Annotated in this window: 51 protein-coding genes and 1 tRNA gene (1 of these 52 running past the window's edge); 33 read left to right on the top strand and 19 right to left on the bottom strand. The window is 63.5% G+C overall.

The genetic code is table 11. From position 1 onward, the window contains the following. From HJY11_RS11950 to HJY11_RS11935, 4 genes are all read left to right on the top strand, one after another. Positions 1-451 carry the final stretch of an MFS transporter gene (locus HJY11_RS11950; RefSeq protein ID WP_208076184.1) on the top strand. The gene continues 779 nt to the left of window position 1, outside the view, so 451 of the gene's 1,230 nt are visible here — the last part of the coding sequence; its start codon lies off the left edge, out of view; its stop codon occupies positions 449-451. Positions 452-524: 73 nt separating this feature from the next. After that, positions 525-1,745 (top strand): MFS transporter, encoded by a 1,221-nt coding sequence (locus HJY11_RS11945; protein ID WP_208076183.1) that lies wholly within the window; start codon positions 525-527, stop codon positions 1,743-1,745. A gap of 283 nt (positions 1,746-2,028) precedes the next feature. Then, the gene (locus HJY11_RS11940; protein WP_208076182.1) at positions 2,029-5,787 is read left to right on the top strand and encodes an efflux RND transporter permease subunit; all 3,759 of its coding nucleotides are present in this window, start codon (positions 2,029-2,031) and stop codon (positions 5,785-5,787) included. Further along, positions 5,784-6,383: a TetR/AcrR family transcriptional regulator gene (locus HJY11_RS11935; protein ID WP_208076181.1), complete on the top strand. Its 600-nt coding sequence runs from the start codon at positions 5,784-5,786 to the stop codon at positions 6,381-6,383. The genes HJY11_RS11940 and HJY11_RS11935 overlap by 4 nt, the downstream gene beginning before the upstream one ends. A 331-nt stretch (positions 6,384-6,714) precedes the next feature. Here HJY11_RS11935 and HJY11_RS11930 read toward each other — a convergent pair whose 3' ends face one another. Further along, positions 6,715-7,341 carry a hypothetical protein gene (locus HJY11_RS11930; protein ID WP_208076180.1) on the bottom strand — a complete coding sequence of 209 codons (627 nt, stop codon included), beginning with the start codon at positions 7,339-7,341 and terminating at the stop codon, positions 6,715-6,717. Positions 7,342-7,553: 212 nt separating this feature from the next. Here HJY11_RS11930 and HJY11_RS11925 point away from each other — a divergent pair, with 212 nt between their 5' ends. From HJY11_RS11925 to HJY11_RS11905, 5 genes are all read left to right on the top strand, one after another. Further along, on the top strand, positions 7,554-9,596 hold the full coding sequence (locus HJY11_RS11925) for a peptidoglycan-binding domain-containing protein (protein ID WP_208076179.1): 2,043 nt from the start codon (positions 7,554-7,556) through the stop codon (positions 9,594-9,596). 60 nt (positions 9,597-9,656) lie between these two features. After that, complete coding sequence (locus HJY11_RS11920) at positions 9,657-10,181, top strand: peptidoglycan-binding domain-containing protein (RefSeq protein WP_208076178.1); 525 nt, start codon at positions 9,657-9,659, stop codon at positions 10,179-10,181. A gap of 172 nt (positions 10,182-10,353) precedes the next feature. Beyond that, a complete protein-coding gene (locus HJY11_RS11915) occupies positions 10,354-11,400 on the top strand; it encodes a TRM11 family SAM-dependent methyltransferase (RefSeq protein ID WP_208076177.1) in 1,047 nt (348 codons plus the stop codon). A 45-nt stretch (positions 11,401-11,445) separates the two neighbouring features. Further along, complete coding sequence (locus HJY11_RS11910) at positions 11,446-12,282, top strand: MBL fold metallo-hydrolase (RefSeq protein WP_208076176.1); 837 nt, start codon at positions 11,446-11,448, stop codon at positions 12,280-12,282. Positions 12,283-12,322: 40 nt separating this feature from the next. Further along, the gene (locus HJY11_RS11905; RefSeq protein ID WP_208076175.1) at positions 12,323-12,751 is read left to right on the top strand and encodes a PPC domain-containing DNA-binding protein; all 429 of its coding nucleotides are present in this window, start codon (positions 12,323-12,325) and stop codon (positions 12,749-12,751) included. Positions 12,752-12,815: 64 nt separating this feature from the next. Here HJY11_RS11905 and HJY11_RS11900 read toward each other — a convergent pair whose 3' ends face one another. Further along, complete coding sequence (locus HJY11_RS11900; RefSeq protein WP_208076174.1) at positions 12,816-14,018, bottom strand: AI-2E family transporter; 1,203 nt, start codon at positions 14,016-14,018, stop codon at positions 12,816-12,818. Between the two features lie 228 nt (positions 14,019-14,246). Between HJY11_RS11900 and HJY11_RS11895 the strand changes: the two genes are divergently transcribed. Next, positions 14,247-15,530, top strand: coding sequence for an HlyC/CorC family transporter (locus HJY11_RS11895; RefSeq protein ID WP_208076173.1), 1,284 nt, complete (start codon positions 14,247-14,249; stop codon positions 15,528-15,530). A gap of 62 nt (positions 15,531-15,592) precedes the next feature. Here HJY11_RS11895 and HJY11_RS11890 read toward each other — a convergent pair whose 3' ends face one another. The 3 genes from HJY11_RS11890 to HJY11_RS11880 form a co-directional block, all read right to left on the bottom strand. Beyond that, on the bottom strand, positions 15,593-16,201 hold the full coding sequence (locus tag HJY11_RS11890) for a hypothetical protein (RefSeq protein ID WP_208076172.1): 609 nt from the start codon (positions 16,199-16,201) through the stop codon (positions 15,593-15,595). 154 nt (positions 16,202-16,355) lie between these two features. Further along, on the bottom strand, positions 16,356-17,999 hold the full coding sequence (locus HJY11_RS11885; RefSeq protein WP_208076171.1) for an ABC transporter permease: 1,644 nt from the start codon (positions 17,997-17,999) through the stop codon (positions 16,356-16,358). A 14-nt stretch (positions 18,000-18,013) separates the two neighbouring features. Next, positions 18,014-18,952, bottom strand: coding sequence for an ABC transporter ATP-binding protein (locus tag HJY11_RS11880; RefSeq protein WP_208076170.1), 939 nt, complete (start codon positions 18,950-18,952; stop codon positions 18,014-18,016). Between the two features lie 308 nt (positions 18,953-19,260). On the opposite strand from HJY11_RS11880, the gene HJY11_RS11875 reads away from it, so the two are divergent. After that, positions 19,261-20,097, top strand: coding sequence for an epoxyqueuosine reductase (locus HJY11_RS11875; RefSeq protein ID WP_208076169.1), 837 nt, complete (start codon positions 19,261-19,263; stop codon positions 20,095-20,097). Positions 20,098-20,175: 78 nt separating this feature from the next. Further along, entirely contained in the window at positions 20,176-21,273 is a 1,098-nt protein-coding gene (locus HJY11_RS11870) for an alanine racemase (protein ID WP_208076168.1), read from the top strand. Between the two features lie 70 nt (positions 21,274-21,343). On the opposite strand, the gene HJY11_RS11865 is transcribed toward HJY11_RS11870, so the two are convergent. The 3 genes from HJY11_RS11865 to HJY11_RS11855 form a co-directional block, all read right to left on the bottom strand. Further along, positions 21,344-22,207: an alpha/beta fold hydrolase gene (locus HJY11_RS11865; protein WP_208076167.1), complete on the bottom strand. Its 864-nt coding sequence runs from the start codon at positions 22,205-22,207 to the stop codon at positions 21,344-21,346. Positions 22,208-22,285: 78 nt separating this feature from the next. Next, positions 22,286-22,906, bottom strand: coding sequence for an SdpI family protein (locus tag HJY11_RS11860; RefSeq protein WP_208076166.1), 621 nt, complete (start codon positions 22,904-22,906; stop codon positions 22,286-22,288). Next, entirely contained in the window at positions 22,903-23,202 is a 300-nt protein-coding gene (locus tag HJY11_RS11855) for a metalloregulator ArsR/SmtB family transcription factor (protein ID WP_208076165.1), read from the bottom strand. The genes HJY11_RS11860 and HJY11_RS11855 overlap by 4 nt, the downstream gene beginning before the upstream one ends. Positions 23,203-23,451: 249 nt before the next feature. Between HJY11_RS11855 and HJY11_RS11850 the strand changes: the two genes are divergently transcribed. The 10 genes from HJY11_RS11850 (at position 23,452) to HJY11_RS11805 (ending at position 30,537) form a co-directional block, all read left to right on the top strand. Continuing rightward, positions 23,452-23,775: a cyclic-di-AMP receptor gene (locus HJY11_RS11850; protein ID WP_208076164.1), complete on the top strand. Its 324-nt coding sequence runs from the start codon at positions 23,452-23,454 to the stop codon at positions 23,773-23,775. A 34-nt stretch (positions 23,776-23,809) separates the two neighbouring features. Further along, a complete protein-coding gene (locus HJY11_RS11845) occupies positions 23,810-24,751 on the top strand; it encodes a hypothetical protein (RefSeq protein WP_208076163.1) in 942 nt (313 codons plus the stop codon). Positions 24,752-24,758: 7 nt separating this feature from the next. Further along, positions 24,759-25,631, top strand: a complete 873-nt coding sequence (locus tag HJY11_RS11840; RefSeq protein WP_208076162.1) for a PSP1 domain-containing protein — start codon at positions 24,759-24,761, stop codon at positions 25,629-25,631. 60 nt (positions 25,632-25,691) lie between these two features. Beyond that, the gene (locus HJY11_RS11835) at positions 25,692-25,862 is read left to right on the top strand and encodes a DUF362 domain-containing protein (protein WP_021661087.1); all 171 of its coding nucleotides are present in this window, start codon (positions 25,692-25,694) and stop codon (positions 25,860-25,862) included. Positions 25,863-25,948: 86 nt separating this feature from the next. After that, the gene (locus tag HJY11_RS11830; RefSeq protein WP_208076161.1) at positions 25,949-26,668 is read left to right on the top strand and encodes a tRNA1(Val) (adenine(37)-N6)-methyltransferase; all 720 of its coding nucleotides are present in this window, start codon (positions 25,949-25,951) and stop codon (positions 26,666-26,668) included. A 13-nt stretch (positions 26,669-26,681) separates the two neighbouring features. Beyond that, positions 26,682-27,509 (top strand): 16S rRNA (cytidine(1402)-2'-O)-methyltransferase, encoded by an 828-nt coding sequence (gene rsmI / locus HJY11_RS11825; protein ID WP_208076160.1) that lies wholly within the window; start codon positions 26,682-26,684, stop codon positions 27,507-27,509. A 159-nt stretch (positions 27,510-27,668) separates the two neighbouring features. Further along, positions 27,669-28,631 carry an inorganic phosphate transporter gene (locus tag HJY11_RS11820; RefSeq protein ID WP_208076159.1) on the top strand — a complete coding sequence of 321 codons (963 nt, stop codon included), beginning with the start codon at positions 27,669-27,671 and terminating at the stop codon, positions 28,629-28,631. A gap of 106 nt (positions 28,632-28,737) precedes the next feature. Then, entirely contained in the window at positions 28,738-29,187 is a 450-nt protein-coding gene (locus tag HJY11_RS11815; RefSeq protein ID WP_208076158.1) for a hypothetical protein, read from the top strand. Positions 29,188-29,311: 124 nt separating this feature from the next. Continuing rightward, positions 29,312-29,791: a YfcE family phosphodiesterase gene (locus tag HJY11_RS11810; RefSeq protein WP_208076157.1), complete on the top strand. Its 480-nt coding sequence runs from the start codon at positions 29,312-29,314 to the stop codon at positions 29,789-29,791. Further along, entirely contained in the window at positions 29,788-30,537 is a 750-nt protein-coding gene (locus tag HJY11_RS11805; RefSeq protein ID WP_208076156.1) for a biotin--[acetyl-CoA-carboxylase] ligase, read from the top strand. Before HJY11_RS11810 ends, HJY11_RS11805 begins: the two co-directional genes overlap by 4 nt. 58 nt (positions 30,538-30,595) lie before the next feature. On the opposite strand, the gene HJY11_RS11800 is transcribed toward HJY11_RS11805, so the two are convergent. The 4 genes from HJY11_RS11800 to HJY11_RS11785 all read right to left on the bottom strand — a co-directional run bounded on the left by HJY11_RS11800 (position 30,596) and on the right by HJY11_RS11785 (position 34,660). Next, positions 30,596-31,252: a potassium channel family protein gene (locus HJY11_RS11800; protein WP_208076155.1), complete on the bottom strand. Its 657-nt coding sequence runs from the start codon at positions 31,250-31,252 to the stop codon at positions 30,596-30,598. Positions 31,253-31,274: 22 nt separating this feature from the next. Then, positions 31,275-31,895: a potassium channel family protein gene (locus HJY11_RS11795; protein WP_208076154.1), complete on the bottom strand. Its 621-nt coding sequence runs from the start codon at positions 31,893-31,895 to the stop codon at positions 31,275-31,277. A 413-nt stretch (positions 31,896-32,308) separates the two neighbouring features. Next, on the bottom strand, positions 32,309-33,151 hold the full coding sequence (locus tag HJY11_RS11790; protein ID WP_208076153.1) for an amidohydrolase family protein: 843 nt from the start codon (positions 33,149-33,151) through the stop codon (positions 32,309-32,311). A 21-nt stretch (positions 33,152-33,172) separates the two neighbouring features. Further along, positions 33,173-34,660: an alpha-amylase gene (locus HJY11_RS11785; RefSeq protein ID WP_368041590.1), complete on the bottom strand. Its 1,488-nt coding sequence runs from the start codon at positions 34,658-34,660 to the stop codon at positions 33,173-33,175. Between the two features lie 156 nt (positions 34,661-34,816). Between HJY11_RS11785 and HJY11_RS11780 the strand changes: the two genes are divergently transcribed. The 3 genes from HJY11_RS11780 to HJY11_RS11770 all read left to right on the top strand — a co-directional run bounded on the left by HJY11_RS11780 (position 34,817) and on the right by HJY11_RS11770 (position 37,853). Continuing rightward, entirely contained in the window at positions 34,817-35,590 is a 774-nt protein-coding gene (locus HJY11_RS11780) for a sirohydrochlorin cobaltochelatase (RefSeq protein WP_208076151.1), read from the top strand. 59 nt (positions 35,591-35,649) lie between these two features. Then, entirely contained in the window at positions 35,650-37,188 is a 1,539-nt protein-coding gene (gene cls, locus HJY11_RS11775; RefSeq protein ID WP_208076150.1) for a cardiolipin synthase, read from the top strand. Positions 37,189-37,421: 233 nt separating this feature from the next. Further along, positions 37,422-37,853, top strand: a complete 432-nt coding sequence (locus HJY11_RS11770) for a hypothetical protein (protein WP_208076149.1) — start codon at positions 37,422-37,424, stop codon at positions 37,851-37,853. A gap of 67 nt (positions 37,854-37,920) precedes the next feature. On the opposite strand, the gene HJY11_RS11765 is transcribed toward HJY11_RS11770, so the two are convergent. Beyond that, positions 37,921-38,787, bottom strand: coding sequence for a DegV family protein (locus HJY11_RS11765; RefSeq protein ID WP_208076148.1), 867 nt, complete (start codon positions 38,785-38,787; stop codon positions 37,921-37,923). A gap of 406 nt (positions 38,788-39,193) precedes the next feature. On the opposite strand from HJY11_RS11765, the gene HJY11_RS11760 reads away from it, so the two are divergent. From HJY11_RS11760 to HJY11_RS11750, 3 genes are all read left to right on the top strand, one after another. Beyond that, positions 39,194-41,446, top strand: a complete 2,253-nt coding sequence (locus HJY11_RS11760) for an ATP-binding cassette domain-containing protein (RefSeq protein WP_208076147.1) — start codon at positions 39,194-39,196, stop codon at positions 41,444-41,446. A 14-nt stretch (positions 41,447-41,460) separates the two neighbouring features. Then, on the top strand, positions 41,461-42,327 hold the full coding sequence (locus tag HJY11_RS11755; protein ID WP_243764475.1) for a MerR family transcriptional regulator: 867 nt from the start codon (positions 41,461-41,463) through the stop codon (positions 42,325-42,327). 182 nt (positions 42,328-42,509) lie between these two features. Further along, a complete protein-coding gene (locus HJY11_RS11750; protein WP_208076146.1) occupies positions 42,510-42,851 on the top strand; it encodes a DsrE family protein in 342 nt (113 codons plus the stop codon). Between the two features lie 64 nt (positions 42,852-42,915). Here the strand turns inward: HJY11_RS11750 and HJY11_RS11745 are convergent, their stop codons facing one another. The 3 genes from HJY11_RS11745 to HJY11_RS11735 all read right to left on the bottom strand — a co-directional run bounded on the left by HJY11_RS11745 (position 42,916) and on the right by HJY11_RS11735 (position 50,176). Continuing rightward, positions 42,916-45,048, bottom strand: coding sequence for a GGDEF/HDGYP domain-containing response regulator (locus HJY11_RS11745; protein WP_208076145.1), 2,133 nt, complete (start codon positions 45,046-45,048; stop codon positions 42,916-42,918). Positions 45,049-45,086: 38 nt separating this feature from the next. After that, positions 45,087-45,443 (bottom strand): Hpt domain-containing protein, encoded by a 357-nt coding sequence (locus HJY11_RS11740; RefSeq protein ID WP_208076144.1) that lies wholly within the window; start codon positions 45,441-45,443, stop codon positions 45,087-45,089. Between the two features lie 89 nt (positions 45,444-45,532). Further along, on the bottom strand, positions 45,533-50,176 hold the full coding sequence (locus HJY11_RS11735) for a PAS domain S-box protein (RefSeq protein WP_208076143.1): 4,644 nt from the start codon (positions 50,174-50,176) through the stop codon (positions 45,533-45,535). Between the two features lie 328 nt (positions 50,177-50,504). Between HJY11_RS11735 and HJY11_RS11730 the strand changes: the two genes are divergently transcribed. The 3 genes from HJY11_RS11730 (at position 50,505) to cysK (ending at position 52,633) form a co-directional block, all read left to right on the top strand. Then, positions 50,505-51,047, top strand: a complete 543-nt coding sequence (locus HJY11_RS11730) for a DUF6933 domain-containing protein (protein ID WP_208076142.1) — start codon at positions 50,505-50,507, stop codon at positions 51,045-51,047. A gap of 1 nt (position 51,048) precedes the next feature. Continuing rightward, positions 51,049-51,471 (top strand): RrF2 family transcriptional regulator, encoded by a 423-nt coding sequence (locus HJY11_RS11725; protein ID WP_208076141.1) that lies wholly within the window; start codon positions 51,049-51,051, stop codon positions 51,469-51,471. Between the two features lie 214 nt (positions 51,472-51,685). After that, a complete protein-coding gene (cysK, locus tag HJY11_RS11720) occupies positions 51,686-52,633 on the top strand; it encodes a cysteine synthase A (protein WP_208076140.1) in 948 nt (315 codons plus the stop codon). A 158-nt stretch (positions 52,634-52,791) separates the two neighbouring features. Here the strand turns inward: cysK and HJY11_RS11715 are convergent, their stop codons facing one another. Both HJY11_RS11715 and HJY11_RS11710 read right to left on the bottom strand, forming a co-directional pair. Continuing rightward, positions 52,792-54,720 (bottom strand): diguanylate cyclase domain-containing protein, encoded by a 1,929-nt coding sequence (locus HJY11_RS11715; RefSeq protein WP_368041589.1) that lies wholly within the window; start codon positions 54,718-54,720, stop codon positions 52,792-52,794. A 280-nt stretch (positions 54,721-55,000) separates the two neighbouring features. Further along, positions 55,001-55,077: transfer RNA gene (locus HJY11_RS11710), tRNA-Arg, on the bottom strand. A 173-nt stretch (positions 55,078-55,250) separates the two neighbouring features. Here HJY11_RS11710 and HJY11_RS11705 point away from each other — a divergent pair. After that, positions 55,251-56,255, top strand: coding sequence for a nucleoside hydrolase (locus tag HJY11_RS11705; RefSeq protein ID WP_208076138.1), 1,005 nt, complete (start codon positions 55,251-55,253; stop codon positions 56,253-56,255). A 21-nt stretch (positions 56,256-56,276) separates the two neighbouring features. Beyond that, complete coding sequence (locus HJY11_RS11700) at positions 56,277-56,639, top strand: VOC family protein (RefSeq protein WP_208076137.1); 363 nt, start codon at positions 56,277-56,279, stop codon at positions 56,637-56,639. A gap of 59 nt (positions 56,640-56,698) precedes the next feature. On the opposite strand, the gene HJY11_RS11695 is transcribed toward HJY11_RS11700, so the two are convergent. Then, positions 56,699-57,430 carry an MBL fold metallo-hydrolase gene (locus HJY11_RS11695; RefSeq protein WP_208076136.1) on the bottom strand — a complete coding sequence of 244 codons (732 nt, stop codon included), beginning with the start codon at positions 57,428-57,430 and terminating at the stop codon, positions 56,699-56,701. Between the last annotated feature and the right edge of the window lie 241 nt (positions 57,431-57,671).

Here is a 57,671-nt window from a genome sequence, read left to right as displayed (position 1 = left end):
CTTCTCGGTGGGAATGATCGTCAGCCGGCTGATCAACGGCTACATCTCCAAATTCATCTCCGCCCGCAACTACATCACCCTGGTGAGCATCTGCTCTTCCGGCGTGTTGGTGACCGGGCTGCTGCTGGATCAAAAGTACCTCTGGCCGGTGGTGGGCTTTTTGCTGGGGCTGCTGACTGGCGCCATCTACACCGCCCAGTTTGTCATGGCCTGCGAGTACTTTCCCCGCTTCTCCGCTTCGGCCACCGCCTTCACCGGCTTTTCCTCCGCCATCGGCGGGATGTGCTTCAACGCCCTGGCCGGACAGGTGGCCCAGAAAGTCAACTTCCTGGCGGCCATGTGCATCCCGGTGGTCGCGCTGCTCATCACCTTCCTGGTGCTCATCACCACCAAGCGAATCGTAGAGCGGGCCGACAGCGGCGAGGGCGAGGAGACCCCGGCCGCCCAGTAAACCCCGTTTTTTCCCGCAGCCAATGGCGGCGGGCCACCCCGCTGCGTTTTTTGCCGGCGGGAGAGAGTAGGAGTTGAACGAATCCGTGAGCAACAAAAAGCGCCGCACCATCGCGGCCATCTACGTCATCACCTTTATGGCGGCCTTTGCCCTCTCCAGTGGGCTGTTCAGCAACGCCATGCCCCGCATCATCGAGGGGTACAAACTGACCTTTGACCAGGCGTCCCTCTTCTCCATCTTCCAGAGCGCCGGCATGATTTTGGCCACCGCCCTCACTGTACTGGTGGTGGATCGGCTGGACAAGAACAAGGCCCTGGGGCTGATGTTTTTGCTGATGGGCGGCTTTTTGGTCTGCATCGGCATGGCGCCTCCCTTTGTGCTGTTGCTGGTGGCCCTCTTTTTGCTGGGGACTGTCTCCGGCGTGCTGGACAACGCCTGCGCGGCCTACATCTCCGACCTGTTCGGGGATGAGCGGGCCAAGTACATCAGCATCCTCCACGCCTTTTTCGGTCTGGGCTCGGTGCTGGGACCGGTTTTTATCGGCACCCTCTTCCAGATGGGCTTTGAGTGGAATACCGCCTACACCACCTTCGGCCTGGTGGTGGTCTTTCTGGCCTTGGCCTACTTTGTCACCATGGCCGTCATCAAGCGGCCTGAACCCGCTGTCTCCGGGGTGGACGAGACGGGGGTGCGGGTGAAGATTCCCTACAAAAAAATCGTCACCTCCCCCCAGATGCTGGTTCTCTGTGGCATGGCCATCTTCTCGGCGGCCACCCAGGTCTTTAACACCTGGCTGCCCACCTACCTCAACAACAAGGACGCCCTGCTTTACCCGGTGTCCTTCTGCTCCACCATCATGGCATGCTATTCGGTGGGGATGATCATCAGCCGGCTGCTCAACGGCGCCATCCTCCGCGCCCTCTCCCCCCGCAAGTACATCATCACCATGACCTTTTTGGGGGCGCTGGTACTGGGGGCGGGGCTGGCCATCGACCAGAAGCTCCTCTGGCCGGTGGTGAGCTTTCTGCTGGGTCTGCTGATCGGCGCCATCTACACGGTGCAGATCATCATGGCCTGCAGCTATTTCCCCCAGTTCTCTGCCACCGCCATCTCCTATGCGGGGCTGGCCTCCTCCATCGGAGGAATGCTCTTTAACGCCCTGGCCGGCCAGCTGGCCCAGCGGGTCAACTTCCTGTCGGCCATGTGCATCCCCGTGGCGGGGATGGTGGGCACCTTCCTGCTGATGGCCCTCACCCGCCGGGTGGGCAGCCACACCGAAGCGGCGAGCGAGTAATCCCTTTTCTTCTAAAATCTTCACCGGGCGTCCCCCCGCATCTATTTGCGGGGGGACGCCTTTTTGCGCCGGAAGGGGGCTGATTGTAAACTTTTTAAAAAGGTCCCTTTTTTGTCTGGAAAATCCATTGACGGGAGGGGGGGAGACACGTACAATAAACAGGTGACTGACCAGTCAGTCACCTGTTTTGCCCCTGGGGCCTCTGCCCGGCGCGCCCGCCTGCGGCTTTGCGCCGGACCCCCGCCCCTGCGGCAGAGCGCCACAGCCCGAAAGGAGCGCGCCTATGCTTTCTAAATTCAGTGTCAAAAAACCGTTGACTGTCTTTGTGGCGGTCATTTTGGTGATGTTGATGGGGGTCATCTCCTTTACCAACATGCAAACAGACCTGCTTCCCAGCCTGGATCTGCCCTATGTGGCGGTGATCACCGCCTATCCCGGGGCCAGTCCGGAGAAGGTGGAGCAGGCGGTGACCAAGCCCCTGGAGAAGGGGCTCTCCACCACCAGCGGCATCAAAGAGGTGCAGAGCATTTCCAGCGAGAACACCAGCATGGTGATCCTGCAGTTTGCCGACGGCACCAACATGGACAGCGCCATGATCGACCTTAGCGGCAAGGTGGACCTGGTCAAGGGCCAGCTGGCCGAAGGGGTGAGTACCCCCACCCTGATGAAGATCAACCCCGACATGCTGCCGGTGATGATCGCCGCGGTGGACGCCGACGGGCAGGACGCCGAGGCCCTCTCCCAACTGGTGAACGAGACGGTTCTCCCGGCGATGGAGCGGGTAGACGGGGTCGCCTCGGTGAGTGCCACCGGCGTGCTGGAAAAGGAGATTCAAGTCACCCTCGACCAGCAGAGAATCGACGCCCTCAACGACAAGATGCTCGCCCAGATCGACGCCAAGCTGGCCCAGACCAAGGCCCAGCTGGACCAGGGAGAGGCCCAGATCAAGGCCGCCCGGGAAAAGCTGGACAGCGAGAGCGCTGCCCAGGCCAAGCAGCTGGCCGACAGCGCCGCCCAGCTCTCCGACGGCAAGGCCCAGCTGACCCAGGGCCTGACCTATCTGGACACCACCATCGCCCAGACCAAGGCCCAGAGGGAGCAGCTTCTCGCCCTGCGGCAGAGCTTGCAGGCCTTCCTCGACGGGGGCGAGCAGGCGGGCCCGGAGGCGGAGGCGGCTCTGACCGCCCTGGTGCAGAGGCTGCAGGACGCCGGCGTTCTCACCCAGCAGGAGGCACAGGCCCTGCTCGCCGCCCTCACCCAGCAGGGCGGGCAGCTGGCCCAGCTGTTGGGCGGGGTGTTGACCAAGTTGGACGAGGGGATCGCCGCCGCCGACAGCGGCCTACAGCAGATGGAGGCCCAGAGAAGCCCCCTGGCCGATCAGCTGGAAGCCCTGGCCCCGGCCGAGACCCAGCTGGAGACAGGGAAGATGCTCTTTTCCCAGAAGATCGCCCAGGCCCAGGGGCAGCTGGACGCGACCGCGCAGCAGTTGAGCCAGGGCCGCGCCCAGTTTGAGGAGGCGGAGAAGGCCGCCTACCAGACCGCCGGCCTTGCCGGCAAGCTGACGCCCCAAACCATTCAGAGCATTCTGGCGGCGGAGAATTTCTCTATGCCCGCCGGTTCCCTCAACGAAAAGGGGGAGAAATACGCCGTCAAGGTGGGCGACACCTTCTCCAGTGTGGAGGAATTGGCGGGTCTGGAACTCTTCACCGTCGACCTGGAGGGTATCGGCACCGTCAAGCTGTCGGACGTGGCCGACGTGGCCTTTGCCGACAACCGGGACGAGATGTACGCCAAGATCAACGGCAACGACGGCATCCTCCTCACCTTCCAAAAGCAGAGCACCGCCTCCACCTCCCAGGTGTCCGCCGACATCCGCGCGGCCATGACCCAACTGCAGGAGGAGCACAGCGGCCTGCACCTGACCGCCCTCAACGACCAGGGGGTCTACATCGACATTGTGGTGCAGTCGGTCCTGCAAAACCTGCTCATGGGTGGGGCGCTGGCCATCCTCATCATCCTCCTCTTCCTGCGCAACTACCGGCCGACCCTGGCCATTGCCGCCAGCATCCCCATCAGCCTCCTCTTCGCGGTGGCGCTGATGTACTTCTCGGGCGTCTCCCTCAACATCATCTCCCTGGCCGGCCTGGCTCTGGGGGTGGGGATGCTGGTGGACAACAGCATCGTGGTCATCGAGAACATCTACCGCCTGCGGGGCGAGGGGATGAGTGCGGCCCAGGCGGCTGTGCGGGGTGCAGTCCAGGTGGCGGGGGCCATTGCCGCCTCCACCCTGACCACGGTCTGCGTCTTCCTGCCCATCGTCTTTACCCAGGGCATCTCCCGGGAGCTGTTTACCGACATGGGCCTCACCATCGCCTACTCCCTGGTGGCCAGCCTGATCGTGGCTCTGACGCTGGTGCCGGCCCTCTCCTCCAAGCTGCTGCGCAAACCCGACCAGACCCAGCACCGGCTCTTTGACCGGCTTGTGAAGGGGTACGCCCGGCTGCTGGACAAAGCCCTTGCCCACCGGGCGGCAGTCCTCTGCGGGGTGGTGGCGCTGCTGGTTGTCAGCGGCATCGGCGCCACCCAGATGGGCACCGCCTTTATCCCCGAGAGCGACACCAACCAGATCAGCGTCACGGTGGAGATGCCCCCCGAGACCACCACCGCTGAGACCCGCGCCATGGGCGACCGGGTGGCCGCCATTGTCGGCGACCTGCCCGGGGTGGAGACGGTGGGCGCCATGGAGGGCGGCGGCATGATGAGTTCTAGCGGCAGCGGCAGTGTCAGCATGTACGTCATCCTCTCCGAGGGGAAGCGGCCGGACAGCGGCCGCATTGCCCAGCAGATCAAAGACGCCACCGCGGGCCTCGCCTGTGAGGTCACCGCCCAGAGCTCCATGGGGGATATGTCCTCCATGGGCGGCTCGGGCCTCACGGTGCAGATCCAGGGCGACGACCTGGACACCCTGCGCCGGGTGGGCCAGGAGGTGGCCGCCCTGATGGAGGAGACCGAGGGCACCCAGGACGTGGAGGACGGCTTGGAAAACCCGGCCTATGAGGTGCGGGTGAGCGTTGACAAGAACAAGGCCATGGGCTATGGGCTCACAGTGGCCCAGGTCTACCAGGAGGTGGCTGCTGCCATCCAGTCCGAGACCACCGCCACCACCCTCTCCCTGGAAGACGGCGATTACCCTGTTGTGGTGGTCAAGGACCCGGAGGCGGCCCTCAACCGGGCCACCCTGGGCGATCACCGGCTCACCGTCACCAAGGGCGGGGAGGAGACCGACATCCCCCTCTCGGACATCGCCGAGATCAGCCAAGGGGAGGGGCTCTCCTCCATCCGCCACGACGGACAGGTGCGCACCCTCTCGGTCAGCGCCCAGATCGACACCGAGCACAACATCGGCCTGGTGAGCCGGGAACTGCAGTCCAAGTTGGACAACTACCAGCCCCCTGCCGGCTACACGGTGGAATTGGTGGGGCAGACCGAGACCATCAACTCCACCCTCGTTGAGCTGCTGAAGATGGTGGGCCTCGCCATTGTGCTGATCTACGGCATTATGGTGGCCCAGTTCCAGTCGCTGCTCTCCCCCTTCATCGTCATGTTCACCATCCCCCTGGCCTTTACCGGCGGCCTGCTGGCCCTCTGGCTCTGCGGGATGGAGATCAGCGTCATCTCCATGCTGGGCTTTTTGGTCCTCTGCGGGGTGGTGGTCAACAACGGCATTGTCTTTGTCGACTACGTCAACCAGCTTCGGCTGGCGGGCACCCCTTTGCGCAGGGCCCTGGTGGAGACCGGCGTCACCCGCGTTCGCCCCATCCTCATGACCGCCCTCACCACCATTCTGGGATTGGGCACCCTGGCGCTGGGGATCGGCACCGGTGCCGACATGCTCCAGCCCATGGCGGTGGTCACCATCGGCGGCCTGGCCTACGCCACCCTGCTGACCCTCTTTGTGGTACCCATCCTCTATGACCTGTTTCACCGCCGCAAAAAGGGCGGCGAGCGGATGCCCGCTGGCGGGGAGGAGGTAGAGCTGTGACCTACGGCAAAAAGGAGATCGCCATCTTCGAGGGGGTGCGCAAACTGGCCCTGGAAGGGGCCGATCTGCGGGCGGTTAAGGCCGATGACATCGCCCGGGCGGCCGGTCTGGGCAAGGGCACCCTCTACAACTACTTCTCCTCCAAGGAGGAGATCATCTCCCACACCGTTCTCTACGACCTCTTTCGCCAGATGGATGAGGTGTTGGCGGCGGTGGAGGGGGCCCGGGGCTTTTTGAACAAGTGCCGGGCGGCCCTCACCCGGCTGGGAGAGGGAGCCCGCCAGTCCATGGGACCCTTTCAGCTGCTCCTCCTCTACGGCGGCGTCCCCGATTGGAAGGGGATGGCCCAGGCCTTTTCCAGCGAGATGCAGGCCCGCCGCACCCAGGTGGAGGAGCTGGCCTGGCAGCTGGCCTGCCTGGGGGCGAAGGAGGGCCTCTTCCCCCAGCCCACCGACCGGACCTATGTCTGGCGGGTGTTCACCAGCGCCACCATGGGGTTTCAGCAGCTGGACTGCGCCCCCTGCATGCAGGAGCGCCAGCCGCTGGACGAGGCGGTGGAGGAGGTCTGCCACCTGCTGGTGAAGGCCCTCTCCTAAAAAGCAATAGAAAAATCCGGGAGCCCCGTCTGTGGGGCTCCCGGATTTTTGCGCTGTGGGATATTACGGGGAAAAGGGCTCTGCCTGCCGAATGTGGGGATCGTCTAGGGAGAAGCGAATATAGCCCTGGCGGCCGTGTCGAAGCAGTCCTCCCAACTGCCGGCAATGCTGACGATCGGGGAGCGGGGGGACAGGGCGATCTCCTCCTACTCCTGCCACTGGCTGCCGTCAAAGGGGAGGCGGGCCAGGCGACCTGAGACCTCCAGGTAGACCCATTGCTCGCCCCAGTTGAGGAGGGCGACGCTTTTCCCCTCTCTTTTGGGCGGGGTTCCTACCCCTCTTCGATCACCCGCAGGATGTCACCCATATAGGGCAGGCTCTTGATCCAGTCGCAGAGGAGGTGCCACTCGTCGAGCTTGTGGGACCGGCGGGCAAAGTACATCCCCACCAGGTTTTCGTAGTTGAGGGTCACGGTGCGCAGCTGGTTGTAGCTTTCGGGCAGCAGTTGGATCATTGAGTACCAGCAGGTCTTGTCCTTGCCCGCCAGATAGTCCTGCCGCAGCTGTTCCAGAAGGGCGATGACCCCGTCCAGGCAGGACAGGGTGCGCTCGTCCATCCGGTCGCAGCTGAAATCCTTTCGCGAGAAGGGTTTGGCGTGGATCTTGTGCATGGTGGAGGTGGAGTTGGCCACCGTGCCCACCTTGTAGGTGTCAAACTCCTTCCACCAGTAGAGGGGGGCGGTAATGTCCACCGAGACAAAAATTTGGCGGATAAACTTGCGGTGGTCGCTGCCCGAGCGGCAGAGCCGCAGCGCCAGAGAGAGGTCGTTTTCCCCCAGTTGGTAGCTCCCGTCTTCGCCGTAGCAGCTGTCGCTGCGCCCCCAGCTGTTCATGGGGTTGCGGGCGCCCCGCATGGCGTTTTCCCAGTTCATCACCGCAGTGCGTTCCAATAAGATCATGGCCGTATCCTCTCCGTTTCTCCGCCGCCCGTCAGGCCGCGCGCTTGTTTCCCCCTATTATACTGTGTTTTCCGCCCCAGCGCAAAGGCGTTTTTGGAGGGGGAGAGGCAGACACCTTTCGCGGGGTGGGGGAATAGGCTGGTGTGCGTGTGAAACCGGCGCAGGCCGCGCGCCCGCTCCCCAAACTTCCACCGCAAAAGGAGGAACCCCATTTGGCTACTGGACAACTGAGCTTTTCTGTCTCAACGGCGCAGCAGGCGCTGCCGGTGGAGGCCGTTCAGGTGGTGATCACCAAGGTGTCCGCGGGACAGGTGGTCTACGACCAGACCCTGATTACCGACGAGGACGGAAATACCCCCGCCATTGACCTGGAGGCGCCCGACAAGGCCCTCTCCCTCGACCCCGGCTACGAGGGCTTTCCCTACGAGGTTTACGACGTGCAGTTTCGCAAGGAGGGCTATGTCCCTGCCGAGGTGCGCGACATTCAAATTTTTGCCGACACCCTAGCCGTACAGGTGCTCGAGATGATCCCCGACGCCACCGGCAACTACACTGGCCCCCGGCAGGTGAGCACCGTTCCCCAGCACCAGCTGACCTGCGAGCACCCCTGCTACTCCACCGCACCGGCGGAGAGCACTGTGGAAAACCGCATTTTGCAGGTGCCGGTCATCCCCACCAACATCACCGTCCACCTGGGCCGGCCCAACAACTCCTCGGCTGAAAACCTGACGGTGCCCTTCAAGTACTACATCAAAAACGTGGCCTCCAGCGAGATCTATCCCACCTGGCCGGAAAACGCCCTTCGGGCCAACATCTACTGCCAGATCTCCCTGGCCCTCAACCGGGTTTACACCGAGTGGTACCGCAGCAAGGGCTATAACTTTCAGATCACCAACTCCACCCAGTACGACCAGTACTTTGTGAAAAACCGCAATATCTTCGACAACATCAGCAAGATTGTGGATGAGATATTCAACGTCTACATCCGCAAAAACAACCGGGAAGAACCCTTTTACGCCGAGTACTGCGATGGCCGGCAGGTCACCAACTGCCCCGGCCTCAAGCAGTGGGGCACCGTGAACCTGGCCAACCAGGGGTACAGCCCCATTCAAATTCTGCGCTACTACTACGGCAGTGGGGTGGCCCTTCACGAGTCCAACAACATCCGCGACATCCCCCAGTCCTACCCCGGCACCCCACTGCGGGTGGGCTCCACCGGCACCAACGTGGCCATCATCCAAAACCAGCTCAACCGCATCCGCCGCAACTTCCCCTCTATCCCCCTGATTAACCCGGTGGACGGGGTCTTTGGCCCCTCCACCGAGGCGGCCGTCAAGGCCTTTCAAAAGAGCTTTAAACTCACCCAGGACGGGATCGTGGGCAAGGGGACTTGGTACGAGATCTCCTATATCTACGTGGCGGTGAAGAAACTGGCCGAACTGGGCAGTGAGGGGGAAGATGTGGATGTGCCCGACACCCCGCCCTCCTCGGTCCTCAAAGAGGGGGATACCGGCGTCGGCGTTCAAGCTGTGCAGTATATGTTGCGGGTGGCCGCCCAGTTCTTTGCCGAAATCCCCGATGTGGACATCGACGGCGTCTTTGGCCCCATCACCAAAAATGCGGTGAAATCCTTCCAGAGCTACTTCGGCCTCATCCCCGACGGCATCGTGGGGCAGGCCACCTGGCAGCAGATGATCGACATCTACAAGCAGGTGGAGCCCGATGTGCCCGGCGACGGCTGCACCTGCAAGTCCTACCCCGGCACCCCGCTGCGGCAGGGCTCCACCGGCACCAGCGTCAGCGACCTGCAGTACTACCTCAACGCCATCGGAGTGGTCAACACCCTGATCCCCCAGCTGGCGGTGGACGGTATCTTTGGTTCCGGCACCACCCAGGCCGTGCGGGCCTTTCAGCAGCTCTTCGGGCTGTCGGTGGACGGCGTTGTCGGTCCCGCCACCTGGGCGGAGGTCTGCAACCAGTTTTGCAACCTGCCGGCCAAACCGCCCTGCCCACCCTATCCCGGCGGGGTCTACCGCAGGGGCAGCACCGGCAACGCGGTGCGCAACATTCAGTTTATGTTGGGCGTTATCGCCCTCAAATACCCCCAGATTGCCCGGGTCACGGTGGACGGCATCTTTGGCGCCGCCACCGAGGCGTCGGTGCGCACCTTCCAGCGGGATTTTGGCCTCACCGTCGACGGGGCGGTGGGCCAGGCCACCTGGACACGCATGTGCGAAGTTTACGCCACCGTGTAGCGCTCCGCCCGGCCCTCGGGCCGGCGGGCGCTCTCAATATATAACAGAGGTGAATTGACTATGTCTAGTTGTGTCTGCAAACCCTATCCCGGCTATGTAATCGGCGTGGGCTCCTCCGGCAGTATGGTCAGCAATATCCAGTACTACCTCAACGCCATCAAAACCAGCCTTCCCACCATCCCTGCGGTGACGGTGGACGGGGTCTTTGGATCCGCCACCGAGCGCTCGGTGGCCGCCTTCCAGCGGGCTGTCGGCCTGGCCGCCGACGGCAAGGTGGGCGCTGCCACCTGGTTTGCCCTCTGCCGCAAGCTCTGTGTCGAATCGGTCCACCCGGTGGCCAAACCCTGGCCCGGCAGCGTCTACCGCCAGGGCAGTTCCGGCAGCCCGGTGCGGGACATCCAGCTCTATTTGAGCAACATCGCCGAGAAGTTCCCCAACGTCCAGCGCGAGCAGGTGGACGGGGTCTTCGGCACCACCACCGACTACTCGGTGCGCATCTTCCAGCAGGAGTTCGGCCTCACCGTCGACGGTGCGGTCGGCCGCGATACCTGGAACAAACTCGTCGAGATCTACAATACCCTGTAAATTGCCGGTCAGCCTGCCTTTGGCAGCAGCCAGAGCCCCCGAGAGATGCGGTTTTTCGCCCACTCGGGGGCTCTTTTGCGCCTGCTCGTCGGCGGTGACAGGGCGGGGAAAAGGTGCTATACTAAAAGACAAAAGAAGCGGGTCGCTCCGGCCCGGCAAAAAGGAGACCGCCATGCGCTACCACCTGCTGCGAAACCCCGGCCACAACCGGGTCTATTTAAAGGAGTCCACCGCCCTCTGCCTGGGGGAGCTGGCCCTCGCCGTCCGCTCATTTGCCAGCCCCTGCAGCCCTCCCGCGCCGGAGGAATTGGGCGGCGCCCCTGCCCTGGTGCTGGAGAGCGAGGCCCCTCTCGGGGAGGGGGAGTTGGAACGGCTTTTTGACCTCTCCTTTTGCTATGCCGTTTTTGTCGGCGAAAACGGGGCCCTGCAGGCTCTTGACCGGCCGGTAGCCCCCTATTTGGGGGAGGAGATCAGCACCATCCTCAAGTACCCGGGCAAGACAAACGAGCTCTTTACCCGCTTTCTCATCAACCTGGCCGCCAGCTCCAGCGCCTTTGCCGGGCAGCGGGGGCTGACCCTGCTGGACCCGGTGGCGGGCCGGGGCACCACCCTCTTTGAGGCGCTGCGGCTGGGGTACAGCGCTGCCGGGGTGGAGATCTCACCCAAGTCGGTGCAGGAGTGCGGCGGCTACCTGAAAAAGTATCTGGAACAGGCCCGCTGCAAGCACACCCTGCAAAAAGACCGCCTCTCCGGGCCAAACCGGTCCTTCACCGCCCAGCGCCAGCGCTTTGAGCTGGCGCGCAGCAAGGAGGAGTACGCCGACCCTGCTGCCCGCTGCGCGGTGACCTTGATTGCCGGGGATTCGGCCTACACCGATCGCTATTTCCCCAAAAACCACTTTCACCTGCTGGTGGGTGACCTGCCCTATGGGGTGGCCCACGGCAACCAGGCCGGCGGCCGTCCACAGGGGCGGGGAAATCCCACCCGCAACCCCAGCGAACTGCTGAGAGCCTGTCTGCCCGGCTGGCGACGGGTGCTCAAACCCGGCGGGGCGATGGCCCTGTCCTGGAACACCTTTGTCCTCCCCCGCCCACAGCTGGAGGAATTGGTGGAGGCCGCCGGGTTTGCCGTGCTGCGGGAACCGCCCTACGACAGCTTCTGTCACCGGGTGGACCAGGCCATCCGCCGGGATGTACTGGTGGCCCGCAAAGAGGGGTGAGGGAAGGGCCGAAAGGCCGTCCGTCCCTATGAGGAGGAGATGTCTGTGTCTGTCAAACTGTCCGTCTTGATTGAAAACCGAACCCTGTCCCCCCAGCTGCAATGTGAAAACGGCTTTTCCGCCTTTGTGGAGGCGGGGGGCCACCGCATCCTCTTTGACACCGGGGACAGCGGCGCCTTTCTGCAAAACGCCCGCGCCATGGGGGTGGATCTGGCGCGGACTGAGGCGGTGGTGCTCAGCCACGCCCACTTCGACCACTCCCGGGGATTTTTGGCCTGGCGGGAAAACTGTCCGGCGCCAGAAGCGCCCCTCTACATCCACCGCTACTTTTTCACCCCCAAGTACTGGGATCAGGAGGTGTCCTACTACTACGTGGGCAATGCCTTCGGACAGGAGTGGATCAACGAGAAAAAGGTCCCCTGTGCCATGGTCAGCCGGAGCGTTCACCCCCTCTTTGAGGACGCGCCCATCTACCTGCTCTCGGGGTTCGAGCGGGTCTGCCCATTTGAGCAGCCCGATCCCACCGCCCTGATGATGCTCGGCGGGGAGTACTGTACCGATGACTTCCGGGAGGAGATGGCCCTGGCCATTGACGACGGGGAGGGGCTGGTGGTGATCTCCGGTTGCAGCCACTGCGGGCCGGTGAACATCTGCGAGAGCGCCCGCCGCCGGCTGGGCAAGCCGGTCAAAGCCTTTGTGGGGGGGACCCACCTGGTGGCCTGCGACGAGGAGCGGGCCCGGCAGACGGTGGAGTGGTTTGCCGCCAGCGGCATCCCCTTTGTGGGGGTCTGTCACTGCACCGGGGAGGAGGGGCTGGCCCGATTTGCCGAGGACTGCCCCCAGAGCCAGGGCCTGGCCACAGGGTCGGTGTTTGAACTGTGAGAAGAGAGGCGCGCGCTGCGCTGAAAAAGGAGGAATTCCTGTGATCTACAAACTGTACGGAGACACCTATGCCGTCCGCTTGGAGCGGGGCGAAGAGGTGGTGGCCTCCATCGCCGAACTCTGTGAAAAAGAGGGGATTCGAGCCGGCACTGTCCAGGGGCTGGGGGCTGCCGATGACGCCACCGTCGGCCTGTACAGCATTGCCGAGAAGAGGTACTACCCCACTGAACTGAAAGGGGATATGGAGATCACCGCCCTCATCGGCAACATCTCCCGCCAGGAGGGGGCGGACGCGCCCTATCTCCACCTCCACATCACCCTGGCAAAGGCCGGTGGGCAGGCGGTGGGCGGCCACCTGAACCGGGCGGTCATCAGCGCCACCGGCGAGCTGTTTGTCCGCAAGCTGCCGGGGATTATCGGCCGCTTTGCCGACCCGGAGACCGGTCTCAACCTGACCCGGTTTGATTGAGTTTTTGTCAATACCAAAAAGAGCGCCGCGGCCGAGGGGCCAGGCGCTCTTTTGGGTTGGGCTTTTAGGCTGGTTCTTCATCTTTTTGCGGGGGCAGGGGTGCGATGGGGCCGGGCACCTTGTAGTCATCGGGGTCCAGGGGCATCCCCTTTTCCTGTAGCCGCCCGCGGACAAAGACCTTAAAGAGGGTGTAGATGACCGAGAAGGCGGGCACCCCGACGATCATCCCCAAGGGACCCATGAGACCGCCGCCGATGACGATGGCCACCATCACCCAGAAGGCCGAGAGGCCGGTGGACTGACCGAGGATCTTCGGCCCAAGGAAGTTGCCGTCAAACTGCTGCAAGGCGATGACGAAGATCACAAACCAGATGCACTTGATGGGGTCGGCAATGAGGATGATGAAGGCCGAGGGAACCGCCCCGATAAAGGGGCCGAAGAAGGGGATGATGTTGGTGACCCCGACGATGACGCTCACCAGGGGGGCAAAGGGGATGTTGAGCAGAGAGGTCCCCACAAAGCAGATGAGGCCGATGATGAGGGAGTCGTTGATCTTGCCGATGAGAAAGCCGCCGAAGGTGCGGTGACTCAAGGCGGTGACGTAGACCAGCTGGTCGGCATGCTTGCGGGAGAAGAGGGAGTAAACCACCCGCTTGGTCTGGGAGCAGAATTTCTCTTTTGAAAAGAGCAGGTAGACCGAGGCCACCACCGACACCAGGGTGTTGACGACGAAGCTGCCGATGGAGATGGAGACACTCAGCAACTGCGGGAGGGTGGACTTCAAGAAGTCCAGTGCCTGGGACCACAGCCCCTCCCAGGACTGAAAGAGGTCGGTGATCTTGGCCGGGTCGATGTTGTAGCGCACCAGGGTGTCGCGGACAAAGGCTTCAATGGCGGCGAGGCCATCGCCGCTCTGGTTGATGAGGGTGCGCACGCTCTCCACGATCTGGGGGATGATGAAGGAGATGAAGAGGGTCACCAAGGCTAGCCCCAGCAGGTAGACGATGGCCACCGCCACCGCCCGGCGGACGTTCTTCTTCTCGATCTTCTGCAGCCAGCGGCGCTCGATCAAATTGAGGGGGGAGGAGGCGATATAGGCGATGCCAAAGGCCGCAATAAAGGGGGAGAGCAGGGAGATCAGCGCCCGAAAGAGGGAGGCGATCTCTTTGAAGTTGGCAAAGAAGGCGAAGAGCAGCACGCCGGAGAGCACCACCAACATGTTGGGCAGCGCCCGGTAGAGGATGTGATAGGCCCGTTTTTTATTCATGTGTCGGCCGCCTTTCCCGTGAATTTCCCCGGGCGGCGGGCCCGGGGAAGAAGGTCTCTTTTAGTATAAAGGATGAGACGGCAAAAAACCATCGCATTTTTATGAAGAATTGCCGTCAGATCACATGGGGGCGGTTTTCTCTGCCCTTGCCATCCGGCTTCATTTTTGATATGATACCTCTAACTCAAAATCGATTTACAAGCGACAAGCGAAAAGGAGCGTGCAATTTTGGAAGAGGGCAGTATATGGCTCTATACCGTCTCGCTGGCAGTGCTGGTGGCGCTGTCGGCCTACTTCTCCGCCTCGGAGACCGCGTTTTCCACCGTCAACCGCATCCGCCTGAAAAAGCTCGCCAAAGAGGGGAATAAAAAGGCCTCGCGGGCGCTAAAGATCGCCGACCGGTTTGACAGCGCCATCTCCACCATCCTCATCGGCAACAACATCGTCAACATCGCCGCGGCCTCCATCGGCACCCTGCTCTTCACCGGGTTGATGGGCCCCAGCGGCGCCGGCGTCTCCACCCTGGTGATGACGGTGGTGGTTCTCATCTTCGGAGAGGTGATGCCCAAATCGGTGGCCAACGAGTACTCCGAGAGTTTTGCCATGTTCGCTTCTGGCGTTCTCTCGGCGCTGATGAAGGTCTTTTCCCCCTTTGTCTGGTGTTTTGCCAAGCTGAAAAAGGGCCTGTCCAAAAAGCTGGCCGGCCCCATGGGGGAGGCGGCCAACCAGCCCTCGGTGACCGAGGAGGAGCTGAAGGTCATCATCGATGAGATTCAGGACGAAGGGGTTTTGGAGGAGCAGGAGAGCGACCTGGTGCAGAGCGCCCTGGAATTTGATGAGATTTGCGTCAACGAGGTCCTCACCCCCCGGGTGGACGTGGTGGGGGTGGAGCTGGGGGACAGCATCGAGTCCATCCGCGACCTCTTCTTTGCCGAGCGGTACTCCCGCCTGCCGGTGTACGAGAAAAACATCGACAACATCGTGGGCATCCTCAACCAGCAGGAGTTCATCATGCGCCTGGTCAAGGGCCAGCGCTTTCAGGTGGCCGACATCCTGCAGCGGGCCCTCTATGTCCCCCCCACCAAGAAGATTTCGGTATTGCTGGGCGAACTGCAGCGGGAGAAACTGCACATGGCGGTAGTCACCGACCAGTACGGCGGCACCCTGGGCATTGTCACCATTGAGGACCTGCTGGAAGAGCTGGTGGGAGACATCTGGGACGAGCACGAGGAGATCACCTACGCCGTCATCCCCCTGGGGGAGCACACCTACGAGGTGGATGGCGATCTGAATGTCTACGATATGCTGGACAAACTGGGCTTTGACAGCAGCCGCTTTGACTTTGAGTCGGGCAGCGTCAGCGGCTGGGTGCTGGAGCGGCTGGAGCACATCCCTGCACAGGGGGAGCAGTTTTCCTTTGAAAATCTCGACGTCACCATCACCCAGGTGGACGAACAGCGCATCAACAAGATCACCGTTCACGTCAACCCCCTTCCCGAGGGGGAGGAGTAAGCTGCTAAATAGAGAGAGCGGGAGGCCGATCGGCCTCCCGCTCTCTCTATTTTTGCCGTCTGTCAGCGGGTGGGGTAGGTGGTGTAGATTTCCAAACTCTCAATGCTTCCATCCATCCCGAAGGAGAACTGGTAGGTAAAGCTGCCGTCCCGCAGGGCCAGAGAGCCGCCCTGGTCCCGCACCACCTCCATCTCCGAGAGGGTCTGCCGCACGTCCTCGGCCGCCAGGCCCTGAAAGTCCAGCCCGTTGATGAGCAGTTTGCCGGGCAGCGGCTCGCCGCCCACCGCCAGCTGCCAGTACACCGAGCAGAGAGTACAGGCCTCGGTGGCCTGGGTCTTGCCGGTGGTGTTGCAAAGGCCCCAACCGGCGTACTCCACCAGTTGGCCGTCCTCCCCGGCGCGGGCCAGGTAGTACAGATCGCTGCTGAAGGTGTAGGGGGCAATGGTCTCGTCTGCAAAGCCCAGCCGCTCCACCTTTTCAAAGCCGGCGTCCAACACCTCTTGCAGGGTGGTCTGCCCGAGCGTCAGGGTGTAGCCGTCCAATTCAATTTTGGGCGGGGTGCCCTCCAGGGCGGGGGATTCCCCGCCCTTGCCGCAGCCGGTAAAGGCGCCCAAAACCAGCGCCGCCGCCAGTGCCAGCGGGAAAAGCCGGCTGCCAAGTGATCTCTTCAAAGCCATCCGCTCCTTTTTGCAGGAAAAAGTCGGGCCCGGCCGCAGCCGGGAGAATACCAGTATAGCATCTCTCCCGTCCGGCGGAAAGGGGGCGCTGGACGGGAGGGGAAAAGGGAGCCCGCCGAGCGAGGGCTCCCTTTTTTCTAAAAGCCGGTCAGTTGGTCACGTCTCGCTTGGCAAAGGACCACAGCCCCAGCAGATAGAAGAGGGCGACAAAGGCCATCATCATGATTCCGCCGTAGAGGGGATCCAATTGGAAGCCGTAGTTTTGCAGCAGCATTTTGTTCTGGTAAGCGGCGTTTGGTCCCATCAGGCTGCCCATGTCCATGTAGGGCACCGGGGTGAAGCGCACAAAGTAGAGCCGCAGAGCCAGGCAGAGCTGGAAGACCAGGGCGTAACCCATGTTGGCGGCGATGGGCAGGGCCACCGACACGGCGGTGTTGCGGGTGAGGGCCGACAGGCAGAAGGCCAGGCTCCCGGTGAAGAGGATACCGATGAAGGCGTAGGCCATCCGCGGCAGGCAGTAGGCCCAGAAGTTGTAGCTCACCACCCGGCCGCCAGCAAAGGCCAACACCGGGGAGGCAAAGCCCCCAAAGCCCAGCTGGAGCCCAGCGGAGAGCACCATGGTCAGGAACATGGCTAGATAGAGGCCAGCGCTCACCAGCACCATGGTCAAGTACTTGCCCAGGTAGACCTTCCAGCGGCGCACCGGCCGGGTCAGCAGCAGGCGGATGGAGCCGGAGGAAAACTCCCGGGCGATGGAGCTGCCCCCCAGAATGACTGCCACGATGGACACCAGCATCCCCAGGTTGAGGATGTTCATGGCCGCGGTGCGGGGATCCTTTTGCGACTGGTAGAGGGGCGGCGTCCCGTTGTCCAGCCCGTATTGGAGCACCTGGTTTTCCTCGGCGGCCTCCTGGGCGGCCTTCTCGGTGTTCTCCAGGTACTGCTTGTAGCTCATGTTGGCGGCAAACTGCCCTCCCTTTTGGGCAGAGAGGAACTGCTGTTCTTCCAGGGGGGATTCGTACTGAAGGGCGAGATTTTGCTCCATCTGCTGCAAGCTGGCGGAGCGGTAGTCATCCTCGTCGTAGCCGATCTTGTGATCCACCCGGTACTGGTAGAGGGCGACCCGGGCCCGCTGCATCTCGGCGGCCTTTTTGGCCACCTCCGCCTCGCGGGCCAGGGATTCGTCCTTGGGGTTTGCCTTGGCGGCGGCCTCGGCTGTTTTCTGTTGGTTGAGATTGTCCTGAAGGGCGGCCTGCTGGGCTTCCAGGTGATAGTTGGCCACCTGCATGGGGTCGCCGCTGCGCAGCACAGCCAGCAGCCGTTCCACCTTGGCGCCGATCTGCCCGGCCAAGGCCTTGAGTTCCTCCTTGTTCAGCCCGGCTGCCTCGGGGGGCAGTTGCAGGTAGCTGTCGCCCCCCAGAGAGCCCTGGCTGGCCATCTCCACCGCCTTTTGGCTCTGCAAAAGGGCGCTGTACTGGTTGATCAGGTCCATCCGGTAGTCGGAATAGTTGACGACCTCCAGCTCCTTTTGAATCAGCAGGGCGTCCCGCTCGGCCTCAAAGTAGGCGAGCATGGCCTTGTCGCCGGTCTTTTTGGCCGTGTCGATGCTCTCCTCATTCCAGCTCAACTGCCGCTCCAGGTATTCCGAGTTGTCGCCGCCGCCCCAGCTGTGGCTGGAGAGGAAGGGGAAGGCCGCGGCCAGCGCCAGCACCAGGGCCAGGATCACCAGCAGGCTCTTTTTGGAAAACTCTTTGATAAACTCGTTGCGGACGAGTGCCGTTATCTTTTTCATCTCTCGCGTCCCCCTTATTGGATCTGGCCCTTGGAGCCGGTGGTGGTTTCCAAAAACAGCTCTTCAAGGGAGGTGCGGTGGGGGATGATCGAGTAGATCTGGATCCCGCTCTCGCAGAGCTGGCGGACGGCGGCGGCCCGCTGTTTGCGGCTGCAGCTGAGCTGCACCCCGCCGGCGGTGGGGGTGATCTCCCCCTGGGGGAAGAGGGCGGCCAGCAAATCGGCGGCCCGCTGGGGGTCGCTCACCTCCCAGAGGGTGGGCACGGCCTGGTCGCTCTGCCCCGCCGAGGCGCGCTCGGCCCGCAGGTCCCGCACCGCCACGATCTGCCCGGCATCCACGATGCAGACCCGGTCGCACATCAGCTCCATCTCGGCGAGCTGGTGGCTGGAGATGAGCACCCCCACCTCCTCCTCGTCGGCCAGCTGGCGCAGGGTGTCCCGCAACTCCTTGATGCCCACGGGGTCCAGGCCGTTGGTGGGCTCGTCTAAAATCAACAGTTTGGGCCGGTGGAGGATGGCCTGGGCCACCCCCAGCCGCTGCCGCATCCCCAGGGAGTAGCGGCGCACCTTGTCGCCAATGCGGTTTTCCAGCTTGACCTGCCGCACCACCTGGTCGATGCGCTCCCGGCTCACCCCCTGGCACATGTTGGCGTAGACTTGCAGGTTCTGCCGGCCGGTCAGATGGCCGTACATCTCAGGGTTTTCGATGATGCCGCCCACCAGTGACCGGGCGCGCTCGGGGTCTTTGACCCCGTCGTAGGGGCCGATCTGGATGGAGCCGCTGTCCACCTTGAGCAATCCGAGGATCATTTTGATGGTGGTGGTCTTTCCAGCGCCATTGGGCCCCAAAAAACCCATGATCTCCCCGGGCATCACCGCAAAGCTGGCGTCCCGGATGATGGCTTTTTTGCCGATGTTTTTGTGGAGGTTTTGCACCTGTAAAATGGGTTCCACTCTTTCACTCTCCCGTTCCGGCTCCACACGGCGGCGCGCCGTGCAGGGCGGTAAAATGGTTCTGCCGGTCCTGTGCTGTGACCAGTATACCCAATCCCTCGCCGGGGGAGAAGGGGAATCAACGCAAAGTAATAACTTCTTCATCAAATGTTCAGAAACGCCCCTTTGCCCAACTTCTGTGGAAAACTGTGTGGAAAATGTGGAAAACTGGTGGGGAGAGACTGGGGTTTGTAACTGCCAATGTGGAGAAAGCGGTTGAAACGGTGGAATTACCCGATGTATAATTGTGGAGAAAGGGGGGAACGGTGTTGGAAACGGCAATTTCTTGGCTTTTGCGGGAAGCCGGGCTGGAGCAGCTGCCCTGGGGAGCGCTGCCCTACCGGGCCGAACTGGCGCGACCCGAGCTGCCCTGCCGACGGGCGTCCCTCATTCCCGGAGAGGCTGCCGCCCTGGTGATCTTCGCCTTCCCCTACAAGGTGGAGGCCGCCTTTGGGGGCAATCTCTCCTGCTATGCGGCGGTGGCCGATTACCACAAGGTTTGTTTTGCCCTGCTCCAGGCGCTTTGCGACCGCCTCACCGCGTGCTGGGGGGGCGTCTCCATCCCCTTTGTGGACGCCTCTCCCTTTGACGAGGTGGGGCTGGCCGCCGCCTGCGGTCTGGGGGTGCGGGGGGACAACGGCCTGCTCATCACCCCCCGCTGGGGCAGCTATGTCTTTTTGGGGGAGATCGTCACCACCCTCCCCCTGCCGCCCCGCAGCGGCCCCGACGGGGGCGAGTGTCTCCACTGTGGGCGCTGCAGGCGCGCCTGCCCCGGCGGTTGCCTGTCGGGCGGCCGGGTGGAGGCGGCGGGCTGCCTGTCGGCCATCAGTCAAAAAAAGGGGGCCCTGACCCCGGCAGAGGAGGCGCTGGTGAAGGGGAGCCCCCTCCTCTGGGGGTGCGACCAGTGCCAGCTTTCCTGTCCCCTCAACGCCGGGGCGGAGGAGACCTTTCTCGCCCCCTTTTTGGAGGACTGCCTCCCCCGCGTCAGCCGGGAGGAGATCCGCCCTCTCTGCAAGGGGCGGGCCTTCGGCTTTCGGGGCCCCCGCCCGCTGGAGCGCAACTGGGACTTGCAGCACGAGGGGGAAGAGGGCGGGCTGTCGAATTGACGGGGTTTGAGGCGGGTGGTATAATCGCCTTGAATGGAACGCGGCCCGCGGCGGGCCGACAGAAGGGGGAAACAGGCCATGACGACGCTGATGGTGCAGACCGACCGGGTGCTGCACAACCTGCACACCTTTCAAAAAGCGGTGGGGCGCGCGGCGGTGATCCCAGTGCTCTCGGGCAACGCCTACGGCGCGGGGGACACCCAGATGGCCAAGCTCCTCTTTGCCGAGGGGATTCGGCTGGTGGCCGTCTCCCGGCTGGAGGAGGCGGTGCGGGTGAAAAATGCCATCGCCGGGCTGGACGTGCTGCTCCTCACCCCCTATTCCACCGAGGCTGCGGCCGAGGAGATCGTCCGCCACGACATCGTGGCCACCGTCGGCTCCTACGACAGCGCCGTGGTCCTCTCGGGGATTGCCGGCAAGGCGGGCAAGAAGGTGCGCATCCACTTCAAGTTCGACACCGGCAACGGCCGCTTCGGCTTTTTGCTCGAAGAGGTGAGCAAGGCGGTACAGGCCGCCAAGTACCTGGACAACCTGGTGCTCACCGGGGTCTACGCCCACATTTCCGGCAGTGAGTGCAAAAAGGAAAAACAGGTGCGGCGGCAGTATGAAACCCTCAAGGAGATGCTCACCGCCCTGCGCCGGGAGGGGATTTCTTACGGGGTGGTGCACGCCGCCGGCACCCTGCCCGCCCTGCTCTACCCCTGGCTGCGGTTGGACGCGGTGCGCTGCGGCAGCGCCCTCATGGGGCGGTTGAGCGGGGTGAAGGACCGCTGGGGCTTTAAAAAGGTGGGGCGGCTGTGCAGCGAGGTCTGCGACGTGCGCTGGGTGCCCGCCGGCTACCACGTGGGCTACGGCCGCACCTATCGCACCAAGCGGCCCACCAAGATCGCCCTGGTGCCCGCTGGCCTGGCCGACGGCCTCACTGCGGAAAATGCCCGCACCCTTCTCACCGGGCGGGGCTTCTTCTCGGCGCTGCGGGCGGCCATCCGCCGGGTCTCCCGCCAGAAGCGGCTCACCTGCGACGTCAAGGGTCGCCCTGCCCGCATCCTGGGCTATGTGGACTATGAGTCCACCATGGTGGACGTCACCAAGGTGGAGTGTGCGCCCGGAGACATTGTCTCCTTCGACACCGTCCCCTCCTCGGTGGATGGGTCGGTTCGCCGCTCCTACGTCTGATTGAATCGCCAAAAAACAGCCGGCAGAGAGGGAGGTCTCTGCCGGCTGTTTTTGCGCGAAAGCGGGGCCCCTACCCCTTTAAAAAGGAGACGATCTCTCCCTTTTCTCCCTCGGTCAGGGTGTTGATATGGCCCCGGTCTGCCAACAGCCGTGTGGTGCAGTGGGGCAGGATCGCTTCGGCCTGGGGCAGCACCTTGTGGGCGGGGAAGAGCGGGTCGCGCTCCCCGGCCAGCACCAGGGTGGGGGCGGCACAGCGGCCCATCCGCCGGGGGCTGACGTTGCTGGGCATCCCCACCTTGGTCTTGACGCAGTCAAAGCTCATCTGCACCGTCTCCAAGGTATCGGCGTCCAGCGCCTCCTCGGTGATGGACATGTAGGGGGCCGCCCGCTTGACATAGCGGGGATCGCAGGTCAATCGGTACTGGATCAGGGGCACCATCATGGCCGCCGCTCCCAGGGGCAGGGCGTTTTTGATGCCTGCGGGAACACAGAGGACCGCCCGTTCCACCTGTTGGGGGGCCACACACATCCATTTGGCCAGCACCCCTGCGCCGAAGGAGCCACCCAGGCAGCGCATCCGTTCAAATCCCAGTCCGGCAACGACCTGGCTGGCCCACCGGCCATAGGCGTAGCTGCGGGCGGGGGGGCTGGTCTCGGCGCTCTTCCCCGGGTGGCCCACAATGTCCACCGCGTAGAGGTGAAAATCGGCGGCGAGAAATCGGCAGGTCAGCAGGTTGTAGGCGGCGGTGGGATTGCCTCCGTGAAAGACCAGCAGGGGCGGGCCCGACAGTTCGCCGGTCTCCACCAGATGGGTGCGGCCGAAATCGGTGTCTATGTATAGGTCGCGGAAGGGAAGGTCCAGCTTTTGCAGCTGTGCATCGTAGAGGGCCAAGGCGTCGCGCTTGGCTGCGGGGGAGTGGTAAATGCTCTTCAAGGGGCACCTCCTGCCACGGGAAGGTGGGCCGCAAGGGGGAGGCGCGCTCTCCTGTTAGTGTATTTATTTCTTTTTATACTATTTGTTTTTAAAAATAAGGGAGCTGTACAGCCGGGGAAGGAGGACAGCGGTCAAAATAGCCGCCAGCAGGATCGCCCCATTCCAGGGGACAGGCAGCAGGGCGGCAAGGAGAGCGGCCAGGCCGCAGGCGAACCAGACGCGCCCGCCAAAGCGCTGGGTGCGGCGCCAGTTCTCCCGGTCGAGGAGGGCGGCAGGGGCCTTGATGCCGCGGCCGCTCTCCTCCCTCGACTTGGGGAGGGAGTTGCCCCACCAGAGCAGCAGGGCGCCCACGATCATATTCGCCAGGGGCAGCAGCAGCCGGCTGTCAGCCCGCCCGATGGTCCAGAGCCCCAGCCCGTTTCCGGTGAGGAAGAGCTGTGCGCCAAAGAGAAGGAGGGCTGCCCCCCAGGAGGGGCCTATCCCCCCTGGGTTGCCGGGGACGAGCTGGGCGCGGCGGAGCAGGTGGAACCCGGCGGCCAGAGCGGGAAAGACCAGCAGGAGCAGCCGGCTGGCCCGTCCGCTCACCCCGCTGTCATTCCACTGGGCGGGGATGACGGCGGGCAGAAAGGGCAGGCAGCAGAGGGCGGCCGCCAGCATGAGGCCGATGAGCAGCCAGAGCCGCCTGTCGCGCCCCTTCATCCCTCGACCTCCTCGCCCTGGGGAGCGGTGACCTCCTGCCCGGCGAGACCGGCCGCCCAGTGGAGCAACTCCTCCACCACCGAGAGCTCGGCCTGGTAGTAGATGTGGGTCCCCTCCCTCTGGGCGCGGCAGAGGCCCGCCTCCCGCAGCACCGACAGGTGGCGGGAGACGGCCGCCCCCGAACAGGGGAAGTGGGAGGCGATCTCCCCGGCGGGAAGGGCGCGATCCCGCACCAGCTCCAAGATTTCCCGGCGGGTGGGGTCGGCCAGCGCCCGCAGCGTCTCCTGCAATCCCATAAAAACACATCCCTTCGCAAACATATATTTAATATTTAACTTAATAATTAAATGTAAGGATACACTGATTTTCTCCCCCTGTCAAGCCGGCTGAAAAGGGGCGCACCGTCCCGGCAAAAAAGGGGGCCGTGAAGGCGAAGAATTTTTGCATTTCTGACAAAAACCTATGGCCTTTTGCGGCGAAAGATGGTAAAATGAAGATACCAAAAGGGAGCACCTTTTATCACCCAGTTAAAGGAGGGCCATATCGTGAAACTGATATTTGCTATCGTAAACAAAGACGATTCCAGCGCGGTCCAAAGCGCATTGACCAAGGAGAGGTTCTCGGTCACCAAGCTCGCCACCACCGGCGGTTTCCTGCTGGCGGGCAACACCACCTTCATCATCGGTACAGACGACGAAAAGGTTGAGCAGGTGCTGGGCATCATCGAGGAGAACAGCAAGCGCCGCACCCAGATCGTCCCCTCTTCCATCGCCTATGGCGCAGGGCTGTCCTCGGCCTACCCCATCGAGGTGACCGTCGGCGGCGCCACCATCTTTGTGACCGATGTCTCCAGATTTGAAAAGTACTGATTTTACATCTGAATTCAAGGGCAATCCCCTGGTTTTGCAAACGCTGCGCGCCATGGTTGACGCGCGGCGTTTGCCCCATGCCATCCTTTTTGAGGGCCAGCAAGGGTGCGGTACATACACCCTTGCTGTTTTGTTTGCCGCCCAGGTGCTCTGCCAGGACCGGCCGGCAGAACAGGCGGAGCGGATTCGCCGCCAGGTGGAGGAGGGGAACCATCCCGATCTGCGGGTGGTCACCTCGGGGGAGCGCAGCAGCATCTCGGTGGACGAGGTGCGCGCCATCATCGAGGACATCTATCTCCGCCCCAACGAGGGGGAGAAGAAGATCACCCTCATCGGGGGCGCGGGGGAGATGACCCCCCAGGCCCAGAACGCCCTGCTCAAGGTGTTGGAGGAGCCGCCGGAACACGCCCTCTTCCTCCTCACCGCCGAGAGCCGGCAGGCCCTACTGCCCACCGTTCTCTCCCGGGTGGTCTGTTTCCCCGTTCTCCCCCCTTCGCCCGAGGAGTGCATCGAGCACTTTGCCGGCCTTGGCCGGGGCGGCGGCGAGACCGCCTTTGCCGCCCACCTCTTTGGCGGGGCCATCGGCTCGGTCGATCGCTACTTGAGCGAGGAGGAGGGGCCGGCCATACAGGCAAAGGTGCAGGCGGCCCTCGATTTGCTGGGGGCGCTGGCCCAGCGCCGCCTGTCGGCGGTGGCGGCTGCCCTTTACCGCCCCAAAAACCGGGACGAGATGGGCGCCCTGCTCGAGGAGCTGACCCAGCTGCTGCCCTACTGCCAGCGGTTGGCCCTGGGCAAGGTCCCCCCCTTCCCCCTGCGGATGAAGGCGGACGGGGAGATCATTCACTTAAACACCGAGGCCCTCTACCGGGAGCTTGCCCGGGCCAGGGTTTTCTTACAGCGAAACTGCAACTTGTCGCTCCTGCAGGCCGGCCTTAGCGACCGGCTGGCCCGGGCGGCACACGAAGGAGGGCAGTGATTGCAAGATGGCAGAAGTAATTGGCGTGCGTTTTAAAAACGTGGGCAAAGTGTACTATTTCGACCCCGACGGGGTGCAGATGCCCAAGGGCTCCCGGGTGATCGTGGAGACCGCCCGCGGCATCGAGTGCGGGCAGGTGGCCATGGCCAACCGCCAGGTGGCCGACGGCACCATCGTCAAACCCTTAAAAAAGGTGGTGCGCGCCGCCACCCAGGAGGACCTGGACAAGCTTGCGCGCAACCGAAAAAAAGAAAAAGAGGCCTATGCGGTCTGTTTGAAAAAGATTGAGAAGTTCCACCTGGACATGAAGCTCATCGACGTGGAGTATACCTTTGACGGCAGCAAAATCCTCTTTTACTTCACCGCCGACGGCCGGGTCGATTTTCGCGAGCTGGTCAAAGATCTGGCCTCGGTCTTTCGCACCCGCATCGAGCTGCGCCAGATCGGGGTGCGCGACGAGAGCAAGATGTTGGGGGGCCTGGGGGTCTGCGGGCGGCCGTTTTGCTGCTCCACCTTCCTGGGCGAGTTCCAGCCGGTCTCCATCAAGATGGCGAAGGAACAGGGCCTCTCCCTCAACCCCACCAAAATCTCCGGCACCTGCGGGCGGCTGATGTGCTGTCTCAAGTACGAGCAGAAGGGGTATGAGGAGTTTGGCCGCCTCACCCCTCGCCCCGGCTCCTTAGTCAAGACCGCCGAGGGGCCCGGTGTGGTCACCGAGGCAAACGTCATCACCGGGCGGCTAAAAGTCAGCTTGCAAAAGGATGAGGCCGCACCCCCCAAGGTTTTCCAGAGGGAGGATGTCACCGTCATTCGCGCCGGGAAAGCCCGGGACGGGGGCCGCCAGGGCGGCCATAAAGGCGACAAAAAAGTTGCCGAATAATTCTTGTAATTTCACGAAAGTATGTTAGAATAGGGGTAACATGAGGGAGGTGGAATTCCAATGGCTTACAAGATCAATGACGATTGCATCAGCTGTGGCGCTTGCGAGGCGGCTTGCCCCGTAAACGCGATTTCCGAGGGCGACGGCAAGTACGTGATCGACGCAGACACCTGCATCGACTGCGGCTCCTGTGCCGGCGTCTGCCCGGTGGGCGCTCCCCAGGCGGAGTAGGAAACAGCACATCATGCATACCAGCGGGCGGCGGGCAGTGGATGTCTGCCGCCCGCTTCTCTATGCCCGAAAAAGGGGGGGAGAAGATGGAAAAAGCGCAGGGGGAGGAGGCGCTGGGCAGGGGCCTTTTCCTGTCGGTAAGCGGCGAGCACCGCTTCGGCCTCGACGCCTTTTTGCTGGCCCGCTTTGCCGCCCCTCGCCGGGGCGATCGGGTGGCCGACCTGGGCTGTGGCTGTGGCATCATCCCTTTTCTCCTCTGGCGGGACTTCCGCCCCGCCCGGGTGGACGGGGTCGAACTGCAGCCGGCGGCCGTCCGGCTCTTTGCCCGCTCGGTGGCCCGCTCGGGCAACCCGCCCCTCTACCCGCTGGAGGCCGATCTGCGCCGGTTGGAGGGCCGCCTTCCCGCCGGGGCTTTTGACCTGGTCACCTGCAACCCGCCCTATTTTCGGGCGGACACCGGTCCGGCCAACGTCTCTGCCAGCGCCCGCCTGGCCCGGCAGGAAGGGGGCTGCACCCTGGAAGACGTCTGCCGCAGTGCGGCCCGGCTGCTGCGCAGCGGCGGCCGGTTCTGCCTTTGCCAGCGCCCCCAGCGGTTGGCAGAGGTCTTTGCCGCCCTGCGCGGCACAGGGCTGGAACCCAAGCGGCTGCAGCTGGTGGGCGGCCGCCCCGGCAGCGCACCCTGGCTTGTTTTGATAGAGGGGCGCAAGGGGGGCCGTCCCTCCCTGCGGGTGGAGGGCTGCCTTTACACCCAGGGGCCCGACGGCGCCCCCAACCCCGCTTTCAACGGCCTTTACAAACCCCTGTGAGGAGGAAAACAACGTGTCAAAATTATATGTGGTGGGCACCCCCATCGGCAATCTGGGGGACCTCTCGCCCCGAGCGCTGGAGGTGCTGCAAAATTGCGATTTTATTGCCGCTGAGGACACCCGGGTCACCCTCAAGCTCCTCAACCGCTTCGGTGTGAAAAAGCCGATGGTCAGCTACTACGAGCACAACATCCGCGCCCGGGGAGAGGAGATCGTGGGCCGGATTCTCGCCGGGGAGAGCTGCGCTGTGGTCACCGATGCGGGGATGCCCTGCATCTCCGACCCGGGGGAGGACCTGGTGCGCCTCTGCCGGGAGCGGGAGGTGGCGATCGAGGTGGTGCCCGGCCCCAGCGCGGTCATCGCCGCCCTGGCCGTCAGCGGGCTGCCCACCAGCCGCTTCTCCTTTGAGGGGTTTCTCTCCACCACCCGCAAAAACCGGCTGGCCCACCTGGAGGAAATTCGCCAGATGCGCCACACCCTCGTCTTTTACGAGGCGCCCCACAAGCTCCTCACCACCCTGCAGGACCTGAGGGAGGGGCTGGGGGATCGCCGGGTCGCCCTCTGCCGGGAGTTGACCAAGCTCCACGAAGAGGTGGTGAGAACCACCTTCAGCGGCGCGTTGGAACACTATGCCGACCACTCCCCCAAGGGGGAATACGTGCTGGTGGTGGAGGGGTACACCCCGCCCCAACCCGTTCAGGTTGCCCTGGAAGAGGCCGTCGCCCTGGCCCGCCGCCTGGTGGAGGAGGGGCAGGCCCCCACCGCCGCCTGCAAGGAGGCCGCCCGCCAGACCGGCCACCGCAAATCGCAAATTTACACCGCCCTGCAGGAAGGGCGGTAACACCCCTCAAAAAGTGGAAAACAAGTGGGCAGACAGGCGCCGTCTGCCCGCTTTTTTGCGCCTCTCTGCCCCGGTTCTGGCCCTGCTGGCGACGACATATAGTAGGGGTGAGCGGCGCGTGCCGGCGCGCCGCCACCGTTTGGCGAGAGGGGTGAGGAGATGGAACTGCTCTGTTTTTGGGGCATTGCCGCCGCCGTCTTTATCAACGGCTTTACCGACGCGCCCAACGCCATGGCCACCGCGGTCTGCACCCGGGCCCTTCGCCCTGTCACCGCGGCGGCCCTGGGAGGGGCTTGCAACTTCCTGGGGGTGTTGGTGATGTACCGGCTCAATTCCAGCGTGGCCGACACCATCTCCTCCCTGGTGCGCATCCCCACCGGGGCGGGGCAGGCGGTGGTGCTGGCTGCCCTTCTCACCATCGCACTCTGGGGCTTTTTCGGTTGGACGCTGGGGGTCCCCACCTCCGAGAGCCACGGCCTCATCGCCGGTCTCACCGGCGGGGCCCTGGCGGTCAACTGGTCGCTTGAGTCGGTAAATTTTGCCCAGTGGGTCAAGGTGCTCAAGGGCTTTGTCATCTCGGTGGCCTTCGGCTTCATTGCCGGGTACCTGGTGGCTGCCGTCCTCGCGCTGCTGGCCGACGGCCGGGGCCGCTTTCGCACCGAGCGGGCCATCGACCGGGGGCAGGTGGCCTTTCTGTGTTGCACCGCCTTTCTCCACGGCGCCCAGGACGGCCTCAAGTTTCTGGGCGCCTACCGCTACGCGGTGGGGGAGATCGGCCCCCTGGCCCTGGTCACCGTCTCGGCGGTGATGACGGTGGGCACCCTGATGGGGGGCTTTAAAATCATCAAAAAGGTGGGGATGGACATGGTGCGGATGGAGAAGTACCAGGGCCTTGCCTCCGACGTGGCCTCCTCCGCAGGGCTGCTCACCGCCAGCCTCACTGGGGTGCCGGTGAGCACCAGCCACATCAAGACCACCGCCATCGTCGGCGCCTGCGCCCGCCAGTCGGTGAAAAAGGTCAACGTCTCGGTGGTGATGGACATCTTCAAGGGCTGGCTCTACACCTTTCCCGTCTGCGGGGCGCTGGGTTTCTTCCTCACCAAGTTTCTCATCCGCCTGTGAGCACTTCCCGGCATATCCCGCTTAAAAGGGGCATAGAGATAGAGGGTATGCGGGCGGAGAAAGCTCTTCTCTGCCCGCCCAAATTGTTTCGGGAGAGGAAAAAACAATGCATTTGAAAAGTGAGAATAGGCTCTTTTCCTGCGTGGGTCAGGTGTTGGAGGAGCTGTCGGCCCTCTGTCGAGGGAAACCGGCCCCCCGGGAGGGGGGACAGGGCTATCTGATGATCCAGCGGGCCTTCATCCTGCCGGTGGACAGGGAGGACCTCTGCGCCCTGTACAGCCAGCTGCGCCAATGCGTGGCCCTGGCCCGAGCCCTGGGGGGGCGGCTGTCCCCGTTGGCCCAGCCCTTGTTGGACTGGTTGGGGACCGCCGTGCAGGCGCTGAAATGCGCCCGTCAAAACGGCCGGGGGGGTGACATCCTCGCCCATCTGCCGGAGATGGAGCGGGATTTGGAGGCCCTCTATGCCCTGGCCGAAGGGCCGCGGGAGGCCCTGTTGGCCGCTGTGGTCGCCCAGGCCACCGAGACCCTGGCCCGCATTGGGGTCAAAAAGAGCTGACAGCAAGGTGAAGAAAATGCGCCCCGGTGAAAGGTAGCCGCCCTTTTCACCGGGGCGTTTTTGTGTTAGAGTAGGGGGCAGAAAGAGTGTGCCGGGCGCCGCCTGGCAGATGGGGGGCAGGGGTTTGAAGTTCATCGTCTTTTCGGACAACCACGGCAAGCTCGGGGGGATGGAGCGGGTGATCCGCAGCCACCCCGAGTGCGCCGCCTACATCCACCTGGGGGACAGCGAGGGCGCCTTGCAGGCCCTGCGGCAAAACCACCCGCAGCTGCAGTTCTGGGCGGTGCGGGGCAACTGTGATTTTGGCAGCGAGGAGCCGGCGGAGCAGACGCAACAGGTCGAGGGCCACACCCTCTTTTTTACCCATGGACACCACTACGGGGCCAAGTTCAGCACCGACCACCTCTGGGACAAGGCCCGGCAGCTGGGGGCGGACGTGGTCCTCTTCGGCCACAGCCACACCCCCTGCCAGGAGTACAGAGAGGGGGTCTACCTCCTCAACCCCGGCAGCATTGCCCACCCGAAGGAGGGGCCGCCCACCTACGGGGTGCTGGACGTGCGGGAGAGCGGCGTTCTCTTCAGTGTGGCGGAGGTGCGCGGATGAGCCGGCTGGAGCGGGTCCCCCGGGTCTTTGCCGAACTGGGTTCCACCAACACCCACTGCAAGACCCACCTGGCCGACCTGCCCGACGGGGCGGCGGTGCTGGCGCTGCGGCAGACAGCGGGCCGGGGCCGCCGCGGCAAGAGCTGGGCCGACACCGCCGACAGCGGGATGGCCCTCTCCTTTGTCCTCAAGGGCATCGAATTGCGGCAGGTGGTGGCCCTGCCCCTCTGCGTCGGCCTGGCGGTGTCCGAGGCGCTGGAGGAGGCCGCCGGCTGCAGGGCGGAGATCAAGTGGCCAAACGACCTGGTGGTGGGGGGCAAAAAGGTGTGCGGCATCCTCTGCGAGGGGGTCGTGGGGGAGGAGACCGCCGCTGTCTGCGGCATTGGGGTCAACCTGACCCAGACGGCGGCGGATTTTGCCCGCTGGCAGCTGCCCCACGGCGGCTCTCTCCTGAGCGAGTGCGGTGTCCGCCTCGCCCCCCAGGAGCTGGCTGTGCAGGTGCTCGCCCACTGCGACCGGCGCGTCCAGCAGTTTCTCGCCCAGGGGCTTCCCCCCCTCCTCCCTGCCTATCGGGCCCGCAGCGCCACCTTGGAGCACACTGTCCGGGTCCTCTGGGAGGGGCGTGAGGCGGTGGGCCGGGCGGTGGACGTGGGGGAGGACGGCTCGCTCTTGGTGGAGATCGGCGGTCAAATCGTGCCGGTCTGCAGCGGCGAGGCCTCGGTGCGGGGCCTCTACGGCTACCGGTGAAAAAAGGGAGGGCGGCTCGGCTTTTTGGCCGGTCCGCCCTCCCTTTTTCTTTTTTCTCTCATCTGCCGAAGAGCTCGTTGATGTCGTGGAGGGAGTGGTTTTTGGCGATGACCATCACCTTGTCGCCGCTCTCCAGGGTGGTCTCGCCGCGGGGGATGAGCATCTCCTCCCCCCGGGTGATGGTGACCACCACCACGTCCTTGCTCAGGCCGATCTCGGCCAGGGTCTGCCCGGCCTTGGGAAAGTGGTCGGGGATGACGATCTCGTTGAGAGAGGCCGCCCCGGCGTTGAGGCTCATGAGCAGTTTGATCTGGGCGTTGTCCGCCTCGTGCTCGATGACCCGCACAATGTTGTTGGTGGTGCAGACCGGCACGTCCACCCCCAGCTTTTTCATCACCCGCAGGTTGCGGGGGTTGTTGACCCGGGCGACCGTCTTTTTGACCCCGAACTTCATCTTTGCCAGCTGGCAGGAGATGAGGTTGTCCTCATCCCGTCCGGAGACGCTGATGAGGGCGTCGGCTGTCCCCACGTCGGCGCTCTCCAGCGCCTCGATGGTGGTGCCGTCCCCGCAGATGACAGGGATGTCCAGGGTGTCGGCCAGGTGGGCGCAGGTGCGCTTGTCGATTTCCACCACGTGGGGCCGGTGGCCGTGGTTGAGCAGTGTCTCGGCGAGATAGAGGCCAATTTTCCCCCCGCCAACAATAACGACGTTCATCTTGTTTCCTCTTCTCTCATATTCAGTCGACGATTTTTACGGCGATCAGGGTGTCCCCGGGGCGCAGGGCAATGGGGTTGCGACAGCACAGCTCCATGGTGGTGTCGCCGTGCAAGACCCCCAGCAGCTGCAACCCCGCCTCCAGGGACAGGCAGTCGGTCTGCCGCCCCACCTGGCCGGGCTCCACCGGCAGGTAGACGTAGGAGAGGGTGGTGGAGCCAAAGGTGGCGTACTGCCGTGCCGAACCGGTGGTCAGCGACTGGGTAATGGCGTCCACCGTCAGGTTGGTGGGGCAGACGGTGTGCAGCCCGAAGTGGACGAATACGTCCTTGCGGGCAGGGTCGTAGATGCGGGTGATGACGGTGGGCACCGAAAAGAGCTCTCGGGCCACCTGGCCCACCATGATGTTGATGTTGTCGTCCTGGGTGACGGCAGCCAGGGCGTCGCATCCCTCGATGCCGGCGGCCTTGAGGACCTCCTCGTCAAAGGGCACTCCGGCCACGGTGATGCCGTCAAAGCTGTCGCCCAGGCGCTCAAAGCGCTCCTCCGCCTCATCCACCACAGCCACGTCGTGCCCGTCCCGCTGCAGTTTTTTAGCCAGGCTCGAACCCACCTTGCCGCAGCCGACCACTACGATATTCATCCCTCAAAAACCCTCTTTCTCATATTGCGCAATTCCTGCCTCGTCTGTAAGTATCCCAATTATAGCATAGCCCCCAGGGGAAGGAAAGCGGCCTTTTTTCTCGAAAAGGGGCAATTTCTCCCCTGTGAGCCGGCTTCCTTTGCCCAAGATGCGCAAAATGCGGGGACACTTCTCCTCTCGCCACATATACTGAAAACAGAGGGGCCGTCCGGCGGCCCGCCGAAGGGGGGAAGGGAAAAGTGGCGATTTGGATTGGGGTGCTCTGCGCCTGGGGCGGCTTTCTGGTGGGATTTGTCTGCTGTGCGCTCTTTTGCGGCAGCAAGGAGCGCGGCCGGGGCAAGCGGTCCCGATAGAGAGGCGGATCCGGCGGCGCGGTGGGGCCGCCATCTCTTTGCCTGCCCGGAGGACAGGCCTTAGCGGAACTGGGGATGGGCGCGGTAGTAGTCTTCCAACTGGGAGGCCGGCACCGAAAAGAGGCGGCAGAAGTTCTGCCAGAAAATTTTGTCCAGTGTCTCCTGGGGCAGCCGCAGGGAATAGAGGCGATCGAGTTCGGCGGCGCAGTCCCACATGGGGAAATCGGTGCCGAAAAAGACCTTGTCGGGACCAAAGCGGTCGATGAGGGCCAGGGCCTCCTCCCGCCCAAGGGCAAAGAGACTGCTGGAACAGTCCACATAGACGTTGGGCAGACAGAGGGTCTGGGCTGCCTCCTCCCAGCGCTGGTAGCCGCCGAAGTGGGCGCCGATACAGGTGAGCCCGGGCACCGCCCGCGCCACCCGGGCCAACTTCTCCGGGCGGGAGTAGTCGTAGCGGGCGTCCCCGGTGTGAAAGAGGACGGGCAGCCCCCGTTCGGCCAGCCGCCAGTAGACCGGCATCATCCGCTCATCGTCGATGTCAAAGCACTGAAAATCTGAGTGGAGTTTGATCCCCCGCAGTCCCAGGGAGATGATCCGATCGATCTCGGCATAGGGGTCTTTCATCTCCGGGTGCAGGGCCCCCAGGCCGATGAGGCGGTCGGGGTGCAGCTTTACCTTGGAGGCGACAAAGTCGTTGATGGATGGCACCTGTTCGGCCTTGGTGGCCACCGAGCAGACTAGAAAGAGGGCCACGCCGCAGCGGTCGCCCTCCTCCAGCAGTTCGTGGGTCATCCCGTCAAACTGCATGTCCAGGCTGTAAAATTCCCCGATGGAAGAGGCCGCCTTGGCGGCGATTTTTCGGGGAAAGATGTGGGTGTGGGCGTCGATGATGTATTGGGGCACGAAAAAACCTCCTTTGGCCGCTCAGAACTGGGCACCGGGTGTGCGGCAGGGGCGGGCCAGCCAGGTCTCCTTTTGCACCCAGACCGAGCAGGAGCCGCCGCCGACTGGCAGGGTGACCCAGCCGTCAGCTCCCACGGCGATCTGTTCCCTCTGGCCGCCCAGGCAGTCAATCAGGGTCTTGCCCGCCAGATTTGGCCCGGCAAAGAGCCGCTTTTGCCCGCCGGGGCCGTCGGTCAGCACGGCACAGAGGCCGGAACCGGGGTGGCTGGGGTCGCCCTGACGGCTCCACCCCACCACATCCCGGTCGTCGAAAGCGTCGATCTGGGGGCCCCAGGCGCAGGCCTGCCGGGCCCAGAGCAGGGCGGAGAGGGGTTGGCCCACCGGGGCGATCCCGTCGTGGGGGATGCCGTAGTAGTCGCCGTAAAAGACACAGGGCAGCCCCTCGCTGCGCAGGAGGATGTAGGCGTAGGCCAGGGGTTTAAACCACCCGTCTACCCAGGACTGCAGCGCCTGGCCGGGCTGGGTGTCGTGGTTGTCTACAAAGGTGACCGCCAGCTGGGGCGCTCGCTGCACCAGGGCGTTTTGACCCAGGGAGCCCATGTCGAAGTTCCCCCCGCTGTGGGAGGCGGTGCAAAACTGCTGGTGCAGCGGCACGTCAAAGAGGGAGAGGGAACCGCCGGTGACCCCAATGTAGTGACAGAGGGCGTCGGCGCTCTGGTTCCAGTACTCCCCCACGGCAAAGACCGGCTTGCCGGTGAGGCGGCGCAGGGCGTGCAGCCAGTCGCGGAAAAAGGTGAAGCGGATGTGCTTGGCCGCGTCGATGCGAAAACCGTCCACCCCGGTCTCATCTAGGTACCACAGCCCCCAGCGGGTCAGCTCCTCCACCACCTGGGGGTTGCCCAAGTCGACGTCGGCCCCCATGAGATAGTCGTAGTTGCCGTTTTCCCGGTCGACTTCGCTGTCCCACTCCTTGCCCTGAAACTTGAAGATGGCTTTTTCACCGGTGGCATCGTCCCAATCGATGCCGTCAAAATGGCTCCAGTTCCAACAGAAGTTAGAATAGCGCCCGCCCCGGCCGGGGAAGGTGAAGGAGGTCCAGGCCGAAATGGGACGGGCTGGACCGGTCTGCCGGTATCGGTCCACCCAGTCATAGGGGGTGGCAGCCACCTGCTCGGTGCCGTCAGCCCCCATGCGGTGATCCAGCACTGCGTCGGCCCAGACGGCGATCCCCTCCCGCTGGAGGGCCTTGACTGCCGCCAGATACTCGGCCTTGGTGCCGTACTTGGTGGCCACCGACCCCCGCTGATCGAATTCCCCCAGGTCGTAGAGGTCGTAGACGCCGTATCCCACGTCCTCCCTGCCGGCTGCTCCCTTGTAAGCGGGGGGAAGCCAGAGGGCGGTGATCCCGTCGGCTGCCAGGCGGGCAGCTTCGGCCTCGGCCTGCCGCCAGAGCCGGCCGTCTGCGGGGAGATACCACTCAAAATACTGCATGGCAGTGGGGTTTTTCACAGAACAACCTTCCTCTCTTGCCGGGGCGCGCGCCCCGGGAAACAATGACAACATCATACCTCCATTCCCCGCAAAAGGCAACCGCCCGACCGTTGACAATCGGGGCGCCCGACCGTACACTAAAGGCAACGATCCGTTGAGAGGGGAGGAGCGCAGATGGGGAAAACCATCCTGTTGGCCGGGTTCGGCACCGCCCGTTGGACCGATTACGCCCCCGCTGCCGGCGCATTGGAGGGGGAACTGGCCGCCGCCTTTCCCGGCTGGTCGGTGCAGCGGACTTTTGCCAGCTGCCGTTTGGCGGCGGCCCTCACCCAGCAGGGACACCCCACCCCCCACCTTCCCGCTGCCCTCGAGGCGCTGGCGGCAGCAGGAGGGGCGCTGGCCGTCCTCCCCACCTATCTGGCAGCTGGGGGGGAGTACGCCGCCCTTGTCGCCCAGTTGGCCGCCCTGCGCCCCCGGTTGCCGCGCTTGGCGGTGGCTCGCCCCCTCCTCTTCAGCGAGGAGGACTGTATCCAGGTGGCCCGCGCGCTGGCCGGGGGCATTTCGCTGGAGGAGGACGAGGGCCTGGTGTTGATGGCCCACGGCAGCCGTGCGGCGGGGATGGCCCCCTATCGGCCCCTGGCGGCTGCCCTGCCCGCGCGGGTGGCGCTGGGGGCCATGGTGAGCGGCGGCCCCGAGGCGGCGGGGCAGCAGCTGCTGCGGGCGGGGTACCGCCGCTGCGCCCTGGCCCCCCTGTTGGTCTGCGCCGGCGGACATGTCCGGCGGGAGATGGCCGGCCCCGGTCCCGACAGCTGGCTCTCCCGCCTGCGGGAGATGGGACTGACTGTTCGCCCGCTCTGCCAGGGGCTGGCCGAACTGCCCGCCCTGCGGGCCCTCTACTGCCGGCACCTGGAAAACGCCCTGGCCTCCGCCGGTCTCGACTCGGTTTGACAGGGATCGCCGGCGGATGGTATGCTTGTCTTATATACCGCGAAAAGGGGTTTTGAGAGATGAAGAAAATCGTGCGGATGCTCTTTCACCGGGTGGTGCTGGTGGGGGCGGCCATCCTCCTGCAGTTGGCGCTGCTGGTGCTGATGCTGGTCCGGTTTGAGCAGTACTTTGTCTACTTTTTCCTCATTTGCTTTCTGCTCAGCTTGCTGGTGGTGCTGATCATCATCAACGGCCGCAGCAATCCCGGCTACAAGATCGCCTGGATCATCCCCATCCTCCTCTTTCCCATCTTTGGCGGGCTCTTCTACCTGATGTTCGGGCAAAACCACCTCTCCCGCCGCGAGAAGAGGCAGATGGCCCCCCTGCGGGAGGAGGTGCACCGGCTGCTCCCCGCCGAAAACCCGGTGCTGCGTCAGTTGGAGGAGGAGGACCCAGAGGCGGCCAACCAGGCCAGGTACATTGAAAAGCGGGCCTACGCCCCCCTCACCAAGGACAGTTTCAGCGCGTTTCTCCCCTCTGGAGAGAGCAAGTTTGAGCAGATGAAGGCCGAGTTGGAGCGGGCCGAGCGCTTTATCTTTTTGGAGTACTTCATCATCGAACCGGGGGTGATGTGGGACAGCATCCTCGAGATTTTGGTGCGCAAAGCCGCCCAGGGGGTGGACGTGCGGGTGATGTACGACGACCTGGGCAGCATCATGACCCTGCCCTACCGCTACGACCGCCAGCTGGAACAGCTGGGCATCAAGAGCTGCGTCTTCAACCCCTTTGTGCCGGTGCTCAGCAGCCGCTTCAACAACCGCGACCACCGCAAGATCTGTGTCATCGACGGCCACACCGGCTTCACCGGCGGCATCAACCTGGCCGACGAGTACATCAATGCCTATGAAAAACACGGCCGTTGGAAGGACTCGGCCATCCTCCTGCGGGGGCGGGCGGTGGACAACCTGACGGTGATGTTCCTCACCGTCTGGGATTTCACCCGGGGCGAGACCGAGGACTTTGCCCCCTTCCTCTACGACGCCAAGCGGGACGGACCGGTCTCCGCCGGAGATGGCTACGTGCAGACGTTCTGCGACAGCCCCTTGGATGACGAGGCGGTGGGGGAGACAGTCTACCTCAACCTCATCAACAAGGCCAAGCGCTATGTCTATATCACCACCCCCTACCTCATCATCGACAACGAGATGGTCACCGCCCTCTGCATTGCCGCCAAGAGCGGGGTGGACGTGCGGATCATCACCCCCCATATCGCCGACAAGTGGTATGTTCACGCTGTCACCAGGGCCTACTACGAGTCGCTGGTGGAGTGCGGGGTCCGCATCTACGAGTACACCCCGGGATTTATCCACTCCAAAACCTTCTCGGTGGACGACGAGTACGGGGTGGTGGGGACCATCAACATGGACTACCGCAGCCTCTACCTCCACTTCGAGTGCGCGGCCTGGCTCTACCGCACCCGCAGCGTTTTGCAGATCAAGGAGGAGTTTCTCCGCACCCTGCTGGAGTGCCAGGAGATCACTCTGGACGACTGCCGCAACGTGCCCTGGCCAAAAAGGTTGGGCCGGGCCTGTCTGCGGGCCTTTGCCCCGCTGATGTGACAGCCGCCCTTAGGGGAGAGCGGCCGAGCACCCAGGGCGCCCGGCCTTTTTCCCGTGAAATTTGTTTTCGAGTATACCGTTTTTTAGATGCAGCATAGGCCGCGCCGGTGGTGGGGAGAGAAGAAAAACACAGTTTGGTCACAATTTTTTCGCAGGTGGGTCAAAATTCTCCCCTATACTAGATCATCAGTTGACCGGTCTGTTGTGCCGGTGGGAGAAAGGGAGGATGAGCGATGCCGATGGGCGGCCTTTGGGGGCGAATCCGCCAGCTCATGGCCGGACGGCGGGGGGTGGATGGACTCTCCCTCTTTTTGGTTGCAGTGGGGGCGCTGCTCTCCTTTGTGGGACAGCTGCTGGGGCAGCGCTGGGTGCTCTGGATCTGTTGGGCGATCTGGCTCTTTGCCTTCTGGCGGATGCTCTCCAAAAATACCGAGGCCAGAGAGCGGGAGAACCGGTGGTTCCTCGGCTGGTTTTCTCCGGCGGCAAAAAGGGCGGCCCTCCATGCCGCCGAGGCCCCGCAGCGCCGTGCCGAGAGGGAGGCTCGACGCGCCTACCGCATCTTCAAGTGCCCCGGGTGCGGGCAGAAGCTGCGGGTGCCCCGCGGGCGGGGGAAGATTCAGATCCACTGTTCCCGCTGTGGGCGGGATTTTGTCAAAAAGAGTTGAAAAAAGAGCCGAAGGCAAACGCCTTCGGCTCTTTTTCTTCCCTGTCCCCCTGGGGAGGGGCGTTTCACTACATGTCGTCGTCCAGCAGCTGGATGCCAGCGCCGATGAGATGGGGCCCAGTGTGGGAACCCAGGGTGCAATCCACGATCCCCTCGAAGTGGCGCTGATAGGCGGGCACCTTCTGCCGCAACAGCTTGGCTGCCTTTGCCCCGTCCTCGGGGGCGTCTCCGTGGGCGGTGGCAATGTTGCAGCGCCGCCCGGGACGGTAACAGTCGGCTGCCAGTTGGGTCACCCGCTCGATGGACTGGGCCCGCCCTCGCACCTTGGCTACATTGATGAGCTCCCCCGCCGGGGTGAAGGAGATGATGGGCTTGATCTGCAGCATGGTGCCGGCAATGGCGGTGATCTTGCCGATGCGACCGCCCTTTTGCAGGTACTCTAGGGTGTCCACGCAGAAAAAGACGGTGGTGTTGGCGATGAGACGGGGGATCAGGGCGCAAATTTCGTTCCAGGTGCGCCCTTCCTCCACAAAGCGGGCCGCCTCCAGCACGGTGAGACCGGTGCCCAGGCTGCCGCTGCGGGTGTCAAAGGCCGCCACCTCCAGCCCGGGGAACCCCTCGCCCATCAGCTTGACAGTCTGGTAGGTGCCACTGAGACCGCTGGAAAAGAGGATGGCCAGCACCCTTTCATATCCCTGTTCCCGCATCTGGGCAAAGAGGCTGAGGATGGTTTCGCCCGAAGGGAGAGAGGTTTTGGGCAGTTCCTCCGCCATTCGCCGGTAGACCTGGGAGGGGGTGATGTCCACCCCGTCACGAAAGTGCTCTTCCCCAAAAGAGATGGTCAGGGGAAGGGTGAAAATTTGGTGCCTGGCCGCCAGTTCGGCGGGGATGTCGGCGCAGGTGTCGGTGAGTATGGCAATTTTTTGGGGGTTCAAAGGGGACACATCCTTCTTTCGCCGCGCCCTGCAGCGCGGCATAAAATCGTTTTGAGGGGAACGCGTAAAAAGGGCCGTCCAGCCAGGGCAGCCATTCCGGCTGCCATTCGTTGGCGGCCACGCGGTAGAGTTATCTTATATGATAACAGGATTTTAAAAAAAATCGAGAAAAATTCGTAAATTTTTTGATTTTCGCCCTTCACAACTTGACTTTGGCTGCTATCACCTGTTTTTGCCGAGGCGGCCAGCGCCTCCTTTGCTAAAAAGTATAGCACACAGCGGCGGTCGCGGTGCGGGAAAAGGCGGACGGTTGCCCTTGTCTCAAAGGCAAAAAGTTGGTATCCTGAAGGGCGAAATGGGGCCTGCCTGACAGCGGGCTTTGCACAGAGAAAGGCGGAGTGAGACAATGGAGCGGGAATACATTCACCTGGAAAATCTGCGGGAGCACAATCTCAAGGGCATCTGTCTGGACATCCCCAAGCGGGCCGTCACCGTGTTTACCGGGGTGTCGGGGTCGGGCAAATCCTCTTTGGTATTTGACACCCTGGGGGCCGAGGCCCAGCGCCAGTTGGGGGAGACCTATTCGGCCTATGTGCAAAACCGGCTGCCCAAGTTTCCCCGGCCCAAAGCCGGGGTCATCTCCCACCTCTCTCCGGCGATCGTGGTGGGGCAAAACCGTTTGGGCGGCAGTTCCCGCTCCACCGTGGGCACCGCCACCGACTTGCAGCCCCTGTTGCGCCTCCTCTTCTCCCGGGTGGGCCGCCCCAGCGCCGGGAGCGCGGGCTCCTTCTCCTTTAACGACCCCGAGGGAGCTTGCCCCGACTGCAACGGCCTGGGGGTCAAGACCGCCCTGCGAGAGGAGCTGCTGCTGGACTTTGACCGCTCCCTCAACGAGGGGGCCATCCTCTTCCCCGTCTTCCCGGCCGGCTCCTGGTACTGGAAGACCTATGTCCTCTCCGGCCTCTTCGACTGCGACAAGCCCCTGCGCGACTACACCCCTGCGGAGCTGCAAATCCTCCTCCACGGCAAGCCGGGGGCCAAGGTGGAGCTGCCCTCCAAGTCGGGCCCCTTTGTCTTTGACTACGAGGGGCTGGTGGAGAAGATCACCCGCCTCTTCATCCTCCGCAAACAGGAAAACCTCTCCCAGCGGGTGCGGGAGCAGATCGCCCCCTTCCTGCACAGCGGCCCCTGCCCCACCTGTCACGGCGATCGCTACTGCCAACGGGTGCTCGCCTGCAAGATCGACGGGCGCAATCTGGCCGACTGGTGCCGGATGGAGGTGGACGAGCTCCTCCCCCTGGTGCGCTCCCTCAAAGGCGAGGTGGAGGCCCCCATCGCCGCCGCCATTGCCGAGAAGCTGCAGCAGCTGCAGGACGTGGGGCTGGGCTACCTCAACTTGGGGCGGGAGACCGCCACCCTCTCAGGTGGGGAGAGCCAACGGGTGAAGATGGTGCGCCACCTGGGCAGTACCCTCTCCGATCTGCTCTACATCTTCGACGAGCCCAGCATCGGCCTCCATCCCCGGGACCTGCCCTTTCTCGGCCGTCTCTTTGCCGGGCTGCGGGACCGGGGGAACACGGTGTTGGTGGTGGAACACAGCCGCGAGGTGATGGCCATGGCTGACTGGGCGGTGGACATCGGCCCCGGCGCGGGGGAACAGGGGGGCGAGGTGGTCTACCAGGGCCCCCCGTCTGGCCTGACGGGCTGCGAGAGCGCCACCGGCCGCGCCCTGCGCCAACCCCTGCGCTTGGCAGAGCCCCGTCCGCTGGGGGAGTGGCTGCCCCTAGAAGCGGGGCGAGAAAACAATCTGGCCGGCTTTTCCACCGCCTTTCCCAAGGGGGCGGTCACCGCCCTCTGCGGCCCAGCAGGGTCGGGGAAGAGCACCCTGGCGCGGGCCTTCTGCCGCCAGTACCCCGAGGCGGTGCTCATCGACCAGGGGGGGATCGGCACCTCTCCCCGTTCCACCCCCGCCACCTATACCAAACTCTTCGACGAGATCCGCGCCCTCTTTGCCGCGGCGGCCGGAGTGCCCGCCGCCCGCTTCTCCTTCAATTCCAAAGGGGCCTGCCCCGACTGCAAGGGCGCGGGCTACGTCTATACCGACCTGGCCTTTTTGGAGCCGGTGCGCACCACCTGCAAGACCTGCCAGGGCCGCCGCTTTGGGGAGGAGGTGTTGGCCTATACCCTGCGGGGCAAGAACATCGCCCAGGTGTTGGACCTCTCGGTGGAGGAGGCGCTGGACTTCTTCACCGAGCCCAAGGTGGTTCGCCCCTTGCGGCTGCTGCAAGAGGTGGGGCTGGGCTATCTCTCCCTGGGGCAGCCGGTGAGCACCCTCTCGGGCGGCGAGTGCCAGCGCCTCAAACTGGCCGCCCAGCTGCGCAGGAAAAGCCCCCTCTACCTCTTTGACGAGCCCACTGCCGGGCTGCACATCTCCGAGGTGGAGCGGCTGCTGGCCATCTTCCGCCGCCTGACCGATCAGGGGAGCACGGTGCTGGTCATCGAGCACGACATGCAGGTAATCGCCCAGGCCGACTGGGTGCTGGAATTGGGCCCCGGCAGCGGCAGGCGGGGGGGAGAGCTGGTCTTTGCCGGAACCCCCGCCCAGCTGGCGGAAGAAAAGACCGCCACCGGCCTCTGCCTAAAGCAGGCCCTCCTGTAAAAAAGGGGTTGACCTTGTCACAGTGGCAAGGTGTATCCTGGTTTCACGGTTCGAACCAGTACGACAATCGACAGGAGGATACCATGTACACCATCGGCGAATTTTCCAGGCTGACCCGGGTCTCGGCCCGGATGCTGCGCCATTACGATCAGCTGGGGCTGCTCCGCCCCGCCCGGGTGGGGACGGACAACGGCTACCGCTACTACGAGGCGGCCCAGCTGCGAGAGCTGCTGGCCATTCAAAAGCTGCAGCGTTTCGGCTTTCCCCTGGCGCAGATCCCCGGCTTGTTGCAGCTGTCCCCGCAGGAGTTGGCCGCCCGGGTGCGGGCGCGGTACGCCCAGGCCCTTGCCGAACTGCGGGAGTTGCAGTACGCCCTTCGCCTGATGGAGGCGTGTATCCGCGACGCGGAGGGAACCAATATGAGCCAATCGGATATAAAGGTCATTGTGATGGAGACGTCGGCCCAGCGGGTGCTGAGCCTGCGCCGCAAGATCGCCATCGGCGAGGTGCACCAGCTCTTCGCCGACCTCCACCGCCAGGTGGAAAAAGAGGGGCTGCGCCGCACCGGCGTCACCCAGATGCTCTTCCACGGGGAGGAATTTAACTACGACGAGATAGACGCCGAGGCCCAGGTGGAGGTCTGTGGCGAAGGGGAGGGGGTCTCTCTGCGCCCGGCCATGCGCTGTGTGGCGGCGACCTACACCGGCCCTTATGAGGGGATTCACGTCGCCTATGACGCGGTCTGCAGCTATCTGGCAGCCCATCCCGAGTGGCGGGTCTGCGGCCCCTCGGTCGAGCGCTACATCCGCGACGAGGGGATGGTCTCCGACCCGGCGGAGCTGGTGAGCGCCGTCCTCTTCCCGGTGGAGCGGGCAGAGTAGCGCGGCGGGCGAAAATAGGGAATGGGCGGCTCGGCGGTTGGTGCCGGGCCGCCCATTTCCTGTTTTTCGCAAAAAAGCCACCCAAAACCAATGTGGGCTGTGGCTGCGCCTGGGCGGTGGAGGTACAATGGGAAAAACGCCTGTCTGCACGGGGCAGACGGCGAGAAAAGGCGAGGTGCGAGATGAACGTCTTATACCATGTGGATCAGATGGAAGCCTGGCAGCTGGCGGCGGGGAACGCTCTGAATATGGACGATTACTGCCGGCGGGAGGGGATTTTCTGCCAAATGGAGATTGTGGCCAACGGCCCGGCGGTAAAGGGGCTGGTGGAGCCGGCAGCGCCCTACCTCTCTGCCCTGGCAGAGCTGGCGGAAAAAGGGATGGTGGTGGCCGTCTGTCAAAACGCCCTGCGGGCCAATCAGATCGATCCCCGGCAGTTGCCGGGCTTTGTGCGGGTGGTTCCCGCGGGGGTGGTGGAGATCGCCCAAAAGCAGGAAGAGGGCTTCTCCTACATCAAGCCCTGACCCAAAGAGGTTTGGGCAAAAAGCGCCCCGGCAGGCCGATTGGGCCGCCAGGGCGCACTCTTTTTTACAGGGGGAGTTCATTTTCGGTGGAGAAAAGGAGAGGTGGGCGATACGGCTCCCCCTCCATCTCGCCGGCATAGAGGGCGAACTGATTTTTGCCCCGGCTCTTGGCGGTGTAGAGGGCCCGGTCTGCCCGCTGCAGCAGGGCTTTGTAGTCCTTCCCGTCGGCGGGATAGCGCACGCAGCCTACGCTGGCCGAGATGCCCGGGGACGGGTGGCCCAACTCCTCGCCAAAAAAGCGGCAGATCTCCCCGGCCTTTTTGGCCAGCAGGCCTTTCCGCTCCATCCCCTCCAAGAAGACGGCGAATTCGTCGCCGCCGACACGGGCCACCATGTCGGTGGCCCGCAGCTTTTGGGGCAGTTTGGCGGCGATCTCCCGCAGCAGCCGGTCTCCTGCCAGGTGGCCCCCGGTGTCGTTGACCGCCTTGAAGTTGTCCAGGTCCACAAAGAGAAGGGAGAAGGGCTGCCTCGCCGGGTCGCAGACAGCCGCGTTCACCCGGGTCTCCAGCGCCTGGCGGTTGTAAAGCCCGGTCAGGTAGTCGTGCATGGCCTGCTGCCGCCAGCGCGCCGACTCCCGCTTGAACTCGTCGATGCTCGAGAGTTTGCCCATGTACCCGGTGCAGAGCCGATCGTTTTCCCCCTCCCAGAGGGAGCGCATGTAGAGTTCAAACCAGACCCGCTGCCCGCCCAGCACAGTCAGTTGCACCTCGGTGCGGTAGAGGGCGTTTTCCGGGGTGAGGGCTTGCAGCTCCCTCTCGATGCGCCGCAGGTCCTCGGGGAAAATCTGTCCGGCACGGTGGATGTGGTCGCTGGCGTGGAGGATGCGCAGACTGTCGCCAAACACCTCCTGGTACTTCTCGGTGAACTCCACCGAATCATTTTGCCGGTCGTAGTCAAAGAGAATCTCCCCCGACATCTCCGAGAGCCAGTGGTACTTCTGCCGCTCCCTCTCCAACAGGGCCAGGGTGCGGTCACTGAGCTGCTGCGCCTCAGGCGGGTGGTAGCTGGCGGATCGCCGGAGGCCGATGGGCGGGGTGTAATGGGTCTTTCCCTCCCCGTCTTGCAGGTAAAGAGCTTGGTACAGCTCGTCTGCACACCGCAGAAAGAGGCCCAGCAGCAGAGGGTTGAAGACACCGCATTCCCCGCTGCGGATCATCTCCACCGCCACCGGATGGGGATAGGGCTTTTTGTAGACCCGCTGGCTCACCAGGGCGTCGTAGACGTCGGCCAGGGAGACCACCTGCGCCCAGAGGGGGATGTCGCTGCCGGCCAGCCCGTCGGGGTAGCCCAGACCGTCCCACCGCTCGTGGTGGTGGCGGCAGATGTCGTAGCAGTAGCGAAAGAGCTCTTGTTCTTGAAAGAAGGGGATGCTCTCGAGGATATCGCAGCCGTAGACGGTGTGGTTTTTCATCTCCTCAAACTCCTCGGCAGTGAGGCGGCCGGGCTTGTTGAGGATGTAGTCGGGAATGAGGATCTTGCCGATGTCGTGCATGGCGGCGGCGCTGGCCACCATCTCGATCTCCTCGGCGCCGAGGCGGTAGGCCGGGTACTCGGTGGCCAGCAGCTGCAAAAGCATTCGGGTGGCCTGACGAATCCGGCGCACATGCTGGCCCGACTCGCCGCTGCGAAACTCGATGACGGAGCTGAGCATGTCGATGATGGAGGCATTGGTGGTGCGCAGCTTCTCCGACTGGGCCTTGATGGTCTGCACCTGCTCTTCCACCAGTTGGGCCAGTTGGTTGCGCCCGCGAAAGAGCTCCACCGCGTTGCCCACCCGCTTGCGCACAATGGAGGGGTCGGTGATGGGTTTGCTGATGACATCCATCACCCCGTTTTCATAGCCCTGCAGGGCGATGTCAGCTGAGGTCTCGGCGGTGATGAGAAAGACTGGAATGCTCTCCAGCAGCCCCTGTCGGGCCAGTTCTTCCAGCACCCCAAAGCCGTCGAGTTCGGGCATTACCAGGTCCAGAAGCAGGGCTGCCAGCCGGTCTTTCTGCCGGGCGACAACCTCCAGGGCCAGGCGGCCGTTTTCCGCCTCCTCGATCCGGTATTCCCGGTAAAAAATTTCCCGCAAAATCGCGCGGTTGAGCTCAGAGTCATCGACGATTAAAAGGGTGTCGCGGCAGGGTGCCTGCACGGGCAGTCCCTCCTTTTTAGGCAATTCTAGGAGTGGCTTTAGGGGTCGCAGCGGGCAACGGCGGAGAGGACGTCGCGATGGCGATCGCGCACCCCCTCCAGAAGAGGGGAGAGGGCAGCCCCCTCTTCCCCCCGGCGCAGGGCGGCAACCACGTCTGAGGCGGCCTGCGCCAGTTCAGAAAAGCCCAGGTTGGCAGCGACCCCTTTCAGGGTGTGGGCAAACCGCTCCGCCCCCGCCCAGTCGCCGGCGGCGACCGCCTCTTCGAGAAGGGACATGTTTTCGTCCTGGGGGAATTTGTGGACAAACTTCTGGTAGAGGGCGCGGTTGCCCATAAACCGGCGCAGGGTCTGTTCCCCATCTGCCACTACCGGGCGCAGGGCTTCCATCAGCTCCATCAAAACCACTTCCTTTTGCCACCAGGTCAAAACCGGCGGTAGACTGTCATCATTATACATCAAATAAGCCGGTTTGTGACAGGTTCCCCCTATTTCTTTTGCCCTTCCTGTGGGGAGATGGGGTGCAGGGCACGATAGAGGGCGTCAAAGAGGATGGGCGGGTCCACCGGTTTGGCCAGGTAGTCGCTCATCCCCGCCAGTTTGGCCCGCTCCACCTCCTCCTGAAAGGCGTTTGCGGTCATGGCGATGATGGGGACCGCCGCTGCGTCCGGCCGGGGCAGGGTGCGGATGCGCTCGGTGGCCTCTATCCCGTCCATCACCGGCATGCGAATGTCCATTAGCACCGCCCGGTAAAAGCCGAGGGCGCTCTGGGAAAAGCGCTTTACCGCCTCGGCCCCGTTGGCGGCGGTGTCCACCGACAGCCCCCGGCTGTGCAGCAAGGCCAGGGCGATCTCCCGGTTGATCTCGTTGTCCTCCACCAGGAGAAGGTGTTCCCCGGCAAAGGCGGGCTCCTCCTCCCGAGGGGGCTCAGGGCGGTCCTCGTGGGGGGTCGCCGGCAGAAGGGGCAGGGTGACAGTAAAGACGGTACCTCGGCCCACCTCGCTCTCCACCGAAATCTGTCCGTCCATCAGGTGGGTCAGGTTGCGGGCAATGGTCAGGCCCAGACCACTGCTCCCCGGGCTGCGCCCACCACCAGACGTCTCCTGTTCAAAGGGCTCATACATCCGCTTGAGAAAGTCCTTGCTCATTCCCTGTCCGCTGTCGACCACCCGAAAGCGAACCATTGGCTTGCCGCTGGACCCCTCTGCCGGCGCGGCCTCCAGGGAGATGCTTCCCCCTTCGGGGGTGTACTTGAGGGCGTTGGAGAGCAGGTTCATCAAAATCTGATTGAGGCGAAGGGCGTCCCCCAGATAGGCTGGAGCCAGCCCTGCGGCGGAAATGGAGAAGCGCTGTCCCCGCGCTCGGGCCTGGGGGGCGCAGACGGCCTCGATCCCCTGCAGGAAAGGGGCGGTGTCAAAGGGCTCACGCGCAATGTGTATCTTCCCGCTCTCGATCTGGGACATGTCCAGCACGTCGTTGATGAGGGAGAGGAGGAATTTGGCCGAGACATCGACCTTTTCCAGGCAATCGGCCGCCTTCTCCGGCTCTCCCAAACTCTCCTTGGCAATGCGGGCCATCCCGATGATGGCGTTCATTGGGGTGCGGATGTCGTGGCTCATCCGCGAGAGGAATTCGGTTTTGGCCTGGTTGGCCCGCTCGGCCAGTTCCAGCGCATCCATCAGGGCGGTGCGGCGGCGCTCCTCCTGCCGCTTGGCCTCGTCCATATCCTTGAGGTAGAACATCACCCGGCAGCTCCCGGGTTCCCGGCTGATCTCCTGGGCCTGCATCGAGTACCAGCGGTAGTCCCTGTCCGGCGATGGGCGGCGCAGGGCCTCCAGGTAGACTTCTTTTCGGCCGCGGGCAAAGGCCTGCTTGAGGGCCTCGGGGGCAAAGGACTGCAGGTAGGCCTCCCGGTCGTTGGGGTGCACCAGGTGCTCCACCGTCCAGTGGAAATTCTCCTCCAGCCGGTAGGGCAGGGGAGACTGGGTCAGGCTGCCGTTTTGCCGGCTCCACAAAAAGACCTGGTCGGTCTCCAAATCCCCCTCGAAGACCGCGTCGTAAAAGGCGCTCACCGCCGAGGAGAAGCGCAGGTCGGCTTCCCGCTGCTGTTCCTGCGCGGTCTTGAGCCGGTGGACGTCCTGGTAGACCAGCAGTACCTTCTGGTCGCTGTCGACATGATTTTCCAGGCGGATCATGGTCATCTCCACCCATCGGTATTGGCCGCTGCGGTCTTTGCGGCGCAGGGTGCGCATCACCCGCTGGGCCCCCTCGGCCAACTGGCGGCGGATGCTCTCCAGCGAGAAGGCGGCCAAAAAGAGGGGCTGGTCGTCGGGGTGGACCAGTTGCCGGCAGTAGGTCTCGTTGGTCTCTTCAAAGACCCCTTCAGAGGGGATGAGACCCCAGGTGGCGTCCGATTTGCGCAGCAGATAGCGGCCCTGGGTGACGTTGAGGGTGACGCACTCCTCAAAGAGGGCGGTGACCCCGGTGGTGAACTCCTCCCTGGCCTGTTCCATCTGTTTGCGGGCGTCAATGGTGGAGGTGAGAAGCAGGGTCATCACCTCCCCGCCGGCCTGGCGCGACAGCTGGACTGCTGTCATGGCCACCCAGTGGTAGTTTCCGTCGGTTCCCTTGCGGCGAAATTCTCCCCCGACAGAGGGCTGTCCGGCGGCAAAGGTCGCCAGCAGGTTCTCGGGTCCCAAGGTGTGGGCAAAGGTTTCCCGCTCAGACGGGTGGATGTTGGCCAGCACCTGTCGGTAGGCTGTCTCTGCCCCGCGGGAAATGGGCGGGTAGGTGCCGCGGCTCTTGGCATAGACTATCTGGCGGCGGGTGATATTGGTGCAGAGCACCTCATCGTAAATTTGGTTGAGGGCCACCTCCAGGCTTCCGTCGGCGATCCGGCCCCGGGTCTCGGCTGCCCGCACCTCCTCCACATCCTGCAGGGCCATTAGCAGGGTGTCTTTTTGCCCCCTGAAATGGGAAAAGGAGAGCTCCTTCCAGCGAAGGGAACCGTCTTTTTCCAGGGCCTGCAGATAGAGGATATGCGCCCCCTGCTCCCCGAGGCCGCTCAGAATGGACTGCGGCTGCAGCGCCGCCGCCATCCGCTCCCGGTCCCAGGGGCAGACCGAGCGGGCGACAAAGGCGTGGGCCGCCGGCGCAAAGTGGTCTCCGTCCAGGGCGAAAAGGCTGCTGTCGTCCCGGTAGACGCAGTGGCACTCCCAGCCGGGCAGATCGATGACCGCCAGCAGCTGGTAGTCCCGGCTGCCCACAAAGTTGCAGACTTGTTGCAACAGGGTGCGCCGGGCCTCCTCCTCTTTTAGGCGGCCGATGTCCCGCAGGGTGCCCACCACCTGGATCACCCGTTCCCCCTGGCGCACGGCGTCCCCCTGGTACAAAAACCAGGAAAAATCGGTTTCACCGGGCCGGCGCATCCGCACCTCGGCCCGCCCCAGCTGGCCGGCCATCATCGCCCGCACCTTCTCAAAGTCGTCGGGGTGGACGGTTCCCGCCTCCTCCAGGGTTTCCAGATAGCGGGGCAGCGCCTGTCGGGACCCCTCCGATCCCCCTTTGCGGGAGGTGAAGAGGTCGCTTTTTAGGTCATAGACAAAGAGGGCGTCCGCCGAGCTCTCCACCGCCAACTGGTACCGGGCCTGCTCCCGCTCCCGCTTCTGCTGGGCCTCTCGGCGCAGGGTCACATCCAGCAAGACGGCCAGGTAGACGGGGGCGTTCTCCACGCCGCCCACCCGGCGCCCCTCAAGGTGCATCCAGAAGGGGTGTCCGCCCTCCCTCTCCACCCGGCATTCAGCGCGCAGGGGAAGGCCCTGCCGGTGCTGCGTCTCCAGGGTTTGGCGCAGGGCTTCCCGCTCCTCGGGCAGAACCAGGGTGAGCAGCCCCCGGCCCACCGCGTCCGCCGGCAGGCCCAGCAGGGTGTGAAAGGCGCGGTTGGTCTCCAGCAGGGGCAGTTCTCCCGCCAGCGCGAACTTGGCGATCCCGCCGGGCAGGCTGTCGTAGGTGGCCTCCCGGTCCCTCTCTAGCTGGCGGCGCTCGGTTACATCCACCGCAGTGCCGAAATAGATCGGGCAACCCCCCTTTTCCCCTACGCAGGAGGCCTGGCCGTGATACCACCGGGTCTTGCCCTCCCAGCTCACCGGAATCTCCATGTCCACTGTGGCCCGCTTGGCGGCCGCCCGGCACACCTGTGCGGTGAACTTTTCCCGCAGGGGCGCGGGCAGCTGGGAGAACATCCCCTCTCGGCACTCCCGCTCCCCGACCCCGAAGAGTTCCCGGTAGCGGCGGCTGGCTTCCAGCAAGAGCACCTGTCCGCCCTCCACCAAAAATTTGGCGGTGAGACCGCCGGCGTTCTCGGTGGCCACTGCAAAGGAGCTCTCCAACTCCTCCTGGGCCTGCTTTTCCGAGTCGATGTTGCGGCAGAGGGTGATCTGCCACTGGTCCTCCCCTTGGGCGCAGGGAAGGGGGAGGACCCGGGTCTCGGTCCAGTGGTAGACCCCGTCGTCCCCCAGCTGCAGGTGCTGCATATAGCGCTCTTCCACCCCCTCGGCAAAGGCGTTGAGGAGATTTTCCCGGGAAAAGGTGCGGGTGAACTCCGCCCGATAGAGGGGGTGCATGGTGGAGGCCCCCACCTCAATGAGCTGGTCGAAGCAGCCCTCCTCGGCTGCCTGATGGCTGTCAAAGTGTTCGTAGGCCACCATGGCGTAGTGATTTTGAGTCAAATTCACCGAGATCACCATGGGATAGACCCTGGCCATGGCTGCGGCCAGCCGTTCCCGCTCGGCCACCGTCTCCTGTTGGGCCGGGGTGGGCAGTTGGGGTGCGGCGCAGATCAGACAGGCGGTCTCTTCCCCCCAGAGCAGGGGGAAGAGACTTACCTCCATCCCTGGCCCAAAGGGGGTGTTGGCGGCGAGAAAGGAGCAGGGCTCCTCCACCTGCCATCCAGCCGGACGGCGGCCGGTGAGAGCGGGCCAGATCGAGGCCAGCGCCCCTCCCTCCTCGGCGGCGGGAAGGGCCTCTCGGCAGCGGCTATTGAGATAGAGGATGCGCCCGTCTTTCCGGGCGGCGACACAGGCGAACAGGCCTGCCAGGTGGTCGAGCAGTGCGGTTGCGGACAGTCGATCCAAAGAAAGCCCCCCTTTGCGTTGTCCCGCCCCGTGCGGGGCGGCGGTCTCTCCGGCGCGCAGGGCCCCGGCTGGTTTGCAGATGAGTGATGTCGATCTGCTGAAAAAGCGGCTGTTTGCAGATGGCAGGCGCCCTGAAAAAGGCAGCGAATTGTCTGCTCCCATTGTACTTCCCCGCCGCATATACTGTCAATTGAACGCTGTGATTTCCCGTCCGGCGGGGGGAGGCGGTTGCGGCCTTGCCCCCGCCGGTGCTATACTGGGGCAAAACCGGCTTTCCTGTCCAGCAGCGGCGAGGAGAGCGACCGTGTTCGAGAGGGGAGGAGAACAGATGCAGTTTGGCTATACCATCCCGCTTCAGCGCCGGCTGGGGGTGCGGGGTCTTCCGCCCCCAGAAGGGCGGGACCTGGCTCTCTGCTGGGACCTGCACCGGGTCCCTCTGGCGGGGCGGGAGGGGCTGCTGGGGGTCAACGCCTCCAGCCGCCTGGCCTTTTTCTGCTGGGGTCTGGGTCCTGGGCAGTGGGGCGATCTCCCCGCCTTTGCCATGGAACAGGTGGACCGTCTTCTGCGATCCAGCGGCGTCCCTCCTGCAGTGGGGGAACGCTACCTGGCCCTGGCGGGTCCGCCGGTCTGCACCCGGACCCATGGCCGCCGGCCGGTGGCCTTTTTAAACCGGGCGGTAGACGCCCTCTTTGCCACGGGGGCCCAGCCTGACCCTGCCGATCTGCCCCAGCCCCTGTTGGAAGAGGCCCTCAACAGCGGGTGCTGCCGGGCGGCGGGCTTTTCCGAACAGGGGCGTCCTCGCGATTTTTTTCGCGCCGACCTGGCCCGGCTGTTGGGCAACCCGGCGAGCAGGGGAGAGGAGGAGAGTTGACATGTTGGTATCCACCAGAGGGCGGTACGCCCTGCGGGTGATGGTCGACCTGGCCGAGCAGGGCAAAGCGGGGTTCACCCCCCTTAAAGAGATTGCCGCCCGGCAGGAAATCTCGGAAAAATACCTGGAGAATATCGTCAAGGGCCTTGCTGCAAATGGCCTGTTGCGGGGACAGCGGGGAAAGGGGGGAGGCTATCAGCTGGCCCGCCCGCCAGAGGAGATCTCGGTGGGCAGCATCCTCCGCCTCACCGAGGAGAGTCTGGCCCCAGTGGCCTGTCTGGCCCCCGGTCAACAGCCCTGCCCCCGCGCTGGTGGTTGCCGTACCCTCCCCCTCTGGCAGGCCCTCGATGAGCTGATCGCAGGCTATCTCGACGGGGTCTCGGTGGCCGACCTGGCAGCGGTCGAAGGGGAGGCCGCCTCCTGAAATATCCATTGACAAAGGCCGGTTTCAACCGGTATACTGACATCACCCAATAAACACACTAAGAAAGTAGGTTGATCTCGTGCTCCCATTTATCCGGTTTGCCGCAGCCCCTTCTGCCCTCCGCACAGGGCGCTGTTGTCGCTGCTGTCGATAGCCCGTCAGGGCAGAGCGTGCGCGTACGGCAAACGACGAATGGACACAGGAGGTCTGCAAGATGAAAAAAATTTATCAGTCCCTTGACCAGCTGGTGGGGCACACCCCCCTGCTGGAACTCACCAGAATCGAGGAAGAATATAAGCTGGAGGCCAAGTTGATCGCCAAGCTCGAGGGGTTCAACCCCGCCGGCTCGGTCAAAGACCGCATCGCCAAGGCCATGATCGAGGACGCCGAGGCCCGCGGCCGGCTGGGCCCCGGTTCGGTCATCATCGAGCCCACCTCGGGCAACACCGGCATCGGCCTCGCCTCGGTGGCCGCCGCCAAGGGTTACCGGGTCATCATCGTCATGCCCGAGACCATGTCGGTGGAGCGCCGCCAACTCATGGCCGCCTACGGGGCCGAACTGGTACTCACCGAGGGTGCAGGGGGAATGAAGGCGGCCATCGCCAAGGCCGGGGAACTGGCCGCCCAGATCGAGGGCAGTTTCCTCCCCGGCCAGTTTGAAAACCCCGCCAACCCGGCCGCCCACCGGACCTCCACTGGCCCCGAAATTTGGGAGGACACCGACGGCCAGGTGGACATTTTTGTCGCCGGGGTGGGCACCGGCGGCACCATCACCGGGGTGGGCGGTTATTTAAAGGGGAAAAACCCCGCCCTCCAGGTGGTGGCGGTGGAGCCCGCCGCCTCCCCCGTATTGGCAGGGGGAGGCGCTGCCCCTCACAAGATTCAGGGCATCGGCGCGGGCTTTGTCCCCCCGGTGTTGGACACTGCTGTCTACGACGAGATTGTCCCAGTACAGGATGCCGATGCCTTTGCCGCTGCCCGGACAGTGGGGCGGCGGGAGGGCTTGCTGGTGGGCATCTCCTCCGGCGCCGCCATTTGGGCGGCCATCCTCCTAGCCAAACGGGAGGAAAATCGGGGAAAGACCATTGTCGCCCTGCTGCCTGACACCGGCGACCGCTACCTCTCCACCCCCCTCTTTGGTGGGGAGGCAGCGCCCCAGTAGCCCCCGGTCAGCAAAGTTCAATTAAAAAACGAGCGCCGCGCCCTGTGAAAAGGACGCGGCGCTCGTTTGCCGTCAGAGGATAGGGGAGAGAAGCCCGCCGTCTAAATTGCCGCAGTGCAGGAGCTTGGACGCGCCGGTAAAACGGGTTGGCAGGGTTATCACTTTTGCGCTTCCCCGTCGCCGTACAGAGCGAAGCTGCCTTTGTTCTGCTGTTTGACGGTGTAGAGGGCCGTGTCGGCATGGCGGTAGAGGCTGTCGAAATCCCTCCCATCTGCCGGGGCCAGGGCGATGCCGACGCTGGCCGAAAGGGGGCAGACCCCCTCGTCCAGGTTCATGGGCCGGTTGAGGGTGGCCAGAATCTCGCGGGCTTTCTGCTCCGCGACCGCCCGGTCGGACAGGGCGAAAAAGACGGCGAACTCGTCACCGCCGATCCGCCCCACCACGTCGCCCTCTCGGAAAGCACCCTTCAGACTCTGGGCGAAGTGAAGGATTACCCGGTCCCCCGCGGCGTGGCCAAAGCGGTCGTTGACCTGCTTGAAGTTGTCAATGTCCACAATGAAAAAGGCGTGCAGCTGTTGCCCTCCGCTCTCCAGCAGCTGCTGGATTTGGGATTGGGTGGCGGTCTTGTTGAGCAGCCCTGTCATCGGGTCCCTTTGAATCTGATCGAGCACCTGCTTCTCCTGCCTCTTGATGGTGTCGATGTTTTGCCGGTAGGTGAACATGTGGATGGACTGGTCCTCTTTCCAGAGGACGATCTGGGCGACGATCCGCATCCAGTAGTAGTGCGCCCCGTCGGTGGAGATCATGAAATCGTACTGCAAGCTCTCCTCCCCCCGATGGTAGGTGTCGATCACGTGTTCGGGAGCGAAGGTGTCGATATACCCCTGGCGAAAATCCTCTCGGATCTGCTTTTCCGCCACAATTTTCAGCGCCTCGTTGTAGGGGGTGCCGGGGGGAACACCCAGACTTTCAAAGTACCGCTGGGTTTCCAGGTTTGCGGCCCGGTTGTGAGTGATGTCCAGCTCGTAGATGTTTTCAAACAACTGCTCGGTGGCCTCCTGAAAGATGGAGCGCCGCGCCTGCTCGGTGGAGCGGGTCAGCTCTATAATCCGCCGGTTGTAGGTGTGGATGATATAGCTGATGGCCAGGGTCACCCCCAGCACCACCAACAGCACAATCAGTGCCCCCTCTATGATCCTGCTCCGCAGTTGCTGGGTCTGGGCCGAGGTATCGTTTTCCACCAGCAGGTACCAGGAGAGGCTGGGGATGTAGTGGCTGCCCAGATAGACGCGGCCCTCCTCCCCGTCGTGCCAAAAGGCGGTGGCGTCTTCCCGCCCGGCGAGCAGCTTTTCCCGCAGGCCGGCGTAAGGGCCTGCCGCAAACAGGTCGGTTTCCTCGTACCCGGTGTGGTCGGTGGCCACCTGAATGATGCCCTCACTGTCCACCAGGCAGGTGCGCAGGGAGAAGCGCTCCTCGTATCCGCCCAGCAGCGATTGCAGGGTGGATACGTCAAACCCCACCCCCACCACCCCTAGGGGGGCGCCGTCGCTGTCGGAGATGAGGCAATTGATAAAGACGGTGATGGTGTTCCCTGCCGCCTGGTCGTTGTCCACGTTGAGAGAGTGGGGCTCACCCGATTGCAAAAAGCTGTAATACCAGGTGTCCTCCTCGTTATCGGGGGAGAGGGTGCGGTCGATCCCGTCGAAGTGGTAGTAGCGGCCGGTGAGCGCCGACACCAAGAAGACCGAGTCGTATTCGTACTTTTTCCGGTATCTGTTGAGATAGGCCGTCAGCGCGGCGATGTAGTCCTCGTCGTTCTGCCGCGCCCCCTCCTGGCGCAAGAGATCTTGCAGCAGGGTGTCGTTTGCCATGGTCAGCGACACCCCCATGGGCTTCATAAAGATCGATTCGATCTGGCGGTAAACGCCCTCGGCCGTCAGGGCGGTCACCTTTTCGGTATCCCTTTCAAATACGCCCAAATTGGAGCGGTAGCTCACGATCGAGGTGGCCAAAAAGCCCAAGAGGATGATGGCGCAGACAAAGAGGTTGGTATTTAACAGCACACGGTTTGATTTTTTTCGCTTCACCGGTCCGCCTCCTCTCTGCCTGTTTTTTTCCATTATACATCAAATAAAAGCCGCAGAGAACAAGATGTTCCAAAAAAGATAGATATTTAAAAGGGATCCTCGGGCGAGTGGGTGGCGAGCGTGCAAAAACAGAGCGGAAAAGAGGTGTTTTTGTTTTTGCAAAGGCAGAAAGAGGGGGGCCGTCCAGATGGCGGGATCGAAGAAAATCGGCAACGCTGCCCTTGTGAGGGAGTGCTGGCAAATAAAAAAGACGGTTTGTCAAAAAACAAACCGTCTTTTTTGGTGCGCCCGACAGGAGTCGAACCTGCGGCCTTTGGAGTCGGAGTCCAACGCTCTATCCAGCTGAGCTACGGACGCACATCAATGCGACGTGAATTATTATAACACAAAGTTTTTGCTTTGCAAAGCCCATACAAAACTTTTTTTAAAATGTTTAGCAGATTGCTTTCTTGTGGCCCTCGCCCAAAGGGGGTATACTGGTAGCAGCACACCAGAACACGCCCGCCGGGCGCACAAGGGGGAATTGCCAAATGAACGAACACCGCAAAAAAGTTATCCTCGATGTCGATACGGGCACCGACGACGCCCTGGCCATCCTCATGGCCCTCACCGACCCGGGATTAGAGGTCATCGGCATCACCGTCACCCAGGGCAACCAGCCCCTGGAAAACTGCGTCGACAACACCCTGCGGGTGGTCGACTTATTGGGGGCCAATGTGCCGGTCTACGCCGGCTGCTCGGCCCCCATGGTCCGCTCCCTCTCCAAGGGGCGGATGGCCCAAAATCCCGAAAACGTCGTCTCTGCCGAGGTGGACGGCAAACCGGTCATCCTTCACCCACCCCACCTCGACCTGCCCGCCCCCCACTCCAAACCACAGCAGATGCACGCCTGCTCCTACCTGGTCGAGACCCTCCGCCGCAGCGAGGAGAAGGTGACCATCATCCCCGTGGGCCCGCCCACCAACGTGGGGATGGCCTTCCGCATGGCCCCCGATTTAAAGGACCGCGTCGAAGAGGTGGTCTTTATGGGCGGCGCGGTGGACCGGGGCAACATCACCCCCGTGGGCGAAGCCAACTTTGTCCACGATCCCGAAGCGGCCAAAATCGTCCTCGACAGCGGTGTCAACTGCCGGGTGATCACCCTCAACGCCACCCACAGCGCCGAGATGACCCGGGCCGACGCCGACAAAATTCTCGCTCTGGGCACCCCTGTTGCCAAGTTTGTCGGCGAGCTGATGAAGGGCCGCATTCTGGTGGGGGAGGCTCTGGGCTGGACGGAAAAAGGGGAAAAGGCCGGCGACGCCCTTCACGACGCCCTGGCTGTGGCCGCCGTCATCGACCCCAGCGTCATCACCGACCTGCGCCGGCAGAGGTGCGATATGGACATTGCCGGCGGCGCCGCCGACGGCCAGCTGGTGGTGGAACACCGCAACGAAAACGACCAGTCGGTCAACACCTGGGTCGCCTACCGGGCCGACAAACCCAAGTTCTTCGAGATGCTCTACCGGCATGTCGAGGCGGCGGGCCGCCTGTAAAAAAGGAAAGGGGAAGTTTCTGTGAAAGCTCGCTTTTTGCACACCAATTTAAACGTCACCGATCTGGAGCGCAGCATCGCCTTTTATGAAAAGGCCCTCGGCCTGCGCGAGGAAAAGCGCAAGGAGGCTGCCGACGGCAGCTTTACCCTGGCCTTCCTCGGCGATGGCGAAACCGACTACCAGTTGGAACTCACCTGCCTGAAAGATCACCCCCAACCCTATGAGCTGGGGGAGAATGAGAGTCACATTGCCTTTCGGGTCGCCGATCGGGCTGCCGCCCATGCCCTCCACCAGGAGATGGGCTGCATCTGCTTTGAAAATGAGGCCATGGGCCTCTACTTCATCGAAGACCCTGACGGCTACTGGCTCGAAATTCTCGACTAGACTTGTCTCCGAGAAAAGGGGGGGCGGGGAATCTTCCCCGCCCCCTCTTTTTCGCAGTCTTACAATTCCAGAGAGAAAGACTGTCCCCGCTGCTCAATGCGGACCATCCGATCCCGGTACCCCGCCGCTCGGGGGTCGTGCTCCAGCCAGTCAAATACCCGGCTGTCGTCCCCAAAGTGCATGGGCAGCACCCACCCTACTTCGACACGGCGCAGAAAATAGTCCGCCCCGTGGAGATAGGCGGGCTGCCCCAGCCGCGGATCCAGGGGCAGAAAGGCGAGGTCGATCCGCTCCCCCGCCAGGCTGTCGATCTCCTTCTTATATAAAAGGGCCATTTGGCGGTTGTCCTCCTCCGGCTCCCCCTCCCAGTGCCACCAATTCAGATCGCCGCCGTGGTAGAGAGTCAACCCCTCGGTCTTGATGAGAAAGGCCACCCCTAGGTCGGTGGAGCGCAGCGCCCGCAGGGTGAAATCGCCAAAGTCCCGCTCCTCCCCCGGGGCGATAGAAGCGGCGATCCCTGGCCGGTGGGAGATGTCGTCTGAAAGGATATAGCGCACCCCGGGAATGGCCCCCCGCCAGCTAAAGATCACCCGGTTGAAGTGGTCAAAGTGACCGTGGGAGACCAGCGCCACCGTCTCTTTCCCCAGCGCTGCGATCTCCCGCGGGTTGATGACTCCGTGGCGCAGCCCTCCTGAAGGCGGGTCGTCCAGGTAGTAGTCAAAGACAAACAGGTGTTTTTCTGCCTCCAGGGCAAAACCGCTGTTGTAGAGATAGTGTACCGTCGCCTGCATGGCTATCGGCCTCCTTTGCCGGCAAAACTTGCCGTCCCTTTTTACAAATAGGGCTTCCATTTGTCTATTAGCATACCACCCCATAAGGGTCAAGGCAATGAAAATACAAATTGTATTTCAGTGAGGGACAACCCGGGCATTTCACCGGGTAAAAAATACCTAAAGTATAGGAAAACGCGGTTTATTAAAAAACTAAAAAAAGGTCTTAAAAATCTATTGACAGGGGGGAGGGGGACATGGT

It is taken from the genome of Bittarella massiliensis (ex Durand et al. 2017) (assembly GCF_017566145.1).
GTDB lineage: Bacteria > Bacillota > Clostridia > Oscillospirales > Ruminococcaceae > Bittarella > Bittarella massiliensis_A.
The sequence above is the reverse complement of the archived record's forward strand: the minus strand, read 5'-3'. Positions and strand labels throughout refer to the sequence as shown.

What these genes read in the sequence shown, in the direction of transcription:
- HJY11_RS11780 (WP_208076151.1), top strand. Translation starts at nt 34,817, where the DNA reads ATGGGGAAAACCATCCTGTTGGCCGGGTTCGGCACCGCCCGTTGGACC.
- HJY11_RS11805 (WP_208076156.1), top strand. Translation starts at nt 29,788, where the DNA reads ATGAGCCGGCTGGAGCGGGTCCCCCGGGTCTTTGCCGAACTGGGTTCC.
- HJY11_RS11740 (WP_208076144.1), bottom strand. Translation starts at nt 45,443, where the DNA reads ATGGAGCTGATGGAAGCCCTGCGCCCGGTAGTGGCAGATGGGGAACAG.
- HJY11_RS11885 (WP_208076171.1), bottom strand. Translation starts at nt 17,999, where the DNA reads ATGAAAAAGATAACGGCACTCGTCCGCAACGAGTTTATCAAAGAGTTT.
- HJY11_RS11930 (WP_208076180.1), bottom strand. Translation starts at nt 7,341, where the DNA reads ATGATCTTATTGGAACGCACTGCGGTGATGAACTGGGAAAACGCCATG.
- HJY11_RS11920 (WP_208076178.1), top strand. Translation starts at nt 9,657, where the DNA reads ATGTCTAGTTGTGTCTGCAAACCCTATCCCGGCTATGTAATCGGCGTG.
- HJY11_RS11840 (WP_208076162.1), top strand. Translation starts at nt 24,759, where the DNA reads ATGGCAGAAGTAATTGGCGTGCGTTTTAAAAACGTGGGCAAAGTGTAC.
- HJY11_RS11940 (WP_208076182.1), top strand. Translation starts at nt 2,029, where the DNA reads ATGCTTTCTAAATTCAGTGTCAAAAAACCGTTGACTGTCTTTGTGGCG.
- HJY11_RS11695 (WP_208076136.1), bottom strand. Translation starts at nt 57,430, where the DNA reads ATGCAGGCGACGGTACACTATCTCTACAACAGCGGTTTTGCCCTGGAG.
- HJY11_RS11770 (WP_208076149.1), top strand. Translation starts at nt 37,422, where the DNA reads ATGCCGATGGGCGGCCTTTGGGGGCGAATCCGCCAGCTCATGGCCGGA.
- cls (WP_208076150.1), top strand. Translation starts at nt 35,650, where the DNA reads ATGAAGAAAATCGTGCGGATGCTCTTTCACCGGGTGGTGCTGGTGGGG.
- HJY11_RS11820 (WP_208076159.1), top strand. Translation starts at nt 27,669, where the DNA reads ATGGAACTGCTCTGTTTTTGGGGCATTGCCGCCGCCGTCTTTATCAAC.
- HJY11_RS11730 (WP_208076142.1), top strand. Translation starts at nt 50,505, where the DNA reads ATGCAGTTTGGCTATACCATCCCGCTTCAGCGCCGGCTGGGGGTGCGG.
- HJY11_RS11870 (WP_208076168.1), top strand. Translation starts at nt 20,176, where the DNA reads ATGACGACGCTGATGGTGCAGACCGACCGGGTGCTGCACAACCTGCAC.
- HJY11_RS11795 (WP_208076154.1), bottom strand. Translation starts at nt 31,895, where the DNA reads ATGAATATCGTAGTGGTCGGCTGCGGCAAGGTGGGTTCGAGCCTGGCT.
- cysK (WP_208076140.1), top strand. Translation starts at nt 51,686, where the DNA reads ATGAAAAAAATTTATCAGTCCCTTGACCAGCTGGTGGGGCACACCCCC.
- HJY11_RS11855 (WP_208076165.1), bottom strand. Translation starts at nt 23,202, where the DNA reads ATGGGATTGCAGGAGACGCTGCGGGCGCTGGCCGACCCCACCCGCCGG.
- HJY11_RS11915 (WP_208076177.1), top strand. Translation starts at nt 10,354, where the DNA reads ATGCGCTACCACCTGCTGCGAAACCCCGGCCACAACCGGGTCTATTTA.
- HJY11_RS11815 (WP_208076158.1), top strand. Translation starts at nt 28,738, where the DNA reads ATGCATTTGAAAAGTGAGAATAGGCTCTTTTCCTGCGTGGGTCAGGTG.
- HJY11_RS11725 (WP_208076141.1), top strand. Translation starts at nt 51,049, where the DNA reads ATGTTGGTATCCACCAGAGGGCGGTACGCCCTGCGGGTGATGGTCGAC.
- HJY11_RS11835 (WP_021661087.1), top strand. Translation starts at nt 25,692, where the DNA reads ATGGCTTACAAGATCAATGACGATTGCATCAGCTGTGGCGCTTGCGAG.
- HJY11_RS11800 (WP_208076155.1), bottom strand. Translation starts at nt 31,252, where the DNA reads ATGAACGTCGTTATTGTTGGCGGGGGGAAAATTGGCCTCTATCTCGCC.
- HJY11_RS11900 (WP_208076174.1), bottom strand. Translation starts at nt 14,018, where the DNA reads ATGAATAAAAAACGGGCCTATCACATCCTCTACCGGGCGCTGCCCAAC.
- HJY11_RS11860 (WP_208076166.1), bottom strand. Translation starts at nt 22,906, where the DNA reads ATGAAGGGGCGCGACAGGCGGCTCTGGCTGCTCATCGGCCTCATGCTG.
- HJY11_RS11705 (WP_208076138.1), top strand. Translation starts at nt 55,251, where the DNA reads ATGAACGAACACCGCAAAAAAGTTATCCTCGATGTCGATACGGGCACC.
- HJY11_RS11750 (WP_208076146.1), top strand. Translation starts at nt 42,510, where the DNA reads ATGAACGTCTTATACCATGTGGATCAGATGGAAGCCTGGCAGCTGGCG.
- HJY11_RS11830 (WP_208076161.1), top strand. Translation starts at nt 25,949, where the DNA reads ATGGAAAAAGCGCAGGGGGAGGAGGCGCTGGGCAGGGGCCTTTTCCTG.
- HJY11_RS11760 (WP_208076147.1), top strand. Translation starts at nt 39,194, where the DNA reads ATGGAGCGGGAATACATTCACCTGGAAAATCTGCGGGAGCACAATCTC.